The 45266-nt window shown below is 74.0% G+C and carries 45 protein-coding genes; 21 read left to right on the top strand and 24 right to left on the bottom strand.

Features of this window, described 5'->3' with window-relative positions:
- Together NH342_RS06610 and NH342_RS06605 are read right to left on the bottom strand one after the other, a co-directional pair.
- Positions 1-202: hypothetical protein (locus NH342_RS06610; RefSeq protein ID WP_253012936.1), on the bottom strand; the 202-nt coding region annotated here is incomplete at its 3' end.
- 122 nt (positions 203-324) lie between these two features.
- Positions 325-1497, bottom strand: coding sequence for an MFS transporter (locus tag NH342_RS06605; protein WP_253012934.1), 1173 nt, complete (start codon positions 1495-1497; stop codon positions 325-327).
- Positions 1498-1551: 54 nt separating this feature from the next.
- On the opposite strand from NH342_RS06605, the gene NH342_RS06600 reads away from it, so the two are divergent.
- Complete coding sequence (locus NH342_RS06600; RefSeq protein WP_253012932.1) at positions 1552-2562, top strand: zinc-binding alcohol dehydrogenase family protein; 1011 nt, start codon at positions 1552-1554, stop codon at positions 2560-2562.
- A gap of 105 nt (positions 2563-2667) precedes the next feature.
- On the opposite strand, the gene NH342_RS06595 is transcribed toward NH342_RS06600, so the two are convergent.
- Genes NH342_RS06595 through NH342_RS06580 form a run of 4 tightly spaced genes read right to left on the bottom strand, consistent with a single transcriptional unit; the run spans position 2668 to position 6787 of the window.
- On the bottom strand, positions 2668-3951 hold the full coding sequence (locus tag NH342_RS06595; protein WP_253012930.1) for a cyclopropane-fatty-acyl-phospholipid synthase family protein: 1284 nt from the start codon (positions 3949-3951) through the stop codon (positions 2668-2670).
- Positions 3948-4748 (bottom strand): DUF1365 domain-containing protein, encoded by an 801-nt coding sequence (locus NH342_RS06590; RefSeq protein WP_253012928.1) that lies wholly within the window; start codon positions 4746-4748, stop codon positions 3948-3950. Before NH342_RS06590 ends, NH342_RS06595 begins: the two co-directional genes overlap by 4 nt.
- Entirely contained in the window at positions 4745-6040 is a 1296-nt protein-coding gene (locus tag NH342_RS06585) for an NAD(P)/FAD-dependent oxidoreductase (protein ID WP_253012926.1), read from the bottom strand. The genes NH342_RS06590 and NH342_RS06585 overlap by 4 nt, the downstream gene beginning before the upstream one ends.
- Positions 6041-6097: 57 nt before the next feature.
- On the bottom strand, positions 6098-6787 hold the full coding sequence (locus NH342_RS06580; RefSeq protein ID WP_253012921.1) for an alpha/beta hydrolase: 690 nt from the start codon (positions 6785-6787) through the stop codon (positions 6098-6100).
- 105 nt (positions 6788-6892) lie between these two features.
- Here NH342_RS06580 and NH342_RS06575 point away from each other — a divergent pair, with 105 nt between their 5' ends.
- The 3 genes from NH342_RS06575 (at position 6893) to NH342_RS06565 (ending at position 10589) form a co-directional block, all read left to right on the top strand.
- Positions 6893-8659 carry a bifunctional diguanylate cyclase/phosphodiesterase gene (locus tag NH342_RS06575; RefSeq protein WP_253012919.1) on the top strand — a complete coding sequence of 589 codons (1767 nt, stop codon included), beginning with the start codon at positions 6893-6895 and terminating at the stop codon, positions 8657-8659.
- 31 nt (positions 8660-8690) lie between these two features.
- Positions 8691-9350 carry a peptide-methionine (S)-S-oxide reductase MsrA gene (gene msrA / locus NH342_RS06570; RefSeq protein ID WP_253012917.1) on the top strand — a complete coding sequence of 220 codons (660 nt, stop codon included), beginning with the start codon at positions 8691-8693 and terminating at the stop codon, positions 9348-9350.
- A gap of 147 nt (positions 9351-9497) precedes the next feature.
- A complete protein-coding gene (locus NH342_RS06565; protein WP_253012915.1) occupies positions 9498-10589 on the top strand; it encodes a class I SAM-dependent methyltransferase in 1092 nt (363 codons plus the stop codon).
- A gap of 7 nt (positions 10590-10596) precedes the next feature.
- On the opposite strand, the gene NH342_RS06560 is transcribed toward NH342_RS06565, so the two are convergent.
- The 7 genes from NH342_RS06560 to uraD all read right to left on the bottom strand — a co-directional run bounded on the left by NH342_RS06560 (position 10597) and on the right by uraD (position 15922).
- Positions 10597-11103: a phosphoribosyltransferase gene (locus NH342_RS06560; RefSeq protein ID WP_253012913.1), complete on the bottom strand. Its 507-nt coding sequence runs from the start codon at positions 11101-11103 to the stop codon at positions 10597-10599.
- A gap of 13 nt (positions 11104-11116) precedes the next feature.
- Complete coding sequence (locus NH342_RS06555; RefSeq protein WP_253012911.1) at positions 11117-12037, bottom strand: pseudouridine-5'-phosphate glycosidase; 921 nt, start codon at positions 12035-12037, stop codon at positions 11117-11119.
- Positions 12034-12921 carry a PfkB family carbohydrate kinase gene (locus tag NH342_RS06550; protein ID WP_253012909.1) on the bottom strand — a complete coding sequence of 296 codons (888 nt, stop codon included), beginning with the start codon at positions 12919-12921 and terminating at the stop codon, positions 12034-12036. Before NH342_RS06550 ends, NH342_RS06555 begins: the two co-directional genes overlap by 4 nt.
- A 34-nt stretch (positions 12922-12955) precedes the next feature.
- A complete protein-coding gene (locus tag NH342_RS06545) occupies positions 12956-13966 on the bottom strand; it encodes a LacI family DNA-binding transcriptional regulator (protein WP_253012907.1) in 1011 nt (336 codons plus the stop codon).
- 192 nt (positions 13967-14158) lie between these two features.
- Positions 14159-15049 (bottom strand): factor-independent urate hydroxylase, encoded by an 891-nt coding sequence (gene pucL, locus NH342_RS06540; protein ID WP_253012905.1) that lies wholly within the window; start codon positions 15047-15049, stop codon positions 14159-14161.
- A 46-nt stretch (positions 15050-15095) separates the two neighbouring features.
- On the bottom strand, positions 15096-15428 hold the full coding sequence (uraH, locus tag NH342_RS06535) for a hydroxyisourate hydrolase (protein WP_253012903.1): 333 nt from the start codon (positions 15426-15428) through the stop codon (positions 15096-15098).
- On the bottom strand, positions 15425-15922 hold the full coding sequence (gene uraD, locus NH342_RS06530; protein WP_253012901.1) for a 2-oxo-4-hydroxy-4-carboxy-5-ureidoimidazoline decarboxylase: 498 nt from the start codon (positions 15920-15922) through the stop codon (positions 15425-15427). Before uraD ends, uraH begins: the two co-directional genes overlap by 4 nt.
- A 44-nt stretch (positions 15923-15966) precedes the next feature.
- On the opposite strand from uraD, the gene aceB reads away from it, so the two are divergent.
- From aceB to NH342_RS06505, 5 genes are all read left to right on the top strand, one after another.
- On the top strand, positions 15967-17535 hold the full coding sequence (gene aceB / locus NH342_RS06525) for a malate synthase A (RefSeq protein ID WP_253012899.1): 1569 nt from the start codon (positions 15967-15969) through the stop codon (positions 17533-17535).
- A gap of 9 nt (positions 17536-17544) precedes the next feature.
- Positions 17545-18744 carry an aldolase gene (locus NH342_RS06520; RefSeq protein WP_253012896.1) on the top strand — a complete coding sequence of 400 codons (1200 nt, stop codon included), beginning with the start codon at positions 17545-17547 and terminating at the stop codon, positions 18742-18744.
- Between the two features lie 135 nt (positions 18745-18879).
- Positions 18880-19833, top strand: coding sequence for an ATP-binding protein (locus NH342_RS06515; RefSeq protein WP_253012894.1), 954 nt, complete (start codon positions 18880-18882; stop codon positions 19831-19833).
- 33 nt (positions 19834-19866) lie between these two features.
- Positions 19867-20685, top strand: a complete 819-nt coding sequence (locus NH342_RS06510) for an SDR family oxidoreductase (RefSeq protein ID WP_253012892.1) — start codon at positions 19867-19869, stop codon at positions 20683-20685.
- A complete protein-coding gene (locus NH342_RS06505) occupies positions 20682-21209 on the top strand; it encodes a MarR family winged helix-turn-helix transcriptional regulator (RefSeq protein WP_253012890.1) in 528 nt (175 codons plus the stop codon). Before NH342_RS06510 ends, NH342_RS06505 begins: the two co-directional genes overlap by 4 nt.
- Here the strand turns inward: NH342_RS06505 and ald are convergent.
- Complete coding sequence (gene ald, locus NH342_RS06500; protein WP_253012888.1) at positions 21189-22331, bottom strand: alanine dehydrogenase; 1143 nt, start codon at positions 22329-22331, stop codon at positions 21189-21191. The two genes, NH342_RS06505 and ald, sit on opposite strands and share 21 nt — an antisense overlap.
- 98 nt (positions 22332-22429) lie before the next feature.
- On the opposite strand from ald, the gene NH342_RS06495 reads away from it, so the two are divergent.
- Entirely contained in the window at positions 22430-22882 is a 453-nt protein-coding gene (locus NH342_RS06495; protein ID WP_253012886.1) for an Lrp/AsnC family transcriptional regulator, read from the top strand.
- Positions 22883-22894: 12 nt separating this feature from the next.
- Here NH342_RS06495 and NH342_RS06490 read toward each other — a convergent pair whose 3' ends face one another.
- Positions 22895-23215: a hypothetical protein gene (locus NH342_RS06490; RefSeq protein ID WP_253012884.1), complete on the bottom strand. Its 321-nt coding sequence runs from the start codon at positions 23213-23215 to the stop codon at positions 22895-22897.
- A 177-nt stretch (positions 23216-23392) separates the two neighbouring features.
- Between NH342_RS06490 and NH342_RS06485 the strand changes: the two genes are divergently transcribed.
- On the top strand, positions 23393-24808 hold the full coding sequence (locus tag NH342_RS06485) for a YcaO-like family protein (RefSeq protein WP_253012882.1): 1416 nt from the start codon (positions 23393-23395) through the stop codon (positions 24806-24808).
- On the opposite strand, the gene NH342_RS06480 is transcribed toward NH342_RS06485, so the two are convergent.
- The 5 genes from NH342_RS06480 to NH342_RS06460 form a co-directional block, all read right to left on the bottom strand.
- Positions 24809-25660 (bottom strand): carbohydrate ABC transporter permease, encoded by an 852-nt coding sequence (locus NH342_RS06480; RefSeq protein ID WP_253012880.1) that lies wholly within the window; start codon positions 25658-25660, stop codon positions 24809-24811. It abuts the gene before it with no gap.
- Complete coding sequence (locus NH342_RS06475) at positions 25657-26601, bottom strand: carbohydrate ABC transporter permease (protein ID WP_253012878.1); 945 nt, start codon at positions 26599-26601, stop codon at positions 25657-25659. The genes NH342_RS06480 and NH342_RS06475 overlap by 4 nt, the downstream gene beginning before the upstream one ends.
- Complete coding sequence (locus NH342_RS06470) at positions 26598-27893, bottom strand: sugar ABC transporter substrate-binding protein (RefSeq protein WP_253012876.1); 1296 nt, start codon at positions 27891-27893, stop codon at positions 26598-26600. The genes NH342_RS06475 and NH342_RS06470 overlap by 4 nt, the downstream gene beginning before the upstream one ends.
- A 64-nt stretch (positions 27894-27957) precedes the next feature.
- Entirely contained in the window at positions 27958-29031 is a 1074-nt protein-coding gene (locus NH342_RS06465) for a hypothetical protein (RefSeq protein WP_253012874.1), read from the bottom strand.
- Positions 29032-29143: 112 nt separating this feature from the next.
- The gene (locus NH342_RS06460) at positions 29144-29299 is read right to left on the bottom strand and encodes a hypothetical protein (RefSeq protein ID WP_253012872.1); all 156 of its coding nucleotides are present in this window, start codon (positions 29297-29299) and stop codon (positions 29144-29146) included.
- 235 nt (positions 29300-29534) lie between these two features.
- Between NH342_RS06460 and NH342_RS06455 the strand changes: the two genes are divergently transcribed.
- From NH342_RS06455 to NH342_RS06425, 7 genes are all read left to right on the top strand, one after another.
- Positions 29535-30545 (top strand): LacI family DNA-binding transcriptional regulator, encoded by a 1011-nt coding sequence (locus NH342_RS06455; RefSeq protein ID WP_253012869.1) that lies wholly within the window; start codon positions 29535-29537, stop codon positions 30543-30545.
- A gap of 110 nt (positions 30546-30655) precedes the next feature.
- On the top strand, positions 30656-32005 hold the full coding sequence (locus tag NH342_RS06450) for an extracellular solute-binding protein (RefSeq protein ID WP_253012867.1): 1350 nt from the start codon (positions 30656-30658) through the stop codon (positions 32003-32005).
- Positions 32002-32949, top strand: coding sequence for a carbohydrate ABC transporter permease (locus NH342_RS06445; protein WP_253012865.1), 948 nt, complete (start codon positions 32002-32004; stop codon positions 32947-32949). Before NH342_RS06450 ends, NH342_RS06445 begins: the two co-directional genes overlap by 4 nt.
- The gene (locus NH342_RS06440) at positions 32946-33770 is read left to right on the top strand and encodes a carbohydrate ABC transporter permease (RefSeq protein WP_253012863.1); all 825 of its coding nucleotides are present in this window, start codon (positions 32946-32948) and stop codon (positions 33768-33770) included. Before NH342_RS06445 ends, NH342_RS06440 begins: the two co-directional genes overlap by 4 nt.
- A 26-nt stretch (positions 33771-33796) precedes the next feature.
- Complete coding sequence (locus tag NH342_RS06435) at positions 33797-34771, top strand: acetylxylan esterase (RefSeq protein ID WP_253012861.1); 975 nt, start codon at positions 33797-33799, stop codon at positions 34769-34771.
- A 162-nt stretch (positions 34772-34933) separates the two neighbouring features.
- Positions 34934-35719, top strand: coding sequence for a DUF1295 domain-containing protein (locus NH342_RS06430; RefSeq protein WP_253012859.1), 786 nt, complete (start codon positions 34934-34936; stop codon positions 35717-35719).
- 20 nt (positions 35720-35739) lie between these two features.
- The gene (locus tag NH342_RS06425) at positions 35740-36297 is read left to right on the top strand and encodes a dihydrofolate reductase family protein (protein ID WP_253012857.1); all 558 of its coding nucleotides are present in this window, start codon (positions 35740-35742) and stop codon (positions 36295-36297) included.
- Here NH342_RS06425 and NH342_RS06420 read toward each other — a convergent pair.
- A complete protein-coding gene (locus tag NH342_RS06420; RefSeq protein WP_253012855.1) occupies positions 36294-37631 on the bottom strand; it encodes an ATP-dependent 6-phosphofructokinase in 1338 nt (445 codons plus the stop codon). The genes NH342_RS06425 and NH342_RS06420 overlap by 4 nt on opposite strands.
- A 129-nt stretch (positions 37632-37760) precedes the next feature.
- Here NH342_RS06420 and NH342_RS06415 point away from each other — a divergent pair, with 129 nt between their 5' ends.
- Positions 37761-38360 carry an SGNH/GDSL hydrolase family protein gene (locus tag NH342_RS06415; RefSeq protein ID WP_253012853.1) on the top strand — a complete coding sequence of 200 codons (600 nt, stop codon included), beginning with the start codon at positions 37761-37763 and terminating at the stop codon, positions 38358-38360.
- A gap of 57 nt (positions 38361-38417) precedes the next feature.
- On the opposite strand, the gene NH342_RS06410 is transcribed toward NH342_RS06415, so the two are convergent.
- From NH342_RS06410 to NH342_RS06400, 3 genes are read right to left on the bottom strand one after another with little or no spacing between them, the layout of a single operon-like run.
- Entirely contained in the window at positions 38418-38558 is a 141-nt protein-coding gene (locus NH342_RS06410) for a hypothetical protein (RefSeq protein WP_253012851.1), read from the bottom strand.
- A 39-nt stretch (positions 38559-38597) separates the two neighbouring features.
- On the bottom strand, positions 38598-40454 hold the full coding sequence (locus NH342_RS06405) for a hydantoinase B/oxoprolinase family protein (RefSeq protein ID WP_253012849.1): 1857 nt from the start codon (positions 40452-40454) through the stop codon (positions 38598-38600).
- Entirely contained in the window at positions 40451-42526 is a 2076-nt protein-coding gene (locus NH342_RS06400; RefSeq protein WP_253012847.1) for a hydantoinase/oxoprolinase family protein, read from the bottom strand. Before NH342_RS06400 ends, NH342_RS06405 begins: the two co-directional genes overlap by 4 nt.
- A 187-nt stretch (positions 42527-42713) precedes the next feature.
- Between NH342_RS06400 and NH342_RS06395 the strand changes: the two genes are divergently transcribed.
- Both NH342_RS06395 and NH342_RS06390 read left to right on the top strand, forming a co-directional pair.
- The gene (locus NH342_RS06395; RefSeq protein ID WP_253012845.1) at positions 42714-43646 is read left to right on the top strand and encodes a diiron oxygenase; all 933 of its coding nucleotides are present in this window, start codon (positions 42714-42716) and stop codon (positions 43644-43646) included.
- A 10-nt stretch (positions 43647-43656) separates the two neighbouring features.
- Positions 43657-45090 (top strand): FAD-dependent oxidoreductase, encoded by a 1434-nt coding sequence (locus NH342_RS06390; protein WP_253012843.1) that lies wholly within the window; start codon positions 43657-43659, stop codon positions 45088-45090.
- The last annotated feature ends 176 nt before the right edge of the window (positions 45091-45266 follow it).

The raw sequence follows: 45266 nt of genomic DNA, 5'->3' as shown, positions 1-45266 counted from the left end.
CCGCGACCGGCACGGCCGGTGCCGTGACCTGCTCCGCGGGCGCGGTGACCTGCTGCGTGACCCCGCCGAGCAGCGAGGTGGCGGGCTCCTGCGCGGAGGCGGCGGCCTGGCCGGCCAGCCAGAGGCCGGTGCCCATCCCCGCGACCGCGAGCGTGCGGAGCGCGAGCCGCGCCGGGCGCGCGGGGCGGCGGGATGCGGACATCCGGCTCACCTCCACGCACGATCATCGGGCGACTACGACCAGTGAACCGGACGAAGCCGTCTCGCGGAGGCCGAGACGGGTCGCCCGATGGGTGGAAATGCGGACCGGACGGTCACGTACCGTCATCCGTCCGAGGGAGTGGGGTTCCGGCGGGTGAGCAGCGCGGCGGTTGCCGACAGCGCCAGCACCAGGACGGCGAGCGCGGCCGCCGCCGTGGTCAGCGAGGACGCGGTGGCGATCTCCCCGACCCCGACCACCGGCACGGTGATGCCCAGGTAGGCGACCACGAAGAAGCTCGAGGTCACCGCCGCCCGCTCCTCCTCCGAGGCCAGCCCGCCCACCCGCGCGACGGCCGACTGGAAGGAGAACCCCACGCCCGCACCGCCGACCACCGCGGCGAGCAGGAACAGCGGGAGCGACCCGGCGGCCAGCGCCCCGACCACCGTCGCCGTGCCCGCGGGCAGCAGGACCGCCCCGACCAGCGCGGCCCGGTCGGGCTCCCAGCGCTGCACCAGCAACTGGCAGACCACGGCGGCCGCGAACATCACCGCCACCGACAACCCGACCAGCTGCGGACCCGGGTCGCCGAGCTCCTGCCCGAGGAAGGACGACGTCAGCGACGTGAACAGGCCCAGCACGGCGAAGGCGGCGAACCCGCCCACCGCGGCCGCGACGAACCGGGCCCGGGTCCCGTGCGGCACGGACAGCCGCTGCGGCCGGACCGCGCCGGCCAGGCCGCCGGTGCGCGGCCGGGTCTCGGGCACCCGGCCCAGCGCCGTCGCCGGCAGCAGCAGCACGAGGAACGCCAGGTAGGGCGCGACGGTGGGCCCGGGCAGGTGCTGCGCGACCACCCCGGACACCACCGGACCCAGGCCGAGGCCACCCATGTTGGCCACCGTCGCCAGCGTGGTCGCCGTCCGGCGGTCGGGGTGCAGCTCGGTGATGGCCGCCGTCGCCGTCCCGGTGGTCAGCCCGACCGACAGCCCCGAGAGCACCCGGGCGACCAGCAGCCCCAGCAGCGTCGGGGCGAGCAGGAAGACCAGCGTGGAGGCCACCGCGATCCCCACCGCCAGGGCCAGCACCGGCCGGCGGCCCACCCGGTCCGACAGCCCGCCACCCAGCAGCAGCGCGGTCAGGGTGCCGACCGCGTAGGCGGCGAACACCACGGTCACCTGCAGCTCGGACAGCTCCAGCGACCGCACGTAGAACGGGTAGAGCGGAGCGGGCACCGTGCCGCCCAGCATGACCACGGTGAAGACCCACACGACCAGCCCGACCGCACCGCGTCCCCGCACGGGCCGACGCTAGACCGGGGAAGCGACCGCGGCCGGGCGGGGTTGGCACCGGGCATGACGACCCCGCGCACGACGACGGCCATCGCCTCCCTGCGACCGGGGGACGTCGACGCCCCCGACTCGTTCGCCACCGTGGAGCTGGAGCTGCCGCCGTTGGGCCCGCACGACCTGCTGGTCGACGTCCGGGCGGTGTCGGTGAACCCGGTCGACGGCAAGGTGCGCTCCTCCTTCGACCCCGCGGAGGCGCCGAAGGTGCTCGGCTTCGACGCCGCGGGCACGGTCACCGCGGTGGGGGAGGCCGTGACCCGGTTCGCCTTCGGCGACGACGTCTACTACGCCGGCTCCATCGCCCGGCCCGGGACGAACGCGCAGCTGCACGTGGTCGACGAGCGGGTGGTGGGCCCGAAGCCGGCCAGCCTGTCCTTCGCCGACGCCGCCGCGCTGCCGCTGACCACCATCACCGCCTGGGAGACCCTGTTCGACCGGCTCGGCCTGGACGCCGACAGCACCGGCACGATCCTGGTCGTCGGCGGCGCGGGTGGCGTCGGGTCGATGGTCGCCCAGCTGGCCCGGGCGCTGACCCGGCTGACCGTGGTCGCCACCGGCGCCCGGCCGGAGTCGGTGGCGTGGGCCCGCGACATGGGTGCGCACCACGTGGTCGACCACCACGACCTGGTGGCCGCCGTCCGCGCCGTGGCCCCGGGCGGCGTCGACCACGTCTTCTCCGCCTTCTCCGAGGGCAACGTCGAGGCCTACGCGCAGCTGCTGCCGGTGCACGGCGAGGTGGTGGCCATCGACGACCCGGTCGGGCTGGACCTGCTGCCGCTGAAGCCCAAGGCGCAGACCTGGCACTGGGAGTTCATGTTCGCCCGCCCGCTGCACCTGCCCGAGGACGCCCACCAGCACGAGCTGCTCACCGAGGTCGCCCGCCTGGTCGACGCCGGCCGGCTGCGGACGACGGCGACCACCCGCCTGCAGGGCATCACCGAGGCCAACCTCCGCGAGGCCCACCGACAGGTGGACGCCGGCGGCGTCGTCGGCAAGGTCGTGCTCGAGCGCGGGTGACCCGCCCCCGGGTATCGGAAGCTCCACCCCGGCCGACGCACCGGCTGACGGGGGTAGAGCTTCCGATACCCCGGGGGGCCGGAGCTCGTCCGCCGTGCGGGGGCGCTACGCGGGGAAGGGGTTCCTCGCCAGGCCGAGCTGGCTGACGCCGAGGTAGCCCGAGCGGAAGCCGGCCTCGCAGTAGGCGAGGTAGAACTCCCACATCCGGCGGAACGTGCCGTCGAAGGCGCCGTCCAGCGTGGGCCAGGCGGCCAGGAACCGGTCCCGCCACAGGTGCAGGGTCTGCGCGTAGTGCGGGCCCAGGTCGCGGCGCTCGACCACCGACAGGCTGGTGTGGGCAGCCAGGTTGTCCTCGATGGAGCGGATCGAGGGGATGATGCCGCCCGGGAACACGTACTTGTGGATCCACGTGTAGCTGCGGCGGGTGGCCATCATCCGGTCGTGCGGCATGGTGATCGACTGCAGCCCGACCCGGCCGCCGGGGGCCAGCAGGGTGTCCAGCGCGGTGAAGTAGGTCGCCCAGAACTTCTCGCCCACCGCCTCGATCATCTCGACCGAGACGACCGCGTCGTACCGGCCGCGGGCGTCGCGGTAGTCGCACAGCTGGACGTCGACCAGGTGGTCCACCCCGGCCTCGGCAGCCCGGGAGCGGGCCAGCGCCTGCTGCTCGGTCGACAGGGTCAGCGTGGTCACCCGGGCACCGCGCTGCGCGGCCCGGATCGCCAGCCCGCCCCAGCCCGACCCGATCTCCAGCACGTGCATGCCCTCGCCCACCCGGGCGAGGTCCAGCACGCCGTCGATCTTGCGCCGCTGGGCGTCCTCGAAGGAGTCGCCGGGCTCGAACCAGGCCGAGGAGTAGCTCATCGTTTCGTCGAGGAAGGCCTCGAACAGCTGGTTGGACAGGTCGTAGTGCCGGCTGATGTTGTGCCGGCTGTTCTCCTTGGTGTTCTCCTCGCCGATCGGCTGGGTGCGCTCGACGAGGTGGCGCAGCCGCTGGAACGCCGGGTGGACGAGGGAGGACATCCGGGCGGCGAACGGGGTGAGCAGGTCGGCCAGGTCGGTGCCGGGCCCCGTCGTCCAGTCGCCGGTCATGTAGGCCTCGCCGAAGCCGATCTTGGCGTCGGCACCCAGGCGGTGGAAGAAGGCGTCCGGGCGGACCAGGGTCATGGTCGGGGCCTGCCGGTCGCCGGCGCCGAGCACCGTGCCGTCGGGGAGCACGGCGCGCACGGGCAGCGTCGACACCGCGTGCCGGAACAGCCGCTCGGCCACCGCAGCGCGCAGCGGGGACCGGGGCGCGGTCGCCAGCCCGGGCCAGTGCGCCTCGTCGGGACGGGGCACGGGGAAGCGGGCGTCCTCGTGGCGTCCGGGGTTGTGGTGCACCGTGGTCATGACCTGTCCTCGTTCGCGTGCGGGGTGAGCTGCCGGGGGGTGTTCGTACCGACCCCTGCCGGCGGATCGTGCGTCGGCCGGGGCACGACCGGCAACCGGCGCGCCCACAGCCGGATGCCCTGCCACCGGATGAGCGTGGCCACCCACAGGCTCATGAGCGGCCAGCGCAGGATCGTACGGACGACGGCGCCGGTGCCCGCCGCGCGTGCCCGCCCCCGCAGGGTGGCCACGAACGGGGTCCGGCCGCCGACCTGCAGCGCCATCGTCACGTGCAGCTGCTCGCCGGGGCCGGTGAACCGCATGAGGTAGCGGCCGTCGACGGTGTTGAACGGCGAGACGTAGAAGTCCTTCTCCGCCTCGGCGCGGCCGGCGTCGTCGGGGTGCAGCAGGTAGGCGTGCCGCTCCCCGTAGGTGTTGTGCACCTCGGCGACGATGCAGGCCAGCGATCCGTCGGCCCGGTAGCACCAGTGCGTGGACAGCGGGTTGAACACGTGCGGCCCGCTGCGCGCGTTGGCCATCATCACCACGCGGTCGACGTCGGCCACCCCGTGCAGCGCGGTGAACCGGACCACGTTGGCCTTGATCGTCGACGCCGGGTCGCCGAGGTGGTCGGCGGCGTCGAACCGGGCCGCCCACCGCAGCCCGCGCGGCAGCCGCGGCAGGTCGTCGAGGTCGACCAGCCACAGGTAGCCGCCGTACTCGAAGCCGTTCTCGAGCGGGTACGTGCGGCGGTGCCCCACCCGGACGTCGTAGAGCGCCGGCAGCGTCGTCGGCGTCCAGTCGACGGCCGGGCTCACCATCCGCTGCCCAGGGACTGCGCCGCGCGGACGCCGGAGGCGCAGCCGTCCTCGTGGAAGCCCCAGCCGTGGTAGGCGCCGGCGAACGCCGTCCGGCCGGTGTTGAGCTCCGGGAGCCGGCGCTGGGCGGCGACCGAGGTGGGGGTGTACTCGGGGTGGTCGTAGACCATCCGGCGCAGCACGGTCGAGGGGTCGACCCGGTCGGTGGCGTTGAGCGAGACCAGGTAGTCCACCGGCTCGTCGACGTCGTGCAGCTTGTTCATCCAGTAGGTGACCTGGACGGCGTCGGTGTCGACGGCGCAGCCGGGCATGCGGTAGTTCCAGGAGGCACGGGCCTGGGCCGCCCTCGGCATGATCGAGGCGTCGGTGTGCAGCAGCGTCTCGTTGCGGGAGTAGCTGAACGCGCCCAGCACCTCGCGCTCGGCGTCGGTGGGGTCGGCGAGCAGCTGGAGTGCCTGGTCGGGGTGGGTGGCGACCACGACGACGTCCGCGGCGTGCCGCTCACCGTCGGCGTCGAGGAGCTCCACGCCGTCCACGTGCCGGGTGAGCGCGGTGATGCCGGTGCCGGTCTGCACGCCGGTGAGGCCCTTCGCGGCCTTCTCCACGTAGGCGCGGGAGCCGCCGGTGACCGTGCGCCACTGCGGGGACCCGCTCACCGAGAGCATCCCGTGGTGGGCGAGGAACCGGAACAGGTACAGCGCGGGGTACTGCAGCGACGTGCCGGTGCCCGAGGACCACACGCAGGACACCACCGGGACCATGAAGTGCCGGACGAAGTAGTCCGAGTACCCCCCCAGGGCCAGGAACGCCCCCAGGGTCAGCCCGTCGAACTCGGTGCTGCCGCCGTCCCGCTGGTCACCGCCGGCGAGGTCCACCAGCCGCTGGGCCTGGCGGTGGAACTTCTTCACCTCGACCAGCATCCGCAGGTAGGCCGGGTTGGCCAGCTGCCTGCGCTGGGCGAACACGCCGGGCAGCCCGCGGGCGCCGGCGTACTCCAGCCCGCAGCCCTCGCAGACGATCGACATGCTCATCTCGGTGGGCTGGGTGGCCACGCCGAGCTCGCGGAAGAGCCGGAGCAGGTTCGGGTAGGTGCGCTCGTTGTGCACGATGAACCCGGTGTCGATCGGGATGACCCGGTCGTCGGGGGTCTGCACGTCGTGGGTGTGGGCGTGCCCGCCGAGGCGGCCGTCGGTCTCGAAGAGCGTGACGTCGTGCGTGCGCTGCAGCAGGTACGCGGCGGTGAGCCCGGAGACCCCGGAACCCACGACGGCGGCGGTCGGTCGGTTGCGCACGGCGGACATCTTCTTCTCCTCGGCAGGCGGGGCGCCCCCCGGTACCGCTGAGAAGGGTCAGAGCGGGACGGCGAGGCCCTCCGGGCTGGGTTGCTGGAGAGCGTTCGCGACGTCGGCGCGCATCGGTTCGAGCCCGGTGCCGGCGAGGACGACGTCGCGGGCGAAGGTGTGCCAGGTGTGCCCCCTGCGCAGCATCGAGTGCCCACCGGGCAGGGTGAACCGGGCGACCCGGGCACCGGCCCGCCGCGCGCGGACGGCGAAGTCGGCCGACAGCTTCGCCGGCACCCACCGGTCACCGCGCCCGTGCAGGATCGCCACCGTCTGCCCGCGCAGCTGCATGACCGGCTCACCGGGCGGCGTCCACGGGGCCAGCGCGCAGACCGCGGTCACCTGCGGGTCGCCCCCGGCCTTCAGCGCGGCCCGCCCGCCCATCGAGTGCCCGACCAGCACGACCGGGACGTCGCGGCCGTGCTCGGCGCGCAGCTGCTCGATCGCCCACTGCACGTCCTTGAAGGCGTCGGCTGCCTCGCCGTTCCAGCCCGCGACGCGGTAGCGCACCAGCGCGGTCTCGATCCCGCGCCCGCCCAGGTCGTCGCGGACGAAACGCTCGAAGGCCCGCATCCGCACCAGCGACAGCGCGCGGTCCTTCGGCGGGGCCTGGCTGGCGGCGGTGCCGCCGTGGCAGAACAGGGCCACGCCGCGGGTCTCGCCGTCGACGGGCTGGCGCTCGAGCTGGGGATCGGTCACCTGCACCCTTCGATCGTCGGCCGTGTGCGGTTCGACCGCACCCCAAGGGGTGAGCCCGGTCGTCGTCCTCTGCACCGGATCCGGGGCGCTGCCGAGATGCACCCCATGACCTCGTGGCTCGCCGGCCGGCGCACCGGTTCGTCGCTGGCCGCCCCGGAGTGGGCGGCGCGGCACCGGTGGATCACCCGGGCGGCGCTGGCGCAGGCCGTCTGCCTGGCCCTGCTGACCGGCGCCCTCGACCACGGCCGGGGTCCGGCGGCGCTGGTGCTGCTGGGGACCGGGCTGCCGGCCGCGCTGGCCACCCGCGAGACCTGGCCCGCGCGGGTCCGCACCGTGCTGACCACGCTGTCCCTCACCACGGGTGCGGCCCTGCTGGTGCCGGTCACCGGCGAGGGCGAGGCCTTCACCTGGATGCTGCTGGCCATCGCGGTGTGCGCCCTCTACCAGGACTGGGTCATCGTGCCCACCGCGGTCGTGGTCGCCGTCCTGGACTTCGCGGTGGTCGTCTTCCGCCCCCACGAGCTCGACCCCTACGACCTGCTGCCGGTGGTGGCCACGCTCCTGGTCTGCCTGGTGCACCACCGCACCTGGCAGCTGGCCGAGGACACCGCCCGCACCGACCCGTTGACCGGGCTGGGCAACCGCCGGCTGCTGGCCGAGGCCACCGACCGGATGCTGCGCCAGGACGGGCCCGTGAGCGTGCTGTTCTGCGACCTGGACGGCTTCAAGGGCGTCAACGACAGCCGCGGCCACCAGTTCGGCGACCAGCTGCTGGCCGAGGTGGCCGCCCGCCTCGGCGCCGCGGTGCGCAGCGGCGACCTGGTCGTGCGGCTGGGCGGCGACGAGTTCGCCGTCCTGGTGCCCGGCCCGGCCGTGCACGCCGCCGACGTCGCCCGCCGGCTGCAGACCGCGGTGCGGGTGCCGGTGCAGCTCACCGGCCGACCGGTCACCGTGACGGCCAGCATCGGGGTCGCGACCACGGCCACCGCCGTCCGCCGGGACGCCGAGGAGCTGCTGCGCCACGCCGACGTCGCGATGTACCAGGCCAAGGCCACCGGCCGGGACCGCGTCGTCACCTTCGCCCCGGGCATGGCCGAGGCCGTGCTGGACCGGGTCGAGCTCGCCGAGGACCTCACCGCCGCGATGGCGGCCGGGGACCAGCTGTCCCTGCACTACCAGCCCGTCGTCACCCTGCCCGACGGCCGGGTGCACGGCCACGAGGCGCTGCTGCGCTGGCGGCACCCCACCCGCGGACCGGTGCCCCCGCTGCAGTTCGTGCCGATCGCCGAGCAGACCGGGGCGATCGGGGCACTGGGCGCCTGGGTGCTGCGCCGGGCCGTCACCGACGCCGCCGCCGGGCTGACCGGGGGACCCGGCCCCAGCCGCGTCGCGGTGAACGTCTCGGCGGTGCAGCTGGCCGACGAGGGGTTCGTCGACGGCGTCGCCGCGGCGCTCGCCGACAGCGGGCTGCCCCCGCACCTGCTGGTGCTCGAGGTCACCGAGAGCGTGCTGGCCGACGACGTGGACGCCGTCTGCGCCCGGCTGCAGGCCGTCCGGGACCTCGGCGTCGCGATCGCCATCGACGACTTCGGCACGGGCTACTCCAGCCTGTCCTACCTGCGCCGGCTGCCGGTCGACATCGTCAAGATCGACCGCAGCTTCGTCACCGACCTGGCTCGCGGCGGGTCCGCGACCACCTTGGTGGCCTCGATCCTCGAGCTGGCCCGCAGCCTGTCCCTGCAGGTCGTCGCCGAGGGCGTGGAGAACGCCGGGCAGCAGGCCGCGCTGGCCGACCTGGGCTGCTCGTTCGCCCAGGGGTACCTGTTCGGCCGGCCCGCGCCCCTGCCGGAGCGGGTGCTGCTGGAGGACTGAGCGGGTTGCGGGTCGGTCCTACATTCGGGGCATGTCGTTCTTCTCCCGCGCCGCCAAGACCCAGCCGGTGTCCGCCGAGGACGCCCTGCCAGGCCGCTCCACCGAGCTCCCGCACGTCCCCGAGCTGCACGCGGTCAACGGCAACCGGATCAAGCCGCCCTTCCCCGACGGCCTGCAGACCGCCGTCTTCGGCGCCGGCTGCTTCTGGGGCGTGGAGAAGGTGTTCTGGCAGCTGCCCGGGGTGTACTCCACCGCGGTGGGCTACGCCGGCGGGCACACCCCCAACCCCACCTACGAGGAGGTGTGCTCGGCGCGCACCGGGCACACCGAGGTCGTGCTGGTGGTCTTCGACCCCGCGCAGATCTCCTACGACGTGCTGCTCAAGGAGTTCTGGGAGGAGCACGACCCCACCCAGGGCATGCGCCAGGGCAACGACGTCGGCACCCAGTACCGGTCGGCGGTCTACTACGTCACCGACGAGCAGAAGGTCGCCGCCGAGGCCTCCCGCGAGGCGTACCAGGCCCGGCTGGACGCCGCGGGCTACGGCGCGATCACCACCGAGATCCTCCCGCTGGGCGAGTTCTACTACGCCGAGGACTACCACCAGCAGTACCTCTACAAGGTCCCCAACGGCTACTGCCCGGTCAACGGCACCGGCGTGAGCTGCCCGGTCGGCCTCACCGGCGTCTGAGCTGCGCACACGGCGACCCCGCGGGCCGCACCGCGGCCAGGAGCCGTCCCCCTGCGCCGACGAGCGCGTCCGTCGATCGATCGCGGGACCCTCCGGGCCCCACTCCTCACGACCTGAGCTCGAGAGGGCTGGGGCAGAGTGGACCGGGTGGCCTTCCTCGACCAGCTCCGCCGTGACCCCGACGTCGAGGCGCCCGACCTGGTGGCCGTCGACGCCACCGACCGGCTGCTGCTCGACGAGGCCGCCGCGGCCGTCGCCGCCCACCCCGACGGCGTGCTCACCGTCGGGGACACCCACGGTGCGCTGACCCTCGGCGCGATCGCGCTGCACGGGGCGACCGGCGTCCGGGCGCACACCGACCTGCTGGTCGCCGAGCTCGCGATCGCGGCCAACGCCGAGCGGACCGGCACCACCGGGTTCACGGCCCAGCCGCAGCTGGACGCCACCGGCGCCCGCGTCGTCCTGGTGCAGGCACCCAAGGCGCTGGACGCGCTGCGGGAGGTCGCCGAGGTGGTCGCGGCCGGTGCGGACCCCTCCGTCACCGTCTACGTGGGCGCGCGGGTCAAGCACATGACCCGCGCGATGAACGACGTCCTGGGCGACTCGTTCACCGACGTGCACGCCACGCTGGCCCGGCAGAAGTCCCGGCTGCTGGTCGCCACCGGCCCGCGCCCGGGCCCGTCGTCCTTCCCGCGGACGGCGGAGCACCCCGACGTCGGGGTCACCGTCGTCGCGCACGGTGCGGCGTTCGCCGGCACCAAGGTCGACCTCGGCACCCGCGCCCTGCTCGCCGCGCTGCCGGCCGCGGGCAGCGGGAGCGCGGTCGACCTCGGCTGCGGCACCGGCGTGCTCGCGGTGGCCCTGGCCCGCGCCGGGTTCGACGTGCTGGCCTCCGACGCCTCCGCCGCCGCGGTGGCCTCGGCGGCGGCGACCGCGGCGGCCAACGGCGTCGCCGGCCGGGTGCGCGTGACCCGGGACGACGCCCTGGCGGGGGTCGAGCCGGGCAGCGTGGACCTGGTGGTGTGCAACCCGCCCTTCCACCAGGGGACGACGGTGCACGCCGGCATCGCCGACCGGCTGTTCGCCGCGGCGGGCCGGGTGCTGCGCCCGGGCGGTGAGCTGCTCACGGTCTACAACTCGCACCTGCCGCACCGGGCCGCCCTGCGCCGGCTGGTCGGGCCCACCCGTCAGCTCTCCCGCGACCCGAGGTTCACCGTCACCGCGTCCCGGAGGCTCTGAGCCCGGGTCAGTGCGCGAGGCCGCCGCGGCGGTTCACGACGGGCGGCTGCACCGACCAGGGGAAGTCGATCCAGGCGTCGGTGCGCTTCCAGACGTAGTCGCACTTCACGACCGAGCGCGGCTTCTCGTAGACCACCGCGGAGCGGACCTCGGCGACGTAGCCAGCGCAGAAGTCGCGCACCAGCTCCAGCGTCTTGCCGGTGTCGGCGACGTCGTCGGCGATGAGCACGTTCGAGCCGGTGAGGTCCACCCGGTCGAGGTTCGGCGGCAGCATGACCGGCAGGTCGAGCCGCTCGTCGACGCCGGTGTAGAACTCCACGTTCATCACGAAGAGGTTCTTCACGTCCAGCGCGTAGCCCAGCGCTCCGCCGAGGAACAGACCGCCGCGGGCGATGGCCAGGATCAGGTCGGGCTCGTAGCCGTCGTCGGCGACCTGGTGGGCGAGGTCGCGGCCCGCCGTCCCGAACGTCTCGTAGGTCAGCGTCTCGCGTCCCGGTGCCGTCACGCCGGTCATCCTGGCACCCCGATCAGTGCTCGAGCAGTGCCGCGGCCACCTGGGCGGCCACGGCCGCGTTGTTCTCGGCCAGGGCCAGGTTGGCCGGGATCGACTCGCCGTCGGTCTCGGCCTCGATGCGGGCCAGCACGAACGGGGTGACCTTGGGGCCGCGGACGCCGGCGTCGTCGGCGGCGGCCAGCGCGCGCAGCATCTTCGCCTCGATCTGCTCGGCGGGGATCTCCGCCGCTTCGGGGATCGGCACGGTCAGCAGGACACCGAGGTCCTCGCGCAGCCGGTTGCGCAGCACGCCCGCGACGGTGGCGGCGTCCTCGACCCGGTGCGGCACGGCCAGGCCGACCGAGCGGGAGTAGAAGGCCGGGAAGTCGTCGTGCCGCCAGCCGAGCACGGGGACGCCGATGGCCTCGAGGTGCTCCAGCGTGCGGGGCAGGTCCAGGAACGCCTTGGCGCCGGCGCAGACGGTGACGAGCGGGTGGCTGGCCAGCGCGTCCAGGTCGGCGGAGACGTCGCCGGTGGTCTCGACCCCACGGTGCACGCCGCCGATGCCGCCGGTGGCGAACACCTCGATGCCGGCCGCGTGGGCCAGCGCGACCGAGGCCGACACCGTGGTCATGCCCTCGGCCCAGCGCTGGGCGATCGCGACGGGGACGTCCCGCTCGGCGACCTTGGAGCTGCCGGTGAGCACCCGGTCGACGTCCTCGGGGGCCAGACCGACCCGGGGCCGGCCGTCGAGGACGGCGGTGACGGCCGGGACGGCGCCGGCGGCGCGGACGGCGGCCTCGCAGCGGTCGAAGGCCTCCCGGTTGCCCGGCGCGGGCAGGCCGAGGTTGGAGAAGATCGTCGACTCCATGGCCACGACGGGTGTTCCCTCGGCCAGGGCGGTGGCGACCTCGTCGGCGACGACGAGTCCGATGCGGTCGGCGGTGCTGGTCATGCGGTGTCTCCCAGGGGGGTCGGGTCGAGGACGGCGCCCGGCTGCTGCAGGACGCGGGCGGCCAGCGCGTGGCCGGCCCGGACGGCGGAGGCCACGGCGTCGCCGGTGGTCGAGGTGGTGGGCGAGGTGGGGAGCGTGGTGAGGAACCCGGCGGCGAACGCGTCGCCGGCGCCGGTGGTGTCGCGGACGGCGGCGACCGGGTCGACGGGGACCCGGGTGGTCGTGCCGTCGGCCGTGGTGACGGTGGTGGCGGCGGCGCCGGCCTTGACCACCGTGGTGCGCGCGCCGGGCACCGGCCCGAGGGCGAGGGCCTCCTCGGCGTTCGCGATGAGCACGTCGGGGTCCAGGCGGGCGATGGCCGCGCGGAGCACGCCGGCGCCCAGCCGGGTGACCAGGTCGACGGAGGAGACGTCGACGCTGGTCAGCGCGCCGGCGGCCCGTGCGGCGGCGAACAGGGTGGCCACCGCGGCGGCGGGCCCGGGGGTGGCCAGCGCGTAGGCGGGGGCGTGCACCACGGTGGCCCCGTCGACGCAGGAGGCCGGCGGGTCGGCCAGCTCGGCGGCGGCCCCGCGGTCGGGGACCATCGTGCGCTCGCCGGCGGGGTCGACCAGCACGACGATGCTGCCCGTGCGCCCGGCCCGCTGCACGCAGACCTCGACGCCGGCGGCCTCGAGCCCGGCGGTCAGGACGGCGCCGAGGGGGTCGTCGCCGACGCGCCCGACGAACCGGGTGCGGGCCCCGGTGGCGGCGGCGAAGACCGCGACGTTGGCCGCGCTGCCGCCCCGGGTGCGCACCACCCGTCCGGGGTTGTCGGTGCCGTGCTGCAGGGGGCCCTCGGTCCAGACGACGACGTCCTCGACCACGTCGCCGATGCAGACGAGCACGGGTCCTCCCGTTGGTTAAGCGCTTAACCCGACGCTACCACGGTGCAGGCCCCGTGCTGCCGCGGACGACCAGCCGGGCGGGCAGCACCACCGGCTCCGGGTCGGGGACGGTGCCGTCGATGACCTCGGAGAGCAGGACCGCGCCCCGGCGGCCGAGCTCTCGGGCCGGGAGCGCGACCGTGGTCAGCGGCGGGGCGGACACCGCGGCGAACGGGATGTCGTCGAAGGCCGCGACCGACAGCCCGCCCGGCACCGGGACCCCCGCGGTCGCCAGCGCCGAGAGCACCCCGAGCGCCTGCACGTCGGTCGCGGTGACCACTGCGGTCGCCCCCGCCCGCTGCCAGCCCTCCAGCGCGGCCGCGGCCCGGGCCACCGCGTCGCCGAGGTCGATGCCGGAGCGGTCACCGGTGACGACGGCGCCGGGCACCCACCGGGTGAACTCCTCGGTGAACGCCGTCCGGCGCTCGACGAAGGTGGACCAGGGCCGGTTGCTGTCCAGGAACACCACGTGCCGGTGGCCCAGGCCGGCCAGGTGGGCGGCCAGCTCCCGGGCGCCGACGGTGACGTCCATGGAGACCTGGTGGCCGCCGGCAGCGGGGTCGTCCAGGTGCACGACCGGCAGGTCGGGCCGGCCGGCGGGCAGCGTGCCGGGGTAGTTGATCAGCACCCCGTCCACCGTGGCTGCACCGACCGGCTCGACGTCGGGTTCCGCGTCGTCGGAGGCGAGCAGGAGCAGCAGGTGGCCGGTGCCCTCGGTGGCCTCGGCGATGCCAGCGGCCGCGCCCGCCGCGACCTGGGCGGTGAACGGGTTGGTCATGTCGTGGGCCAGCAGCGCGACCTGGCGGCGCCGGCCGGTGGCCAGTGCGCGGGCGGAGGCGTCGGTGACGTAGCCGAGCGCGGCGATGGCGTCGAGCACGCGCAGCCGGGTGGCGGGGGAGACCCGGCCCTCGGCCTTGCCGTTGACCACGAAGGAGACCGTCGCGACCGAGACCCCTGCGCGGGCGGCGACGTCGACCGCCCGGGCCCGGCGGGGCGGTCTGGTCATCGAGCTCGGCCTCCCTCCGGTGCTGGTCGGACCCTAACCCTGTGCGCTCGGGCGGTGCCCGACGGATGACCCCTCTGCGCCGCGATGATCAGGGAGGTTGATCGACGTCCGTCCTGGTCCACCAGATCTCGCGAGGGAGGACGGAGTTCGATCAACCTCCCTGATCCATGCCGGGCGGACGGCAGGACGGGGTCAGACGAAGCCGGGGGTGCCCTGCCAGGCGACCTCGGCCGGGGGCACGTCGTCGCGCAGCACGGTCCCCTCGATGAGCCCGTAGGGCCGGTCGTCGGCGTGGTAGACGACGTCGGGGTTGTCCAGGCCGAACGCCGACAGGTCCTGCAGGAAGTGGTGCTTGTTCGGCATCGACAACCGGACCTCGGCCACCTCGGGCACGGTCTCCAGCACCGCGGCGCCCATCGCGTGCAGGGTCTGCTGCAGGGCCAGGGAGTGGGTGGAGGCGAAGGCCTCGAGCATCGCCGTCCGCACGGTGTCGTACGTGCCCGACCAGTCCAGGTCGGTCGACGTGTAGCGCCAGCGCGCGGTCACCGCGGTGGCGAGGATCCGCTCCCGGGTCTCGGCCAGGGTGGTGTAGGCGTCGCGCGGGAAGCCCCAGAACTCCGACCCGGTCGACTTCAGCACCACCAGGTCGGTCAGCCCCGCCACCACGTGCAGCTCGGACTCGTCGGCCGTGACGACGGCGGTGCGCACCTCGGCACCGGCCCGGCGGAAGGCGTGGTCGTGCGGGGTCCCGCCGACGGCGATCCGGTCCCAGCCGTAGGACTCCAGCGCCACCCGGGCCCCGCTGATCCACGGGTAGGACCCCGCGAAGTGGGTGGCCAGCCGGATCCCGAACGCCTCGGGGGAGGAGATCCCGTCGCGGGCGAAGGCGAACACGGTGTTCTTCTGCGCGTCGGTGGTCAGCACGTGGGCGTTGTCGCCGGTCAGGTGCGCCGCGGAGAAGTCGCCGCGCAGCGCCGAGCTGACGTTGAGGTCCACGAGGGTGTGCCGGGGGGTGGAGCGGTCGACCGCGACCACCCGCACCTCGGCCTTCCCGTACTGGTTGGGTCCGAGCACGATCGCCATGAGGTCACCTTCCCCGATCTCGATGTCAGCGGTGTTGCACGTGGAACTAAGAGCCCCGGTAGGTCGAGAAGGCGAACGGGGCCAGCAGCAGCGGCACGTGGTGGTGCGCCGACCCGTCGACGACGGTGAAGTCCAGGCTCACCGTCGGGTAGAAGGTCTCCCGGCCCTGCCCGGCGAACCACGCCCCGGTCGCGAACACCACGCGGTGGGCGCCGGTGCCGGTGTCGTGGTCGGCCAGCCGGAACCGGCCGTCGGCGTCGGTCACGCCCTCCCCGAGCAGCTCGGGACCGTCCGTCGCGGAGACGGCGAACAGCTGCACGACCATGCCCGCGGCGGGCCGGCCCAGCACCGAGTCCAGCACGTGGGTCGACACGCTCACGACGCCACCAGCGTCCGCACCCGCAGCTCGGTGATCTGCGCGAGCTGCTCGACCACCTCGGGCCGCTCCTGGTCCCGGGTGTGCGCCAACCGCCGGCGCAGCTCGGCCAGCATGTCCTCCGGCGACCGCCCGGCCGCCCGGACGAGGAAGACGTGGTCGAACCGGGCCTCGTAGTCCCGGTTCCCGGCCAGGATCGCCGCCCGGACGTCGTCCCCGGCCCCGGTCATCGACGCCTGCTCGCGCCGGGACGACGACGCCTCCGCCGAGTCGCCGGGCACCCGGTCACCTATCCGCGGGTGCGCGGCCAGTGCCTGCGCCACCGCGTCCCACGGCAACGAGCGGGACACCTCCCCGGCCCGGTCCACCAGGGCGTCCACCGAGGGGTAGGGGCGGCCCGACGCCACGGCGGGGGCGAACGGTCCGGCCGCGTTGCACGACCGCAGCGCCGTCGTCACCTCGTCGTCGGGGGCGGTGTTGAAGCTGGCCAGGTCCACGGCTGCGAGGATGCCAGGACCAGCCCCGATCTACAGGAGTGCGCATGGTCGACGTCCAGGTGGTCGGACCCGAGGTCGAGCGGTCGGGGGAGGTGCTCACCCCGGAGGCCCTGCAGTTCGTCGGCACCCTGCAGCACCTGTTCGGCGCGTCCCGCGACGAACTGCTCGCCGCACGGGCCCGCCGGCGGCAGGCGATCGCCGACGGCGAACCGCTGGACTTCCTGGCCGAGACCGCCGACGTGCGGTCCGGTGACTGGCAGGTGCCCCCGCCGCCGCCGGGGCTGACCCGCCGTCGGGTGGAGATCACCGGGCCCACCGAGCCCAAGATGGCGATCAACGCGCTCAACTGCGGCGCCGACGTGTGGCTGGCCGACCTCGAGGACGCCAACACCCCGCACTGGCACAACGTGGTGACCGGGCAGCTCGTCCTGAAGGACGCCGTCCGCGGGTCGCTGGAGTTCACCAGCCCCGAGGGCAAGCACTACGCCGTCCGGCCCGACGCCGTGCTGCCCACGATCGTGCCCCGTCCCCGCGGCTGGCACCTGGACGAACGGCACCTGCTCGTCGACGGGGACCCGGTGGTCGGCGCGCTCGTCGACGCCGGGCTCTACCTGTTCCACAACGCGCAGGCCCAGCTCGACCGCGGCAGCGGCCCCTACTTCTACCTGCCGAAGATGGAGAGCCACCTCGAGGCGCGGCTGTGGGCCGACGTGTTCGTGCACTGCGAGCGCGAGCTCGGCCTGCCGCGCGGGTCGATCCGCGCCACCATGCTGGTCGAGACCATCCCGGCCGCCTTCGAGATGGAGGAGCTGCTCTACGAGCTGCGCGAGCACGCCACCGGCCTCAACGCCGGCCGCTGGGACTACCTGTTCAGCGTGGTCAAGGTCTTCCGGGACGCCGGCCCGGAGTTCGTGCTGCCCGACCGCTCGGCGGTGACCATGACCGCCCCGATGATGCGGGCCTACACCCAGGCGCTGGTGGCCACCTGCCACCGCCGGGGCGCGATGGCCATCGGCGGCATGGCCGCGCAGATCCCCAGCCGTCGCGACGCCGAGGCCAACGAGCGCGCGCTGGCCAAGGTCCGCGAGGACAAGACGCGCGAGGCCGGCGACGGCTTCGACGGCTCCTGGGTCGCCCACCCGGACCTGGTGCCGGTGTGCCGCGAGGTGTTCGAGCGGGTGCTGGGCACCGCGGACAACCAGCTGGGTGCCTGGCAGGACGTCCAGGTGACCCGGGAGCAGCTGCTCGACGTCGCCGGTGTCCCCGGCGAGCGCACCGAGGCGGGCCTGCGGGCCAACGTCGAGGTCGGCATCCGGTACCTGGCCGCGTGGCTGGCCGGCAACGGCGCGGTCGGCATCCACGGGCTCATGGAGGACGCCGCCACCGCGGAGATCTCCCGCTCCCAGGTCTGGCAGTGGCTGCGCGGTGGCGTCGTCCTGGACACCGGCGAGACGGTGACCCCCGAGCTGGTGCACCGGGTCATCGAGGAGGAGGTCGCCGGCATCGGCGAGCTCGACCGGCTGGAGGACGCCCGCCGGCTGTTCGAGCAGGTCGCGCTCGCCGAGGACTTCCCCGACTTCCTCACCCTCCCCGCCTACTCCCTCATCGACTAGGGCCGGCTCGTGGTCCCGGACGAGGTGCTGGCCGAGCTGGACCGGGCGCTGGAGCCGGTCGACGCGGCCCGGGGGGCGGCCTACCCCGGGGAGCCGTCGACCCGCCAGCCGGTGCACACCTGCTACGTGCCGGCCGACGCCGTCGTCCCCGGGCTGGTCGGCTCGTGGGGCGAGCGGGCGCTGACCGCCCTCGACGACCACGGCCTGCCCGACCTGGGTCTGCCCGGCGACCTGGTGGAGCAGGTGCTGCCCCGGGTGCGCGCGAAGCTGGCCGCGGAGCCGGTCGAGGACCTGCGGGTCGACAGCGAGGACGGCTACCGCGGTCCGCCCGACCGGGAGGACGACGACGTCGCCCGGGCCGCGGCCGTGCTGGCGGCGGAGCCGGGGTTGCCGGCGTTCTGGGGTACCCGCGCCAAGTCGCTGGAGGGACCGACCCGCCGGCGCGGCGTCCGCTCGCTGGACCTGTTCCTCGGCGGCCTGGCCGGCCGGGGCCGCGCGGTCGTCACGCTGCCCAAGGTCACCGCGGTCGAGCAGGTCGCGGCGTTCCTGCCCGTGCTCGACGCGCTGGAGCAGGCGCACGGCCTCGCGCTGGACCTCGAACTGCAGGTGGAGACCCCGCAGGCGGTGCTCGGGGCCGACGGTGCGGCGACCCTGGCCGCGATGCTGCACGCCGCGCGCGGCCGGGTCACCGGGCTGCACTACGGCACCTACGACTACTCGGCCTCCCTGGGCATCAGTGCCGCCCACCAAGCCAGCGACCACCCCGCCGCCGACCACGCCAAGGCGACCATGCAGGTGGCGGTGGCCGGCACGGGCGCGCGGGCGGTCGACGGCTCCACCAACGTGCTGCCGGTCGGCTCGCGCGAGCAGGTGCAGGCGGCCTGGCGGCTGCACGCCGGGCTCGTCCGGCGGGCGCTGGAGCGCGGCTTCTACCAGGGCTGGGACCTGCACCCGGCACAGCTGGTCACCCGCTACACGGCCACCTACGCGTTCTTCCGGGCCGCGCTGCCGGCCGCCGGTGCGCGGCTGGCGGCCTACACCGCCCGGGTGGACGGCGGGGTGCTCGACGAGCCGGCGACGGCGCGGGCGCTGGCCGGGGTGCTGCTGCGCGGGCAGGACTGCGGCGCGCTGGACGACGCCGAGGTCGCGGCGGCCGCCGGCGTCGACCGCACGGCCCTGGACGCGCTGGCCGGCCGCCCGCCCCGCTGAGCCCGGCGCGCCGGGGGGTGACCGCGCAGGTCGACCGGTCAGGGGGGACCATGCTGGGGGTGGGTTCGGCCGGTGCCGGGTGTGCACCACCGGACCGGCATGGTCGCGCGAGGGTTCCGTCAACGGGGAGGGCACGTGCAGGTCGACGCGGGCACCCCCGACCGGGTGCACGGGCTGGTGGCCCCCGCCACGGACGACGAGCTGCTGGCGACCGTGCTGGGCTGGGCGCGGGCCGGCGTGGCCGCCGGGGACCTCACCGTGGCCGTCGTCCTGCCGTGGGTCGCCCAGCACGTGCGTGCCGAGCTGCCCGAGGTCGAGGTCTGCGAGCTCGGGCTGGTGACCCCGCGCGCACCCGACGGCATCGCGATGCACCTGGAGCTCGTGCGGCGGGCCACCGCGGAGGGCCGGCGGCTGCGGGTCGTCGGCCAGCTGCACGAGGACAGCGGGGACCTGCGGGTGTGGGACGAACGGGTGCGCAGCGAGGTCGCCTACGAGCACGTGGTGGGGGCCGTCCCGGTGTCCACCCTGTGCGTCTACGACCGGCGCACCACCCCACCCGGCGTGCTCGAGGCCGCGCTGCTCACCCACCCGCAGCTGGTGGTCGACCACCAGCTGCAGGCCAACCCCGCCCACCTGGCCCCGGCCGACGCGGTCGCCGCCCTCGGCACCCCGGTCGAGCCGTTGCAGGCCACCGCCCCGGTCTTCGCCGCCGACGACGTCCCGACGTTGCCGGAGCTGCGGCACGCCCTGTCGGCGGCGCTGCGCGGCCGCTTCGCCGACCGCGACGTCGAGGAGGACGTCCACCTGGCCGCCAGCGAGATCGCGGCCAACGCCTTCCGGCACGGCGGGCGTCCGGTCTCCGCCCGCGTCTGGGCCGACGCCGACCGGGTCGTGGTCACCGTCTCCGACGGCGGGCAGCACGGCTTCGACGGCCGGCTCGCCGGCTACCGCCCGGCGCACGGGGACGACCTCTCGCACGGCGGCATGGGCCTGTGGCTGGCCCGCAAGCTGTGCGACCACGTCGACGTCGAGCAGACCGCGACCGGTCTCGTCGTCCGGTTGACCACCGCCGCGCGCGCCCGGGCTTGACGTGGGCGGTACCTCACCGCTGAGGTAAGCCCTGTGATCGTGGTGACGGCGGCCGGGGGCAGCACGGGGACGGCGGTGGTGCGCGCGCTGCGGGGGCGCGGGGAGCAGGTGCGCGCCGTGGTGGGCAGCGACCGCCCGCGGCCCGGGCTCGACGGTCTCGGTGCGGAGGTGGTCGTGGCCGACCTGGTCGGCGACCCGGCCGGCCTGCCGCTGGCCGGTGCCGACGCCCTGTACCTGATCTGGCCGAACTTCGAGCCCACCGAGGCCGCGGGCGCCCCGACCGCCTTCCGGGCGGCCCGCGACGCCGGGGTGGGCCGGGTGGTCTACCACTCCGTGCTGCGCCCGCAGCTGCGCTCCATGCCGCACCACGCCGCCAAGGACCGGGCCGAGGAGGCCCTGGACACCGCCGGCGTGCCCTGGCGGGTGCTGCAGCCCTGCGCCTACGCGGACAACCTGGACGACGCCCTGGCCGCCGCGGCGACCACCGGGGAGCTGCGCAGCGCGTGGGGCACGAAGCAGGCGCAGTCCTTCGTGGACCTGCGCGACGTCGCCGACGCCGCGGCCGTGCTGCTCACCGAGGACGGCCTGGACGGCGGCACCTTCGAGGCGGTCGGGCCGCAGCCGCTCACCGCCCCCGGCGTGGCGGCCCTGATGGCGCAGCGGCTGGGCCGGGCCGTGGTCGCGGTCGACGCCCGGGCGCCCGAGCGCGACGACTACGCCGGCCGCTGCCTGCGCACGATGCTCGAGCACTACCGCGCGCACGGGTTCACCGGCAGCCCCCGGGTGCTCACCGACCTGCTCGGCCGGGCGCCCCGCACGTTCGCCGAGCACCTCGAGGGGGTCGCGGCGTGACCGGCGACGCGATGGACGTCATCCTCGCCCAGTGGGCCCGGGAGCGGCCGGACCTGGACTGCTCGCCGATGGGCATCATCGGGCGGATCTCGCAGCTGCAGCGCGAGGTGCACCTCGCCCAGCGGGCCACCTTCGCCCGGCACGGCCTGGACGCGCCGTCCTTCGACGTGCTGGCCGCGCTGCGGCGGGCCGGCGAGCCCTACCAGCTGACCCCGACCGCGCTGATGCGCACCGCGCTGGTCACCAGCGGCGCCATCACCCAGCGGCTGGACCGGCTGGAGGAGAAGGGGCTGATCACCCGGGAGCGCAGCGAGGCCGACGGCCGGGCCGTCGTCGTCACCCTGACCGGGGCCGGGCGCGCCGCGCTGGACGCGGCGCTGCCCGACCACCTGGACACCGAGCACGGCATGCTGGCCGGCCTCAGCGCGACCGACCGGGAGCAGCTGGCCGAGCTGCTGCGCCGGTTCCTCGTCGCCCTGGGCCGGGTGCCCGACCGCGGGACGTCAGAGCAGGTCGGCGGCTGAGGTCCAGGGCAGGCCGTGCGCGGCGGCGACCGGCTCGCTGGTCAGCTGCCCGCCCAGGCTGGTGAGCCCGTGGGCCAGCACAGGCGACGACGCCGCGGCGCCGCGGACCCCGTGGTCGGCGACGGTGACCAGGTAGGCCAGCGTCGCCGACGTCAGCGCGAGGGTGGAGGTGCGGGCGACCGCGCCGGGGATGTTGGCCACGCAGTAGTGCACGACCCCCTCCTCGACGTAGGTCGGCTCGGAGTGCGTGGTGGCCCGGCTGGTCTCGAAGCAGCCGCCCTGGTCGATGGCGATGTCGACGGCGACGCTGCCCGGCCGCATCGAGGCGATCATCTCCCGGCTGACCAGCTTCGGGGCCTTGGTGCCGGGCACCAGCACGGCACCGATGAGCACGTCGGACTCGGCGACGTAGGCCGCCAGCCGGGCGCGGTTGGGCTGCACCAGGTCCAGCCGGCCCTCGAAGACGTCGGAGAGGTAGGCCAGCCGGGCGGGGTTGGTGTCGAAGACCCGCACGATCGCCCGCATGCCGACGGCGATCTTGGCCGCCTCGGTGCCGGACACGCCGCCGCCGATGATGGTGACCTTGGCCGCCGGGGTGCCGGGGACGCCGCCCATGAGCACCCCGGCACCGCCCGCCGGGCTCTCCAGGTGGTGCGCGGCGGCCTGCACGGCCATCCGGCCGGCGACCTCGCTCATCGGCGTCAGCAGCGGCAGCCGGCCGTCGGGGGTCTGCACCGTCTCGTAGGCGATCGAGTCGATGCGCCGCTGGACCAGGAAGTCGGTCAGTGACCGGTCGGCGGCGGCGTGCAGGTAGGTGAACAGCTGCTGGCCCTCGCGGAAGCGGTGGTACTCCGCGGGCACCGGCTCCTTGACCTTGACCACCAGGTCGGCCTCGGCGAACACGGCGTCGGCGTCGGCGACCACGCGGGCGCCGGCGGCGGCGTACTCCTCGTCGGTGAACCGGGAGCCGGTGCCGGCGCCGGACTGCACGATGACCTCGTGGCCGTGGTGCACCAGCTCGGCGGCGCCGTCGGGCTGCAGCGAGACGCGCTGCTCGTTGTCCTTGATCTCGCTGGGGATGCCGACGCGCACGATGTCCTCCTGGGTGACGGGTGACACCATCTCAGCGGTCCGCTGCGGTCCACGACCAGAGGAGCCGAACAAGTGCGCAGAACTCGACCACTGAACCGCATCTGCTGCGGCCAGTGCCCGTGACGGCCATGCCCCGCCGAACGCTGGACGACGTCGACCGCCGGTTGCTGGAGCTGCTGCGGGCCGACGGGCGGCGGCCGAACAACCAGCTGGCGGCCGCGGTGGGGCTCTCGCCGTCCACCTGCCTGGCCCGGGTGCGGGCGCTGGTGGCCGACGGCGTCATCACCCGGTTCACCGTCGACGTGGACCCGGAGGCGGTCGGGGACCCGCTGCAGGCGCTGGTCTCGGTGCGGCTGCGCCCGGGGGCGCGGCACCAGCTGACCACGTTCGCCGACGGGCTGCGCCAGCTGCCCGAGGTGGCGCAGTTCTTCTACCTGGCGGGGGCGGAGGACTTCGTCGTCCACGTGCGGGCCCGGGACACCGCGCACCTGCGCGACTTCGTCACCGACCGCATCTCCACCCAGCCGATGGTGGCCGCGACCAACACCAGCCTGATCTTCGAGCACGAGCGCGGTCGCTGACCGCGCCGGGGGTCAGTGGGTGTCGGCGGCCGGCAGGGCGTCGACGCCGGGCACCCAGCGGAGCGCACCGTCCAGGGTGAGGACGACGACCTCGTCCACCTCGGCGGGCAGGTCCAGGCCCGCGAGCAGGGTGGTGACCGACTGGGCGGCGGCGGCCATGGCGCGCTGCACGTCGGAGGCGGTGGTGGTGGCCTCGAGGTAGAACACCTCGGGCACGTGGGGGTCCTCGCGCACGGCGGTGCCCTCGGGGGCCTCCAGCCGCAGCGCCACACCGACCTCGAAGGCGTGCCGCGGGTCGGTCTCCACGACCGCGCAGGTGATGAAGGTGTGCACTGTTCTCCCGTCTCCGTCCAGCGGCCGGCCCGGCCGGTGCTGGAACCGTTCCCACACGGTGTTCGCAGTCAGGGGTGCCCGTCAACGGGCCGAACATGCTTCAGCGCTGAGATATCACCCGCTGGGGTCACTCCGGTCCCCGAGCGGGTCACGGACGCCACGGGCAGAGTCGTCCGGGTGACCGACCCGGCCGCGGCCTACCGCGCAGCCCTCCCCGACGGCTCGACCACCCAGCTGGACCTGCGCAGGTACGACCGGACCGGTGTCCCCGTGGTCGCCACCGTCTGGCGGTCCGCGGACGGCACCCGGTCCGGCCACGGCGTCGGCTACGGCGCGACCGGGGCCGCGGCGGCGATCGGCGCGTGGGGCGAGCTGGCCGAGCAGGTCCTGCTGGACGACGCACTGCTCCACGTGGAACCACGGACGGCGACGTACGCCGAGCTGGTCGCCGAGCGGGGTGTCGACCGGGTCGCCGACCCCCGCACGCTGGTGCTCCCCGCCGGTGCCGACCCCGACCGGCCGTTGCGCTGGCTGCCCACCACGCGCTGGGCCACCGGCGAGGAGGTGCTGGTCCCCGCCGAGTTCGTCGCCCCGCACGCCGGCGGCATCGCGGCCGACCCTCCGTCCGGGGGCTGGCTGGTCACCCCGATCACCAACGGCATGGGCGCCGGCGACACGGCCGAGCGGGCCGTCGCGCACGGCATCGGCGAGCTGCTGCAGCGCGACGGCGACACCGTCGACTTCCGGGCGCTGGACACCGGCCGGGTGGTCACCGGCATCACCGACCCGCCGACGGTCGCGCTGCTGGAGGACCTGCGGGCCCGGGGCCTGGACGTCGTGGTCAAGCTGGACAGCACCGGGTTCGCCGTCGTCGTGCACGCGGTGGCCCGCGATGCCGCCGCCGACCCGCCGGTGGTGCTCAGCGCGGTCGGCGAGGCCGCCGCGCCCGACCGGGCCGAGGCGGTGCGCAAGGCCGTGCTGGAGCTCGCCTCCTCCCGGGCCCGGCGGGCGTTCGCCTTCGGCCCGCTGGACCGTGTGCGCGAGCTGCACCCCGACTACCTGGCCGCCGAGCTCGCCGTCCCGTTGCCCCCGCAGGAGGAGCGCGCCCTGGCCGCGATGACCGCGTGGGACGGGCTGACCACGGCGCAGCTGGACGAGCTGCTGGCGCCGATGTGGCGGCGGACCTCCGAGGTGGCCTTCGCCGACCTGCCGACGTCCGCGGTGACCGGGCCCGCGGACACCCTGGCGCTGTACCGGGAGCGGCTGGCCGGCTTCGACCTGCTGGTGGCTCCGGCCCGGGTCGGGGACGTGCACGTGGCGAAGGTGCTGGTGCCGGGGCTGGAGGTGGAGACGCTGTCCTACGGCCGGATCGGCGAGCGGGTGCTGCGCCGGCTGCTCGACCGCGGCTCGCACCTCGTGGGCCTCGGCGCGCCTTCCGGGCCCGATCGGCGGCCGGTGGTGCTCACCCCCGAGGCGACCGAGCGGGTCGGCGGCCCGGCCTGGCTGGACGTCGCCGCGGTCGCCCGGACGGTGGGCGAGCTCTACCCCCTGTACCGCGAGCCGACCCGGCACGCGCCCCAGCGGCTGACCTGATCAGCGCAGCCCGCTGCGGGCGACCCCCTCGACGAACTGACGCTGGGAGAGCGCGAAGACCACCAGCACCGGCAGGGTCGACAGCAGGGCCATGCCCATCAGCGCCGGGTAGTCGGTGCCGTACTCGCCCTGCAGGAACGACAACCCGATCGGCACGGTGAACAGCTGCTGGTCGTTGAGCACGATGAGCGGCCAGGCGAACTCGTTCCACCGGTACATGAACGTGAGGATCACCAGGACGGCGATCAGCGGCCGGCTCATCGGCAGCACCACCGACCAGAAGATCCGCAGGTGGCCGGCGCCGTCCAGCCGGGCGGCCTCCAGCACCTCGTCGGGGATGCCGAGCATGAACTGCCGGCACAGGAAGATGCCGAACGCCTCGGCCGCCCGGGGGATGATCACCGCCCAGTAGGAGTTGATCCAGCCCAGCCCGGCGACCAGCTGGAACTGCGGCACCATCACGACCTGCACCGGGATCATCAGCGTCGAGACGATCATGATGAACACGACCTGCTGGCCGCGGAACCGGTACTTGGCCAGCACGTAGCCGGCCAGCAGGTTCAGCGTCACCGACAGCGCCATGGCCACCAGCGCGATGGCGGTCGAGTTGAGGAAGAACTGGCCGAAGGGCAGCAGGGTGAACGCCCGCCGGAAGCCGTCCAGGGTGGGGTTCTCCGGGAAGAAGCGCAGCGGGCCGCTGGTCAGCGCGCCCTGGTCGCTGAAGGCGGTCACCACCATCCAGTACAGCGGGAACAGCATCACCAGCGCGCCGGCGACCAGGCCGACCGCGCGCCAGGAGGCCCAGCCGGCGCCGGCCCGCAGTGACCGCCCGGTGCGGGGGGCGGCGGTCACAGGTCGGCCTCCTGGGCGCGCTGCCGGCGGTACCAGAGCGCGGTGAGCACGGCGATGAACAGGTAGGTGACGACGCCGATGGTCGCCGCGTAGCCCTGCCGGCGGGCGTCGAAGCCCTCGGCGTAGGCGTAGGTCACCAGCATCTCGGTGGCGTTGCCGGGCCCGCCGCCGGTGAGCACGTAGACGATGTCGAAGACCTGGAAGCTCTCGATGACCCCGAGCACCACCAGGAAGATCGTCGTCGGCTTGAGCAGCGGGACCACGACGTAGCGCAGGCGCTGCCAGCGGCCGGCGCCGTCGGTCTGCGCGGCCTCCAGGTACTCCTTGGGGATGGACTGCAGACCGGCCAGGTAGACCACCATGACGAAGCCGATCTTGGTCCAGATGCTGATGAGCACCAGGGACCCCATGGCGCCGGCGGCGTCGGACTGCCAGGGCACGCCCTCCAGGCCCACCGAGCGCAGCAGCCGGTTGATCACCCCGACGTTCTCGTTGAAGATCCACCGCCCCGCGACGGCGATGACCACGCCGCTGATCACGTAGGGCACGTAGTAGACGGCCCGGAGCACGCCGCGGCCGCGCAGCGGCTTGTTCATCGCCAGCGCGATGCCCAGCCCGATGACCAGCGACACCGGCACGGTCAGCACGGCGTACAGGCCGGTGTTGGCGGTGGCCCGCCAGAACGTGGAGTCGCCGAACAGCTCGGTGTAGTTGTCGGCGCCGACGAACTCGCGCGGCCCGAAGCCCGACGAGGAGTAGAACGACAGCCACACGGTGGCCAGCAGCGGCAGGAACAGGAAGACGCCGAAGACCAGCAGGTTGGGGGAGAGCAGCCCCCAGGCGGCCAGCGAGTCGCGGGAGACCCGTCGACGGCGGCGGGGCGGCGGGGTCGGTCGCTCGGGTCCGGGTGCGGTGACCGCGGCCGGGGCCGCCGTCGTCACGCGAGCCGCCCGGTGATGTCCTCGGCGAGGTCGGCCAGCACCCGGGCGGGGTCGTCACCGGCCAGGAACGCCTGCTCCAGCCGGTCGACCATCGAGGCGTTGACGGCGTTGAACTGCGGCACGGTCACCTGCGCCGACAGCTCCGGGGTGATGGTGGTGGCCTGCTCCACGAACAGCTCCATGAGGTCGGGCCGGACGGCGTAGTCCAGCTGCTGGCCGAGCAGGGCGGTGCGGGTGGGCAGCACGGTGGCCTGCTCGCAGAACAGGGCCTGCTGCTCGTCGTCGGACAGGAACGCCAGGAAGTCCGCGGCGGCCTCCGGGTTGACCGACTGCGCGGTGGCCACCACCGCGTTGCCGCCGAGGTCGGCCGAGGCCCGCTCGTCGGCGGGCAGGAAGGTGGCGCCGTACTGCCGGCCGGCGGAGACGAAGGCGGGGTCGATGGTCGGCAGCAGGAAGTCCCCGGTGAAGACCATCGCGATGGTGCCGGTGGTGAACAGCTCGTCGACGTAGGAGCCCTTGGTCGACGTCGTGGGCGGCACCAGGCCGTCGGTGAAGAACGCCTGGGTGAACGCGAGCGCGTCGCGGCCCTCCGCGCTGTCGATGGCCGGGCCGGTGAGGTCGTCGGTGAGCAGCCGTCCGCCGCGCTGGTCGACCCAGTTGAGCCAGCGGTAGGCCCCGGCGAGCTGCCAGTTGACCCCGAAGGCGAACTGCGCCTCGCCGGTGGGCAGACCGGCGGCGATCGACCGGAACTCCTCCCACGTCCAGGCGTCGTCCAGCCCGGTGGGGATGCGCGCGCCGGCCAGGGCCTCGGTGTCGTAGAGGACCAGCGAGGTGTCGGTGTGGTGCGGCACGCCGTAGACCCGGCCCTCGCTCTGCACCGCGGAGACGAACGCGTCGTCGAAGCCCTGCAGGAACCCGCCGGGCAGCAGGTCGGTGAGGTCGAGCAGGGCGCCGCCGGCGGCGTAGACGCCGATGTCCTGGTAGGTCACCCGGAACAGGTCGGGGCCGCGGTTGCTGGCCAGGTTGGCGTCCACCCCGGTCAGCGCCTCGGAGAAGGGCACGACGTTGAACACCACCGGGACGCCGCTGGTCGCCGTCCACCGTTCGGCGACGGTGCGGAACGCGGCGAGCTCGGCCTCCCCGGCCCAGAGCGTGAAGCTCAGCCGGCCCTCGGTGCTGCCGGTGCCGTCGCCGCTCTGCAGCGCGAACCCGGTGCCGCAGCCGGTCAGGGCCAGCGCACCCGCCGCCGTCGCACCCAGGAACCCCCGCCGGGACAGCCGTGGTCCGTTCACCGCCCGAACACTGCGGCCTGTCCCGTTCCGCCGCCAGTCGATCGTGTGAACGGTCTTTGCGCAGTCAGTGGAGGCGCTGCACCGCGGCGTTCGACGTCCACAACCGGACGCCGGACGCCGCGACCGCAGCGTCCCCGGGCGCGGCCGGGTCGAACGGCGTCCCGCCCAGCCAGGCCCACCCGGCCGGACGGCGGCCGATGACCTCGGTCAGCCGGGCCAGCGGCCGGTGCACCTGCCGGTCGACGTCGGCGGATGTGCGCACGGACGCGGAGCTGGCGTGGGTGGCCGAGTGCCCGCACACCACGTGCCGGCCGGCGAGGTCGGCCAGGTCGTCCCAGGTCATCGCCAGCGGGGCGTCGCCGGGCAGGTCCTCCTCCAGCACGCCCAGGTCGTGCTCGGCGGCGAAGGCCCGCTGCTGCTCTGCGGGTGCGTCCAGGAACTCCGTCGGCGGGTAGAACCAGCCGACCAGGCCCAACTCCTCGCACAGCGGAACGGCGACCTGCGCGGCGCTGGCGAACCCGTCGAAGAAGGCGGGGACCACGCCGGGCCGCGGATCGGCCCAGCGGCCGGTGTCCAGCGCGGTGTGCAGGTCGGCCTCGGTGACGGGGGAGAAGCGGTCGGCGTACCAGGTGAGCTCGCGCCGCAGGTCATCGGCGTGGGAGGCGGGGGTGTTGTGCCAGTTGACGACGCGCAGGTGCCGGCCGTGCAGCACCGCGTCGACGACCACGGCCGCCTCGGCCTCGCGGGCGACGGCATCCGGCCGGCCGGTGTCCCCGGGCCGCCACGCCGCCAGCCCCGTGCCGCCGTCCCCGGTGTCGGAAGCTCTACCCGGGCCATCGGGCCTTGGGGACGGGGTAACGCTTCCGACACCCCGGGCGCCGGGGCGGAGCGTGATCAGGGCGAGGGCGGCGAGGGCGTCCTGGACCGTGGTGTCGGGGTCGGCGGCTCGCAGCACCCGCCAGGCGTGCTGGACCTCCGCCGCCAGCGCGCGGTCGGCCGGGTCGGCCGGGTCGGGGGTGCCGGTGGTCGCCGTCCCGGTGCGGTCCAGCAGGGCGACCAGCATCGCGACCCCGGCCCGGTCCTCGTCCTCGGCGGCCACCGCGCGGGCCGCGTCGAGCAGGTCGGCGTCGGTGGTCACGGCCGCGATGCAACCACCGCCCGGCCCCGTCCACCGGTCGAGCGGGGACCACCAACCCCGGGGTGGCCCGACATCCCCCACGGTCTGCGCGGTGGACGACGGCCCGCCACCGTCAGCGGCGTCCGGCCACCTCGGGGACCCGGGGTTGGGGGGACGGCGTCGGCGGCGGCGTGCCGCCCGGGGTGCGTCCGTGGCAGAGGTCGACCGCGTGGCCGGTCAGCCAGGCAGTGCCGAGGAACGCGGCCAGCTGGAGCAGTCCGACGATCACCGGGCCACGTCCGCGGCACGACGGTCCCGGGCCCGGCTCCACCGGCCCACCCCGATGTTGACCAGGGTCGCCAGCGCGGCCCATCCCACGACGATCAACGAGTCCATGCACCCAGTGGGCGCCCGGTCCGCCCGGGACCGGAAGGCCCTTGACGCGTCCCTGACGCCGACCCGCCCGGTCCTGACGCCGCCCGTGCGCCGAGGGGACGGCACCCGGTAGGACCTAAAGTGCTTTCGTGACCGACCCCAGCAAACCGGCGACCATCTACGACGTCGCCGAGCACGCCGGGGTCAGCATTTCGACCGTGTCCAACGTGCTCAACAAGCCCGACCGGGTCGCCGCCCACACCCGCACCAAGGTGCTGCAGGTGGCCGACGAGCTCGGTTACCTGCCCAAAGCGACCGCCATCGACCTGGCCCGCCGGCAGACCGGCCGGATCGGCGTCGTCGCGCCGTTCTCCACCTACCCCAGCTACCTGCGGCGCCTGGTCGGGGTCATGCGGGCGACCCGCGGGCAGGCCGTCGACATCTCGCTCATCGACCAGGAGTCGGCCGCAACCGCCAGCTCCCCGCTGCTGGCGAGCATGCCGATCCGCGGGGTGGTGGACGGGCTGATCGTGATGGGCGCCCCGATCGAGGTGAGCACGGAGGACCGGCTGGCCTCCCGGGGCCTGCCGGTCGTGCTCGTGGACGCCGACAGCGAGCGCTTCAGCGTGGTCAACATCGACGACCACGGCGCCGGGCAGCGGGCGGCGCGGTACCTGCTCGACCTCGGCCACCGGCGGATCGGCTACCTGTCCGAGTCGCAGGCGACGGACTACGAGTCCCAGGCCCGCCGACGGCTGGGCGGGTTCCGGTCCGAGCTGCGAGCGCATCCGGACGTCGTCCTCACCCCCACCCACGCCGAGGGCACCATGGCTGCGGCCCGCGAGGCAGCGCTGGTGCTGCTGGACCGGCCGGACCGGCCGACCGCGGTGATGGCGCACTTCGATGACCTGGCCCTGGGCGTGGTCCACGCCGCGGCCGAGCTCGGGCTGGCCGTGCCCGGCGACGTGTCGGTGCTGGGCTTCGACGACGGCCCGGCCGCCGAGGCCGCGGGGTTGTCCACCGTGCGGCAGCCCTTCGAGGAGTCCGGGTCCGTTGCGGCGGGGCTGCTCCTGGAGGCGATCGGCGGGGCGACCCAGCGCCGGAAGACCCTGCTGGACTGCGCACTCGTCGAGCGTCGGACCACTGCTCCGCCACGATGACCGAACTGTTGTAAAGAGCTTTACACGAAGAGCTTGACGTCTGTGACACGTCCCACTTACGGTTCGCGGACCGCCGCAGGAAGCGGTCGGTCCGACCCCGAGGAGAGCGTGTGAACACCAGAACCGGGCGCCGCCTGGTCACCCAGGCAGTCGTGGGCGCATCGGCGCTGTCCCTCGTCCTGCTGGCCGGCTGCAGCGCGCCGGGCGCGGACAGCTCCGCCAGCGGCCAGGACCCCGATCGCGAGATCAGCACCGAGCTGACCAGCGAGGACGTCGAGCTCGACTTCTACATCGAGACCGGCTTCCCGATCGCCCAGGAGCTGGCCGACGAGTTCACGAAGCAGCACCCGAACATCACGTTCAACATCCGCAGCGACCAGTTCGCCGTCCTCACCGAGAACGCCTCTCGCGTCATGGCCGGTGACGACGCGCCCGACCTGATCCGGCTGCCCCAGCTGGTCGACCCGGCCCGCGACGGCCTGCTGCTGAACCTCGACCCCTACTTCGACGCCTACGGCTGGGACGCCTTCCCCGAGTCGCAGCTGCAGCAGATGCGCATCTCCGACGACGCCCGAGGAGCCGGCTCGCTGTACGGCATGGGCATCGGCTACTCGGTGACCGGCGTCTACTGGAACAAGGCCATCGGCGCCCAGCTGGGCATCACCGAGGCGCCGACCACGATCGACGAGCTCGAGGCCGACATGGCCACCGCCGCCGCGGCCGGCCAGCAGCCGATCATGCAGTTCAACGACATCGGCGGCATCGCCTTCCCCTTCCAGGCGCTGTACAACCAGCTGGCCAACCCGACCGACATCGCCGACTGGACCTTCCAGCAGCCCGGGGCGACCATCGACAACCCCGAGGCCACCGAGGCCATGGCCACCATCCAGGAGTGGGCCGGCGCCGGGTACTTCCCCGCCGACGCCAACAGCCTGGACTACACGACCATGATGGGCCGCTTCTCCGGCGGCGAGGGCCTGTTCATTTTCAACGGCGACTGGGAGTCGGCGAACCTGGCCGAGTCCATGGGCGAGGACGTCGGTTTCTTCCTCATGCCCGGCACCGAGGCCGGCGCCGCGCCGGTCGCCATGGGCGCGCCCAACAGCTACACCATCCCGGCCAAGGCCGAGCACCCCGACGAGGCGGCCTACTTCCTCAACTGGCTGCACACCGACGAGACCGCGCGCAGCATCATCGTCAACTCCTCGGGTGCCAACCCCGGCGGTCCGTCGGACCTGGAGATCCCCGAGGCGGCCAACCCGCTGACCCAGGAGACCCTGGCCGCGGGCGCCACCGTCGGCTCCGACGGCACGCTGGTCGACTTCGTCGCCAACGCCACGGCCGGGATCTACGCCGGGTCGATCCGCCCCGAGCTGCAGTCGCTGATCGACGACCGCACCACCCCCGAGGACGCGGTGGCCGCCATCCAGGCCGCGTACGAGGACGAAGTCGGCTCGTGACGTCGTCCACCGTGGCCGCTCCGGTCTCGCCCCTCGTGGACGGGGCCGGGGCGGCCGCCCGCCGGCAGCGCCCGGGCGGGCGCCGCCGCTGGGGTCAGCTGGTCTGGGTCGCCCCGGCCCTGGCCGTGTACGCCTTCTTCGTCCTGCGCCCGCTGATCACCTCGGTGCAGTACTCGCTGTACGACTGGAACGGCATCGGGGTCGCCACGTTCGTCGGCGGCGCCAACTACGTGGAGGTCTTTACCGACCCCGAGCAGCTCGGGATCATCGGCAACGCCGTCGTGCTGGTGGTGTTCTTCACCGTCATCCCGGTCGGCCTCGGCCTGCTGGCCGCGGCCCTCATGCACGGCCTGCCGTCCGGGTCGTTCACCACGGTGTCGCGCTCGGTGCTGTTCATCCCGCAGGTCATCCCGCTGGTCGCCGCGGGCATCGTGTGGGACTGGGTCTACTCGACCAACGGCATCGCCAACCAGCTGCTGTCGGCCGTCGGGCTCGGCGGCCTGGCCCGGCCGTGGCTGGCCGACTTCGACACCGCACTGCCCGCCGTCGGCCTCATCGGCTCCTGGGTCCAGCTGGGCCTGTGCACCCTGCTGCTGCTGACCGGCATCGCCAAGATCGACCCGTCGCTCTACGAGGCCGCGCGCCTGGACGGCGCCAACCGCCTGCAGGTGTTCCGGCACGTGACGCTGCCCGGTCTGCGCCGCGAGATCGGCGTCTGCGTGACGGTCACCATGATCGCCGCGCTGGCCAGCTTCGACATCGTCTACATCACCACGCAGGGCGGCCCGGGCAACCAGACGATGGTCCCCGGCGTCGAGATCTACCGGCTGGCGTTCTCCGAGCGCGAGGTGGGCCAGGCCTCGGCCATGGCCGTCGTCCTCATGGTCCTCGTGCTGGTCGCGATCCTGCCCGTGCAGCGCCTGACCCAGCGGAGCGACCAGTGAACGCCCGGACCCGCAGCGCGCTGGCCGGCCGCGGCCTGCTCGTGCTGTTCATGGTCGCGACGCTCATCCCGTTCGTGACGATCCTGTCCACCGCGCTGCAGCCGCAGGGCAGCATCCCCACCGGGGTCAGCTGGCCCAGCGACCCGCAGTGGCACAACTTCGTCGACGCCTTCCAGGTCGCCAACCTGGGCCCGCTTCTGGGCAGCAGCCTGCTCATCGTGCTCGGCGTCGTCCCGGTCGCGCTGCTGTTCGCCTCGCTGGCCGGCTACGGCCTGGCGCAGCTGAAGGTGCCCTTCGCCGGTGCGCTCTTCCTGGTCTTCGTCGCCGGGCTGACGATCCCCTTCGAGTCGCTGATCACGCCGCTCTACTACCAGATGCAGGAGCTGGGGCTGCTGAACAGCCGGTGGGCGATCATCCTGCCGCTCATCGCGCTGTTCATGCCCTTCGGCGTCTTCTGGATGCGCGCGCACTTCCAGACCGTGCCCGTCGAGCTCAGCGAGGCCGCAGCACTCGACGGCGCCGGCCCGTGGGGAGCGTTTCGCCGCATCCACCTGCCGCTGGCGGTGCCCGCGCTCTCCTCGCTGGCGATCCTGCTGTTCCTGTGGACCTGGAACCAGTTCATCCTCGCCATCGTCATGGTCGACGACCCGCTCAAGCGGACGATGGCCGGCGCGCTGGGCGCGTTCCAGGGCCGCTACGGCACCGACATCGTGCTGCTCTCGGCCGGCGCCCTGCTGATCATGGCGCCCACGATCGTGGTGTTCCTGGTCTTCCAGCGCCAGTTCTCCCAGGCCCTGCTCCAAGGCGCCGTCAAGGGCTGACCGGCCCCCTCCCGACAGGATCTCCCGTGCCCCAGTACGACCTGCCCCTCGCGGAGCTGCAGCGGTACCGCACCTCCGCCGTCCCGCCGGCCGACCTCGACGCCTTCTGGACCCGCACGTTGGACGCCGCCCGCGAGGTGGCCTCCCCGCCCAAGGTGCAGCCCGTCGACAGCGGCCTGACCCTCGTCGAGACTTCCGACGTCACGCTCAGCGGTTTCGACGGCGAGCCGATCAAGGCCTGGTACCGCCGCCCGGCCGGGGTGGGCGGCGACCTGCCGGTCGTCGTCCGCTACCAGGGCTACACCGGCGGGCGCGGCCTGCCGCACCAGGTCGGCCCCTATCCGCTGGCCGGGTACGCCGTGCTCGAGGTCGACAGCCGGGGACAGGGCACCGGCTACGGCTGGGTCGGCGACACCCCCGACCCGCATGGCCACGGGCCTTCCTACCTCGGCGGGTTCATGACCCGGGGGCTGCTGGACCCGGAGGAGTACTACTACCGCCGGCTCATCACCGACGCCGTCCTTGCGGTCGACGCGGCGCAGCAGCTGCCCGGAGTCGACCCGACGAAGGTCGTGGTGGCCGGGATCAGCCAGGGCGGTGGCATCGCGCTGGCCGTCTCGGCGCTGCGCGACGACCTGGCCGGCGTGATGGCCGACGTCCCCTTCCTGTCGGACTTCCCGCGGGCAGTGGTCACCGCGACCGCCGGGCCCTACCCGGAGATCGCGGCCTACCTGGCCAGCCACCGCGACCAGGTCGACACCGCCTTCGCCACGCTGGCATACGTCGACGCCGCCGTGCTGGTCACCCGCTCGACCGCCCCGGCGCTGTTCTCGGTCGCGCTGATGGACAACGTCTGCCCGCCCTCGACGGTCTACGCCGCCTACAACGCCTACGCCGGGGACAAGCAGCTCCGCAGCTACCCCTTCAACGACCATGAGGGCGGCCAGTTCCACCAGGAGGCCCAGCAGCTGGCCTGGCTGCGGCAGCTCCTGCACCCCTGAGACCCCGGTCGTCGCCGGTGCACGCCGGCCCGGCGACGACCGGTCCCCACCCGGGGGTGGCCGGACATCCGTGATGGTCTGCGCACCGGGCAACAGCCGGCCACCGTCCAGGATGTTCGGCCACCCCGGTTGAGCGGGCCCTCGGCGGGGGAGGACCCATCGGTGGGCGTGGACCGGAAGAGCCTGAAGCGGGTCATCGGGGCGTCGGCGGCGGTGGTGACGGCGCTGCAGGCCGGCACCGCGGCGCTGGCGCTGCGGAGCGGACGGCGGGACTACGCCGACGGCGTGTGGGGCCCGGGCCTCGCCGCGGTCGCGCTGACCTCCGCCGCGCTCGGCTCGGGCGACCGCACCCGGCGGTGGACCATGGCCGCCGTCACCACGGCCTGGGCCGTCCGGTTGGAGTCGCTGATGCTGTCCCGGCTGCGCGGCACCGACACCGAGGACGAGCGCTACACCGAGTTCCTCGAGGGCGACTCGACGCCCACGGTGCTGGCCAAGGTGTTCGGCACCCAGGCCGCCGCTCAGCTGCTGGTCTCCGCGCCGCTGCAGCTGGCCGCGGCCAGCACGCTGCCCCGCTCGGCCCGCCGCTGGCTGTTCCCCGCCGGCATCGCCGTCGCCGTCACCGGCGCGGTGGTGGAGGCCGTGGCCGACCGGCAGAAGTCGGCCTACATGGAGCGGGACCGGGACGAGCGACCCGACGTCCTGGACACCGGGCTCTGGGGCGTCTCGCGGCACCCGAACTACCTCGGCGACTCGATCATGTGGGACGGCGTCTGGCTGGCCGGTGCGGCCTCCGCCCCCGGAGGCTGGCTGTTCCCCGCCCCTGCCGCGATGAGCTACTTCCTCGTCTACGCCACCGGCGCCAAGCGCACCGAGGACAAGATGGGCGACCGACCGGCCTACCAGGACTACCAGAAGCGGGTGTCCTTCTTCTTCCCCGGCACCTGAGCCCGGGCCATGCTCACCGCATGGCCCGCCTGCTCTACTCCGCGATCTGCTCCCTCGACGGCTTCGTCGCCGACGAGGCGGGTGACTTCGGGTTCGCCTTCCCCGAGCCCGAGGTGCTGGCCGCGGTCAACGCCGACACCGCCGAGGTCGGCACGTTCCTGCACGGCCGGCGGATGTACGAGCTGATGCAGGGCTGGGAGACCGACCCCTCCTGGGCCGAGGGCGACGCCGGGTCCGCCGAGTTCGCCGGGCACTGGCAGCGCGCGGACAAGGTCGTCTACTCCACGACCCTCGAGGACGTCGTGACCCGCCGGACGACGCTGCGCCGCACCTTCGACCCCGCCGAGGTGGCCGAGCTGGTGCGCACCGCGGACGCCGACGTCACCGTGGACGGCCCGACCTTGGCTGCGCACGCCTTCCGGGCCGCACTGGTCGACGAGGTGCGGCTGCTCGTCGCGCCGTCCTCGATCGGCCGGGGGCTCAAGGCGTTGCCCGACGACGTCCGGTTGGACCTCGAGCTGCAGTCGTCCCGGCAGGTCGGCGGGTTCGTCGCCGTCCGGTACGCGGTCCGCCGTTAGAGGTGCACCGGCTGTCCGGTGGTCTCCAGCACCGACAGCCACAGGTCCCCGCGCGGGTCGACCTGGTTGCGCGTGCGGGTGACCAGCGGGATCGGCAGGTTGACGAACCGGCCGTGCCAGCGCCCGGCCACGATCGCGGTCCGGCCGGCCATCGCGGCGTGCACGGCGGCCTGGGCCAGCCGGGTGCAGTACACCGAGTCGTGGCTGTTGGCCGGCACGCTGCGGATGGCGTAGCCCGGGTCGACGTAGCGCAGCTGGAACGGCACGCCGCTCGCCCCGAGGTGCGCGCTCAGCTCGTCGCGCAGCTTCTTGCCGATGTCGAACAGCTTGGCGTTGCCCGAGGCGTCCGCGCCGCCCTCGACCCCCGCGAACATGTCCTGCCCGTAGCCCTCGGCCACGACGACCACCGCGTGGCCCTGGTCGGCGAGCACCTTCTCCACGTGCGCGAGCACCCCGCGCTCGCCGCCCAGCGGCATGGCGACCTCGGGGATGAGCACCAGGTCGACGTCGTCGCTGGCCAGCGTCGCGTAGGCGGCGATGAACCCGGAGTGCCGGCCCATCAGCTTGACCAGGCCCACCCCGCCGCGGTGCGAGCGCGCCTCGGTGGCCGCCGACCGGATCGACTCCGCCGCCCGGCCGAACGCGGTCTGGAAGCCGAAGCTGCGGTCGATCCACGGGATGTCGTTGTCGATGGTCTTGGGGACCCCGACCACCGCGATCGGCAGGCCCTGCCGGGTGGCCTCGTCGGCGATGGCCTGTGCGCCGCGCAGCGACCCGTCGCCGCCGACGACGAACAGGATGTCGATCTGCCGCAGCCGCAGCGTCTCGACCATCACCCTGGGGTCCTGGCTGCCGCGGGAGGTGCCCAGCACCGTGCCGCCCTGCTGGTTGATGTAGCGGACCGACTCAGGGGTGAGGTCCATCGGCTCGTCGCCGTGCGGGGTCAGCCCCAGGTAGCCGTCGCGGAACCCGGTCACCGAGTGCACGCCGTAGTGCTCCGCGAGCTCGCCGACCAGGCCGCGGATGACGTTGTTCAGCCCCGGGCACAGCCCGCCGCAGGTCACGATGCCGACCTTGGTCTTCTTCGGGTCGAAGAACAGCGTGCGGCGCGGGCCGCCGGGCTCGAAGGTGGGCAGCTCCTCCACCGGGACGCCGCGCCGGGTGGCCATGCCCAGGGTGCCGTCGACCAGCACCCGGTCGTGCTCGCCGACGTAGTGCAGGGACTCCCCGCGCTCGAGCAGGCCCCCGTCCAGCGGCGACGGGACGGTCAGCTCCCCGAGGGTGCGGACGGCGAGGTCGGCCGTTGTCAGCTCGAGCTGCTCGTCGGTGTCCACGGCCCCAGTGTGCCCTGCCGCGGGCCCGTGCCGGGGCCCCGGCTCGCCGCTGACCTGCACGAACGGGGTAGACGTCCCAGACGTGTTCTCGACCGGAACAGGCCTGGTCGGTGCCCCGTTCCCCCTGGCGTGACCTTCTCCCTGGCGGTGCTCGGCGACTCGATCGCCTACGGCACCGGTGCCGCCCGGCCCGACGACGCGATCGGCCCGCGGCTGGTGCGGGCGCTGGCCGAGGACGGCGTCGACGCGACCCTGCAGGTGGTCGCCGTCCCGGGCGCGGTGTCGGCCGCGCTGGCCGGTCAGGTCCGGCAGGTCACCCGCTGCGACCTGGCGCTGGTGGTGGTCGGCGCCAACGACCTGACCCGCCTGGTCCCGCCGGCCACCGCCGCTCAGCAGCTGGGCTCGTGCGTCCGCGACCTGCGGGTGCTCGGCGCCGACGTGCTCGCCGTCCCCGCGCCCGACCTGTCCGCGGTGCCCTGGGTGCCGCCAGCGTTCCAGCAGCTGGTCGCGGTGGCCAGCGGGGAGCTGCAGCGGCGGCAGACCGAGGCCGTGCGGGCCGCCGGCGGGGTGGCCGTGCCGATCGGCAGCGACCTCGGCGACCGGTTCCGGGCCCAGCCGGCGTTGTTCTCCGCCGACCGCTTCCACCCCTCCTCGGCCGGCTACGCGCTCATCGCCGAGGCGCTGGTGCCCGTCGTCCGCTCGGTGGCCCGGGGCCGCACGGCAGCGTGATCACCCCGGGTCAGGCACTGCCTCGCCGGCCGGGAGACCGCACCCCACCCGGGGTGATCAGTCCTCCTCGGCCTCGCGGGCGCGCAGCTCGCGGGTGGCCATGCCGCCCTCGCCACCCTCGTCGCGGGGCCCGGCGTGCAGCTGCGCCTCGCTGTCGGAGGGGGTGTCGGATTGGTCCTTCTCCTCGGGTCCGGTCATGCGGCCCAGCCTGGGGGCTGGGCCGCACGACCGCACGGGCTACAGGACGTCGAACTCGTTGAACGCCGCGCCGCCGGAGAGGGTGGCGTAGCCCGGGCCGCGGTCGAAGAACGGCTCCTCGCCGGTCCGCTGGTCGCGCATGGATGCCCGCAGCTCCTCGGTGGCCGTGAGGTCGGCGTCCCCCTCGTCGTCGACGACCACGCCGTAGTCCCGGCGGGCACCCTCGACGCTCACCTTGAGCCACGCGATGTCCTGCAGGACCTCCTCGACCGGCCGCTCCAGCGGGTCGCCCCAGCCGCCGCCGCCCGTCGTCCGCACCCGGACGACGGTCCCGGCCTTCAGCGGCTCGGCGTCGGCGAGGGCGTCGACCTCGTGCTCGTCCGGGCCGCCGGGGTCGACGGTGATCTGGAACGGCCGGCCTGCCTTGCCGCCCTTGACGCCCCAGCAGGACAGGATCGAGCGGTCGGCGATGGACATGAAGTGCGCGTCGCGCAGCACCCGGATGTGCTTCTCGTAGCCGCAGCCGCCGCGGTACCGGCCCGGGCCGCCGGAGTCCACCGCCAGGCCCAGGGCCTCGATGCGCAGCGGGAAGCGGCCCTCGGTGAACTCCGTCGGCAGGTTCCGGGAGTCGGGGACGACGTGGATGGTGTCCTCCCCGTCGGCGTAGTACCGCCCGCCCGAGCCGCCGCCGAGCACCTCGCGCATGAGGTAGGGCTCGCCGTCGAAGTCCGTGCCGTAGACGCCGGTGTAGCGGATCGTCTCCTGGTCGGCCGGCATCCGGCCGCCGGTGGCCTTGGCCAGCACGCCGGCCAGCACGCCCAGCAGCCGCAGGATCACGAAGGTGCGGGCGTTGGTCGGCGCGGGGAACACCGGGGTGAGCAGCGTGCCCTTCTCCGGGAAGCGCATCTCGATGAGCGGGACGACGCCCTCGTTGACGTCGAGCTCGGCCATCCGCTCCGGCGTCGCCGCCAGGTTGCGCAGGATCGGCGCCAGCCACTTCTTCAGGAAGTTGCCGTCCGAGTAGTCGCCGCAGTGGTTGATCGGGCCCTTGGCCTGCGGTCCCGTGCCGGTGAAGTCGATGACCAGCGGCACCTCGGCGGTGGAGTCCATGGTCAGCGTGATCCGCTGCCGGTGCAGCATCGGCTCGTCGACGCCGTCGTGCTCGGCGTAGTCCTCCCAGACGTAGGTGCCGTCGGGGATCTGGGACAGGATCTCGGTCCGGTAGACCTCGGTCGAGTTGGCCAGGATGGCGTCGAAGCAGGCCTCCACGGCCTCGACCCCGTACCGCTCGAACAGCTCGCCCAGGCGGCGGGCGCCGGCCAGGCAGGCCGAGCACTCGGCGTCCAGGTCCGCGGCCAGCGAGTCGGGCATCCGGGAGTTGCGGGTCATGATCTTCAGCGCCGACTCGTTGGGCACGCCGCGGTCCCACAGCTTGATCGGGGGGACCATCAGGCCCTCCTCGAACATGCTGGTCGCGGCCGAGGGCATCGACCCGGGGACGGCGCCGCCGATGTCGTCGTGGTGGCCGAAGGCCTGGATGAAGGCCACGACCTCGCCCTCCGCGAACACGGGGACGGTCACGCACAGGTCGGGCAGGTGGCCGATCCCGCCCTCGGAGAGGTAGACGTCGTTGTGGAAGAAGACGTCGCCGACGTTCATCTCCGCGATCGGGTAGTCGCGCACCACCGGCTGGACCAGCGCGGAGTAGGAGCGACCGGTGAGCTTGCGCAGCTGCCGGTCGTGGATCCCGGCCCGGAAGTCGTGCGCGTCGCGGATCATCGGGGAGCGCGAGGTGCGGCCGATGGCGGTCTCGACCTCCATCTCGATCGCGGCCAGCGTGCCGGCGACGATCTCGACGAGGACCGGGTCCGCGGCGGTGGTCTGCGAGGTCGTCACAGCGAGGCCTCCTTGGTGAGCAGCAGGTTCGAGCAGCTGTCGACGGTGGCGGTGAAGCCGGGGTGCACCGGGACCGTGGAGCCGAACTCCTCGACGATCGCCGGGCCGGCGACGACGTCGCCGGGCTGCAGCTGGGTGCGGGCGTAGAGCGGGGTGTCGACCCACTCGTCGAAGAACACCCGGCGCGTGCCGGTGACGGCGTCGGCGACGGACCCTTCCGTCCGGTCGGGCCGAGCCACCAGGTCGGGACGGCGGATCGGGCCGATTCCGCTGACCCGCAGGTTCACCCACTCCACCGCCTGGCGCGGGTCGGTGCGGAAGTCGTAGCCGTAGAGCTGGTGGTGGGCTGCGTGGAAGGCGTCGGCGACGGTGGCCAGCGCGGCGTCGTCCAGCTCGCCGTCGGGCACGGGCACGCGGACCTCGAAGGCCTGGCCGACGTAGCGCAGGTCCGCCGTCCGCTGCATCCGCTGGTCGTCGCGGGCGAAGCCCTCGCCGTCCAGGGCGGTCGCGGCCCGGGCCTCCAGGTCGGCGTAGGCGGTCGCCACCGCGGCGGCGTCCAGCGCGGTGTGCTTGGCGATCATCGTCTGCACGTAGTCGTTGCGGACGTCGACGGTGAGCAGGCCGAAGGCGCTGACGTTGCCCGGGTTCGGCGGCACCAGCGTGCGCGGCAGACCGAGGATGTCCATCAGCCGGCAGGCCAGCAACGAGCCCGACCCGCCGAAGGTGGTCAGCGTGAAGTCGCGGACGTCGAGGCCGCGCGCCACGGTGACCTGGCGCAGTGCGTTGGCCTGGTTCCAGGCCGAGATCTCCAGGATGCCGGTGGCGGTCTTCTCCAGGCCCAGCCCGAGCTTGCCGCCCAGGGTGTCCAGGCCGCCGGTGGCCGCCTCGACCGACAGCGGGATCTCCCCGCCCAGCAGGTGCGGGGGGATCCGGCCGAGGACGACGTGCGCGTCGGTGACGGTCGGCTCGGGGCCGCGGCTGGGGTAGCACATCGGGCCCGGGTCGGCGCCGGCGCTCCTGGGGCCGACCTTGAGCGTGCCCTCGGGGGCGATCCAGGCGATGGAGCCGCCACCGGCACCGACGGTGACGACGTCGATCATCGGGATCTTGGACGGGTAGGCGCCCACGGTGCCCTCGGTGGTGAGCGCGGGCTCGCCGTCGATCACCACGGTGACGTCGGTGGAGGTGCCGCCGCCGTCGCAGGTGAGGATCCGGTCGAACCCGGCGGTCTGCGCGATGAGCGCGGCACCCAGGGCCCCGGCGGCCGGGCCGGAGAGCATGGTGGTGATCGGCTGGTGCACGACCTCCTCGGCGGACAGCACGCCGCCGTTGCTCTTCATGACGTAGAAGGGGACGCCGGGGGCGATCTCGTCCAGCCGCGACCGGATGCTGGTCACGTAGGCGCCGACCTTGGGCTTGACCGCGGCGTCGACGAGGGTGGTGACCGACCGCTCGTACTCGCGGTACTCCCGCAGGACGCCGGAGCTGATGGACACGACGCAGTCGGGGTGCACCTCGCGCAGCACCTCGAGCATGGCCTGCTCGTGCGCGTCGTCCGCGTAGGCGTGCAGGAAGCAGACCCCGACGGTGGTGATGCCGGCGTCCTTGAAGAAGGTCGCGGCCGCGACGGCCTGGTCTCGGTCGAAGGGGCGCACCTCGGCGCCGGTGTGGTCCAGCCGCCCGCCGACGGTCCGCACCAGGTCGGCCGGGACGATGCGGGGCGGCTTGACCCAGAAGTAGCTGTTGCCGTAGCCGTCGGGGACCGACTGCCGGGCGATCTCCAGCACCGACGCGTAGCCCTCGGTGGTGATGAAGCCGATCCGGTCCAGTTTGCCCTCGAGCAGCTGGTTGGTGGCCACCGTCGTGCCGTGGCTGACCGCCGTCACCGAGTCGCCGTCCAGGCCCATGAGGTCCAGGACCTTCTGCACGCCGGCGAGGAAGCCGTCCGCCGGGTTGCCCGGGGTGGACGGCGTCTTCGTGGTGGTCGTCGCGCCGGACTCCTCGTCCACCGCGACGACGTCGGTGAACGTGCCGCCGGTGTCGATGCCGATGCGTACCCGCCTGCTCGTCATGGTCGATAACTTAGCGATGAGATATTTCCAGCGGAAGACGTCCGGGCGAGAACATCCGGCCCGGATGAGGGTTGGGTCACAACCGCGCCGGGAAGACGTGTCGCGGGGTTGCAGACACCTGCCGGGTCCGTCATGATCAGTACCTGTAACCGAGTGTTACATGCAACGATCACGGAGGGACGACCCCATGACCAGCACGCTGCCCCGCACCGACCAGCTGTCCGCCGCCTTCTCGGCCGCCGACCGCGACGGCGAGGCGGTCGCCGCGAGGCTGCTGGACTCCTCCGCGCAGCTGTCCTACGACCCGGCCACCGAGGTCGACTGGGACGAGCCGCTCGACCCGGCCCTGCACGGGCTCAACCCCGAGTGGAGCACGCTCTACGGGACGAAGCTCTGGGACGGGATGACCGACGAGCAGCGGGTCACGCTCACCCGGCACGAGGTCGCCTCGATCATGAGCACCGGCATCTGGTTCGAGATGATCCTGCAGCAGATGCTGCTGCGCGAGCACTACGCCGCGGACACCACCCGCACGGACTTCCGGTTCGCGCTCACCGAGATCGCCGACGAGTGCCGGCACTCCCTGATGTTCGCCCGCGCCTGCGAGAAGCTCGGGGCCACCGGTTACGCCCCCAAGCGCAGCGGCATCGAGCTCGGCCGGCTCTGGAAGACCGTCGCCGACGGCGAGCGGGCCTTCGGCGCCGCGCTGGTCGCCGAGGAGGTGCTCGACGTCATGCAGCGCGACTGGATGCGCGGCGAGGACGTACTGCCGCTCATCCGCACCACCAGTCGGATCCACGTGGTGGAGGAGTCCCGGCACATGACCTACGCGCGGCAGGAGATGCGCGAGAGCCTGCAGGGCGTCGGCACCGCTCGTCGCCGGGCGACCGCGCTGCTGCTGGCGATCGTCACCCACGTCGTGGTCACCAACCTGGTGCACCGCGACGTCTACACCGCCGCCGGCCTGGACGCCGACCGCGCGGTGCGCGAGGCGGCCGCCAACAAGCACCACCACGCGATGATGCGCACCAGCAGCCGGCACCTGATGACCTTCCTCGGCGAGTGCGGGCTGCTGACCGGCCCCGCGAAGGCGGTCTACCGCCGCCTGCACATGCTCTGAGGAGCACCCCATGGCGTTCGCGATCACCCAGAACTGCTGCTCGGACGCCTCCTGCGTCTCGGTCTGCCCGGTCAACTGCATCCACCCCACCCCGGACGAGCCGGACTTCGGGCGGACCGAGACGCTCTACGTCGACCCGGCCACCTGCATCGACTGCGGCGCCTGCGCCGACGCCTGCCCGGTCGACGCCATCGCCCCCACCTGGCTGCTGCGACCCGACCAGCAGGTCTTCGCGCAGGTCAACGCCGACTGGTTCACCCGGCCCGACGCCCCGGCCGCCCCGCTGTGGGACGCGCCGCGGTTCCCGACGGTCGACCTGTCGGCGATCGGCAGGCTGGAGGTGGCGATCGTGGGCACCGGGCCGGCCGCCGTCTACGCCGCGCAGTCGACATTGCGGGCCACCGAGGCGCGGGTGACCTTCCTGGAGCGGCTGGCCACCCCCGGGGGGCTCGCCCGCTGGGGCGTCGCCCCCGACCACCCCGGCACCCGCCGGGTGCTGGCGCACACCGACGCCGTGCTGCACCACCCGCGCGTCACGCTGCGCACCGGCGTCGAGGTCGGCCGCGACGTCACCCCCGCCGAGCTGTCCCGGCGGTACGACGCCGTCCTCTACGCCACCGGCGCGGCCGGCGACCGGGCCCTCGACGTCCCCGGTGACGACCTGCCGGGCAGCGTCTCGGCCCGCGAGGTCGTCCACTGGTACACCGGCCACCCCGAGGCCGTGCCCGTCGACCTGTCCCGGGTGCGCCGCGTCGTGGTCGTCGGCACCGGCAACGTCGCCCTCGACGTCGCGCGGATGCTCTCCTCCGACCCCGACCGGCTGGCCGGCACCGCGACGTCACCCGCCGCGCTGGCCGCGTTGCGCACCAGCGGGCTGCGCGAGGTGCTCGTCGTCGGGCGCCGCGGGCCCGGGGAGGCCGCCTGCAGCTCGTCGGAGCTGCGCGCGCTCACGCACCTGCCCGGGGTGCGCACGGTGCTGTCGGGCACGGCGCCCGACGACGCCCCGCCCGGGTCGAAGGCCGAGCTGTTCGCCGCGCTCGACCGGTACGACGACGACCTGGCCGGGCCCCCCGCGGCCGGCCGGCGGATCGTGTTCGCCTTCGGCCGGTCCACCCGTGCGCTGGTCGGCCAGGACCGGGTGCGCGGCGTCGTGCTGGGGTCGTCCGGGGGCGACGTGACCGTGCCGGCCGAGCTGGTGGTGCGGGCCATCGGCCACCGGGGCACGCAGCTGCCGGGTCTGCCCTTCGACGCCGAGTCCGGGCGGGTGCCGCACGAGGCCGGCCGGGTCGTCGGCGCGCCCGCCGGCACCTACGTGGTCGGCTGGGCCAAGCGCGGCCCGTCCGGCGGGATCGGCGCCAACCGGCCGGACGCCGAGGAGACGGTCGGCTCGCTGCTGGCCGACGCCGCCGCGGGCGTCATCGGCCGCCCTTCCCGCCGCCGCTGACCCCTCCCTCTGCCTCCGCCTCCGCCTCCACGCAGCGTTGATCAGGGAGGGTGGGTTCAACCGGTCGTTGCATCACCGGTTGGTTGAGGGGCTGAGAGTAGGTCGTTGAGGGCTTCTGCGGGGGTTCTCCATCCGAGGGTCTGGCGGGGTCGTCCGTTGAGTTCGGCGGCGACCAC

This window comes from Klenkia sp. PcliD-1-E (assembly GCF_024124375.1).
Classification (GTDB): domain Bacteria; phylum Actinomycetota; class Actinomycetes; order Mycobacteriales; family Geodermatophilaceae; genus Klenkia.
Note: the sequence above shows the minus strand (reverse complement) of the source record. Positions and strands in the feature narration are given on the sequence as shown.

Bases quoted from the DNA above. Each gene is read 5' to 3' on its own strand.
- NH342_RS06600 (WP_253012932.1), top strand. From the start codon at position 1,552: ATGACGACCCCGCGCACGACGACGGCCATCGCCTCCCTGCGACCGGGG.
- NH342_RS06595 (WP_253012930.1), bottom strand. From the start codon at position 3,951: ATGACCACGGTGCACCACAACCCCGGACGCCACGAGGACGCCCGCTTC.
- NH342_RS06575 (WP_253012919.1), top strand. From the start codon at position 6,893: ATGACCTCGTGGCTCGCCGGCCGGCGCACCGGTTCGTCGCTGGCCGCC.
- msrA (WP_253012917.1), top strand. From the start codon at position 8,691: ATGTCGTTCTTCTCCCGCGCCGCCAAGACCCAGCCGGTGTCCGCCGAG.
- NH342_RS06560 (WP_253012913.1), bottom strand. From the start codon at position 11,103: ATGACCGGCGTGACGGCACCGGGACGCGAGACGCTGACCTACGAGACG.
- NH342_RS06555 (WP_253012911.1), bottom strand. From the start codon at position 12,037: ATGACCAGCACCGCCGACCGCATCGGACTCGTCGTCGCCGACGAGGTC.
- NH342_RS06545 (WP_253012907.1), bottom strand. From the start codon at position 13,966: ATGACCAGACCGCCCCGCCGGGCCCGGGCGGTCGACGTCGCCGCCCGC.
- pucL (WP_253012905.1), bottom strand. From the start codon at position 15,049: ATGGCGATCGTGCTCGGACCCAACCAGTACGGGAAGGCCGAGGTGCGG.
- aceB (WP_253012899.1), top strand. From the start codon at position 15,967: ATGGTCGACGTCCAGGTGGTCGGACCCGAGGTCGAGCGGTCGGGGGAG.
- ald (WP_253012888.1), bottom strand. From the start codon at position 22,331: ATGGTGTCACCCGTCACCCAGGAGGACATCGTGCGCGTCGGCATCCCC.
- NH342_RS06495 (WP_253012886.1), top strand. From the start codon at position 22,430: ATGCCCCGCCGAACGCTGGACGACGTCGACCGCCGGTTGCTGGAGCTG.
- NH342_RS06425 (WP_253012857.1), top strand. From the start codon at position 35,740: ATGGCCCGCCTGCTCTACTCCGCGATCTGCTCCCTCGACGGCTTCGTC.
- NH342_RS06410 (WP_253012851.1), bottom strand. From the start codon at position 38,558: ATGACCGGACCCGAGGAGAAGGACCAATCCGACACCCCCTCCGACAGC.
- NH342_RS06400 (WP_253012847.1), bottom strand. From the start codon at position 42,526: ATGACGAGCAGGCGGGTACGCATCGGCATCGACACCGGCGGCACGTTC.
- NH342_RS06395 (WP_253012845.1), top strand. From the start codon at position 42,714: ATGACCAGCACGCTGCCCCGCACCGACCAGCTGTCCGCCGCCTTCTCG.
- NH342_RS06390 (WP_253012843.1), top strand. From the start codon at position 43,657: ATGGCGTTCGCGATCACCCAGAACTGCTGCTCGGACGCCTCCTGCGTC.